At 70.1% G+C, this 56,316-nt stretch carries 53 protein-coding genes (2 of these 53 only partly in view); 23 read left to right on the top strand and 30 right to left on the bottom strand.

The genetic code is table 11. The annotated features are described in order from the left end of the window. Nucleotides 1-583 carry the 5' portion of an ATP-dependent 6-phosphofructokinase gene (locus tag KVT44_RS18995; RefSeq protein WP_054233176.1) on the bottom strand. 443 nt of this gene lie to the left of the window's left edge, so only the first 583 of its 1,026 coding nucleotides appear in the window; its start codon is at nucleotides 581-583; its stop codon lies beyond the left edge, outside the window. Nucleotides 584-801: 218 nt separating this feature from the next. On the opposite strand from KVT44_RS18995, the gene pta reads away from it, so the two are divergent. From pta to pyk, 3 genes are all read left to right on the top strand, one after another. Beyond that, nucleotides 802-2,880, top strand: a complete 2,079-nt coding sequence (pta, locus tag KVT44_RS18990; protein WP_217567864.1) for a phosphate acetyltransferase — start codon at nucleotides 802-804, stop codon at nucleotides 2,878-2,880. A gap of 35 nt (nucleotides 2,881-2,915) precedes the next feature. Then, complete coding sequence (locus KVT44_RS18985; protein ID WP_217567882.1) at nucleotides 2,916-4,133, top strand: acetate kinase; 1,218 nt, start codon at nucleotides 2,916-2,918, stop codon at nucleotides 4,131-4,133. Nucleotides 4,134-4,253: 120 nt separating this feature from the next. Further along, nucleotides 4,254-5,687, top strand: coding sequence for a pyruvate kinase (pyk, locus tag KVT44_RS18980; protein WP_190174280.1), 1,434 nt, complete (start codon nucleotides 4,254-4,256; stop codon nucleotides 5,685-5,687). A 76-nt stretch (nucleotides 5,688-5,763) separates the two neighbouring features. Here pyk and KVT44_RS18975 read toward each other — a convergent pair whose 3' ends face one another. From KVT44_RS18975 to KVT44_RS18955, 5 genes are all read right to left on the bottom strand, one after another. Beyond that, nucleotides 5,764-6,312: a hypothetical protein gene (locus KVT44_RS18975; protein ID WP_217567863.1), complete on the bottom strand. Its 549-nt coding sequence runs from the start codon at nucleotides 6,310-6,312 to the stop codon at nucleotides 5,764-5,766. Nucleotides 6,313-6,463: 151 nt separating this feature from the next. Then, nucleotides 6,464-7,780 (bottom strand): hypothetical protein, encoded by a 1,317-nt coding sequence (locus KVT44_RS18970; protein ID WP_217567862.1) that lies wholly within the window; start codon nucleotides 7,778-7,780, stop codon nucleotides 6,464-6,466. Then, entirely contained in the window at nucleotides 7,770-8,411 is a 642-nt protein-coding gene (locus KVT44_RS18965) for a DUF6114 domain-containing protein (RefSeq protein WP_217567861.1), read from the bottom strand. The genes KVT44_RS18970 and KVT44_RS18965 overlap by 11 nt, the downstream gene beginning before the upstream one ends. 120 nt (nucleotides 8,412-8,531) lie before the next feature. After that, nucleotides 8,532-9,164, bottom strand: a complete 633-nt coding sequence (locus KVT44_RS18960) for a DUF6230 family protein (RefSeq protein ID WP_067369161.1) — start codon at nucleotides 9,162-9,164, stop codon at nucleotides 8,532-8,534. 658 nt (nucleotides 9,165-9,822) lie between these two features. Continuing rightward, nucleotides 9,823-10,788, bottom strand: coding sequence for a tetratricopeptide repeat protein (locus tag KVT44_RS18955; RefSeq protein ID WP_217567860.1), 966 nt, complete (start codon nucleotides 10,786-10,788; stop codon nucleotides 9,823-9,825). A 279-nt stretch (nucleotides 10,789-11,067) separates the two neighbouring features. Here KVT44_RS18955 and KVT44_RS18950 point away from each other — a divergent pair, with 279 nt between their 5' ends. Further along, complete coding sequence (locus KVT44_RS18950) at nucleotides 11,068-11,694, top strand: TetR/AcrR family transcriptional regulator (RefSeq protein WP_075028955.1); 627 nt, start codon at nucleotides 11,068-11,070, stop codon at nucleotides 11,692-11,694. Between the two features lie 262 nt (nucleotides 11,695-11,956). Here KVT44_RS18950 and KVT44_RS18945 read toward each other — a convergent pair whose 3' ends face one another. The 4 genes from KVT44_RS18945 to KVT44_RS18930 form a co-directional block, all read right to left on the bottom strand. Then, entirely contained in the window at nucleotides 11,957-13,657 is a 1,701-nt protein-coding gene (locus KVT44_RS18945) for a methylmalonyl-CoA mutase (protein WP_217567859.1), read from the bottom strand. A 74-nt stretch (nucleotides 13,658-13,731) separates the two neighbouring features. Then, a complete protein-coding gene (locus KVT44_RS18940; protein WP_099920619.1) occupies nucleotides 13,732-14,070 on the bottom strand; it encodes a DUF3817 domain-containing protein in 339 nt (112 codons plus the stop codon). A 95-nt stretch (nucleotides 14,071-14,165) separates the two neighbouring features. After that, nucleotides 14,166-14,675 (bottom strand): MarR family winged helix-turn-helix transcriptional regulator, encoded by a 510-nt coding sequence (locus KVT44_RS18935; protein ID WP_095852549.1) that lies wholly within the window; start codon nucleotides 14,673-14,675, stop codon nucleotides 14,166-14,168. A gap of 11 nt (nucleotides 14,676-14,686) precedes the next feature. After that, nucleotides 14,687-16,000 (bottom strand): MFS transporter, encoded by a 1,314-nt coding sequence (locus KVT44_RS18930; protein WP_217567881.1) that lies wholly within the window; start codon nucleotides 15,998-16,000, stop codon nucleotides 14,687-14,689. 91 nt (nucleotides 16,001-16,091) lie between these two features. Between KVT44_RS18930 and KVT44_RS18925 the strand changes: the two genes are divergently transcribed. Then, the gene (locus KVT44_RS18925) at nucleotides 16,092-17,078 is read left to right on the top strand and encodes a DUF5937 family protein (RefSeq protein ID WP_217567858.1); all 987 of its coding nucleotides are present in this window, start codon (nucleotides 16,092-16,094) and stop codon (nucleotides 17,076-17,078) included. Between the two features lie 20 nt (nucleotides 17,079-17,098). Here KVT44_RS18925 and KVT44_RS18920 read toward each other — a convergent pair whose 3' ends face one another. The 5 genes from KVT44_RS18920 to KVT44_RS18900 all read right to left on the bottom strand — a co-directional run bounded on the left by KVT44_RS18920 (nucleotide 17,099) and on the right by KVT44_RS18900 (nucleotide 19,944). Then, complete coding sequence (locus tag KVT44_RS18920) at nucleotides 17,099-17,731, bottom strand: TetR/AcrR family transcriptional regulator (protein WP_217567857.1); 633 nt, start codon at nucleotides 17,729-17,731, stop codon at nucleotides 17,099-17,101. Further along, nucleotides 17,728-18,384 (bottom strand): DUF4166 domain-containing protein, encoded by a 657-nt coding sequence (locus KVT44_RS18915; protein ID WP_217567880.1) that lies wholly within the window; start codon nucleotides 18,382-18,384, stop codon nucleotides 17,728-17,730. The genes KVT44_RS18920 and KVT44_RS18915 overlap by 4 nt, the downstream gene beginning before the upstream one ends. Before the next feature lie 23 nt (nucleotides 18,385-18,407). Further along, nucleotides 18,408-19,157, bottom strand: coding sequence for a hypothetical protein (locus KVT44_RS18910; RefSeq protein ID WP_217567856.1), 750 nt, complete (start codon nucleotides 19,155-19,157; stop codon nucleotides 18,408-18,410). Nucleotides 19,158-19,306: 149 nt separating this feature from the next. Then, nucleotides 19,307-19,600 (bottom strand): MTH1187 family thiamine-binding protein, encoded by a 294-nt coding sequence (locus tag KVT44_RS18905; RefSeq protein ID WP_054233191.1) that lies wholly within the window; start codon nucleotides 19,598-19,600, stop codon nucleotides 19,307-19,309. Then, nucleotides 19,597-19,944: a DUF3817 domain-containing protein gene (locus tag KVT44_RS18900; protein WP_217567855.1), complete on the bottom strand. Its 348-nt coding sequence runs from the start codon at nucleotides 19,942-19,944 to the stop codon at nucleotides 19,597-19,599. Before KVT44_RS18900 ends, KVT44_RS18905 begins: the two co-directional genes overlap by 4 nt. 213 nt (nucleotides 19,945-20,157) lie before the next feature. On the opposite strand from KVT44_RS18900, the gene KVT44_RS18895 reads away from it, so the two are divergent. The 4 genes from KVT44_RS18895 to KVT44_RS18880 all read left to right on the top strand — a co-directional run bounded on the left by KVT44_RS18895 (nucleotide 20,158) and on the right by KVT44_RS18880 (nucleotide 22,817). Next, nucleotides 20,158-20,790: an AIM24 family protein gene (locus KVT44_RS18895; protein ID WP_099920624.1), complete on the top strand. Its 633-nt coding sequence runs from the start codon at nucleotides 20,158-20,160 to the stop codon at nucleotides 20,788-20,790. Nucleotide 20,791: 1 nt separating this feature from the next. Beyond that, on the top strand, nucleotides 20,792-21,442 hold the full coding sequence (locus tag KVT44_RS18890; protein ID WP_075028947.1) for an AIM24 family protein: 651 nt from the start codon (nucleotides 20,792-20,794) through the stop codon (nucleotides 21,440-21,442). Beyond that, the gene (locus KVT44_RS18885) at nucleotides 21,439-22,248 is read left to right on the top strand and encodes an AIM24 family protein (RefSeq protein WP_060900268.1); all 810 of its coding nucleotides are present in this window, start codon (nucleotides 21,439-21,441) and stop codon (nucleotides 22,246-22,248) included. The genes KVT44_RS18890 and KVT44_RS18885 overlap by 4 nt, the downstream gene beginning before the upstream one ends. A gap of 92 nt (nucleotides 22,249-22,340) precedes the next feature. Continuing rightward, nucleotides 22,341-22,817, top strand: a complete 477-nt coding sequence (locus tag KVT44_RS18880) for a MarR family winged helix-turn-helix transcriptional regulator (protein WP_054233196.1) — start codon at nucleotides 22,341-22,343, stop codon at nucleotides 22,815-22,817. Nucleotides 22,818-22,852: 35 nt separating this feature from the next. Here the strand turns inward: KVT44_RS18880 and KVT44_RS18875 are convergent, their stop codons facing one another. The 3 genes from KVT44_RS18875 to KVT44_RS18865 all read right to left on the bottom strand — a co-directional run bounded on the left by KVT44_RS18875 (nucleotide 22,853) and on the right by KVT44_RS18865 (nucleotide 26,928). Next, a complete protein-coding gene (locus KVT44_RS18875; RefSeq protein WP_217567854.1) occupies nucleotides 22,853-24,145 on the bottom strand; it encodes an MFS transporter in 1,293 nt (430 codons plus the stop codon). Between the two features lie 535 nt (nucleotides 24,146-24,680). After that, nucleotides 24,681-25,637 (bottom strand): methylmalonyl Co-A mutase-associated GTPase MeaB, encoded by a 957-nt coding sequence (meaB, locus tag KVT44_RS18870; protein ID WP_054233198.1) that lies wholly within the window; start codon nucleotides 25,635-25,637, stop codon nucleotides 24,681-24,683. A gap of 88 nt (nucleotides 25,638-25,725) precedes the next feature. Beyond that, nucleotides 25,726-26,928, bottom strand: coding sequence for an acetyl-CoA C-acetyltransferase (locus KVT44_RS18865; RefSeq protein WP_217567853.1), 1,203 nt, complete (start codon nucleotides 26,926-26,928; stop codon nucleotides 25,726-25,728). Nucleotides 26,929-27,074: 146 nt separating this feature from the next. Here KVT44_RS18865 and mce point away from each other — a divergent pair, with 146 nt between their 5' ends. The 5 genes from mce to KVT44_RS18840 all read left to right on the top strand — a co-directional run bounded on the left by mce (nucleotide 27,075) and on the right by KVT44_RS18840 (nucleotide 34,692). After that, on the top strand, nucleotides 27,075-27,515 hold the full coding sequence (gene mce / locus KVT44_RS18860; RefSeq protein ID WP_054233200.1) for a methylmalonyl-CoA epimerase: 441 nt from the start codon (nucleotides 27,075-27,077) through the stop codon (nucleotides 27,513-27,515). A 265-nt stretch (nucleotides 27,516-27,780) separates the two neighbouring features. Continuing rightward, nucleotides 27,781-31,632: a polarized growth protein Scy gene (scy, locus tag KVT44_RS18855; RefSeq protein WP_217567852.1), complete on the top strand. Its 3,852-nt coding sequence runs from the start codon at nucleotides 27,781-27,783 to the stop codon at nucleotides 31,630-31,632. A gap of 183 nt (nucleotides 31,633-31,815) precedes the next feature. Beyond that, complete coding sequence (locus tag KVT44_RS18850) at nucleotides 31,816-32,751, top strand: cellulose-binding protein (protein ID WP_099920630.1); 936 nt, start codon at nucleotides 31,816-31,818, stop codon at nucleotides 32,749-32,751. 217 nt (nucleotides 32,752-32,968) lie between these two features. Further along, nucleotides 32,969-33,919, top strand: a complete 951-nt coding sequence (locus KVT44_RS18845) for an ABC transporter ATP-binding protein (RefSeq protein WP_099925387.1) — start codon at nucleotides 32,969-32,971, stop codon at nucleotides 33,917-33,919. Between the two features lie 2 nt (nucleotides 33,920-33,921). Continuing rightward, entirely contained in the window at nucleotides 33,922-34,692 is a 771-nt protein-coding gene (locus KVT44_RS18840) for an ABC transporter permease (protein WP_099920631.1), read from the top strand. Nucleotides 34,693-34,696: 4 nt separating this feature from the next. Here the strand turns inward: KVT44_RS18840 and KVT44_RS18835 are convergent, their stop codons facing one another. Next, nucleotides 34,697-35,659, bottom strand: coding sequence for a hypothetical protein (locus tag KVT44_RS18835; RefSeq protein WP_190174291.1), 963 nt, complete (start codon nucleotides 35,657-35,659; stop codon nucleotides 34,697-34,699). 362 nt (nucleotides 35,660-36,021) lie between these two features. On the opposite strand from KVT44_RS18835, the gene KVT44_RS18830 reads away from it, so the two are divergent. The 3 genes from KVT44_RS18830 (at nucleotide 36,022) to KVT44_RS18820 (ending at nucleotide 39,219) form a co-directional block, all read left to right on the top strand. Further along, nucleotides 36,022-36,912 (top strand): hypothetical protein, encoded by an 891-nt coding sequence (locus KVT44_RS18830; RefSeq protein WP_229889575.1) that lies wholly within the window; start codon nucleotides 36,022-36,024, stop codon nucleotides 36,910-36,912. A gap of 247 nt (nucleotides 36,913-37,159) precedes the next feature. Beyond that, nucleotides 37,160-38,377, top strand: coding sequence for an ABC transporter ATP-binding protein (locus KVT44_RS18825; RefSeq protein ID WP_217567851.1), 1,218 nt, complete (start codon nucleotides 37,160-37,162; stop codon nucleotides 38,375-38,377). Next, nucleotides 38,374-39,219, top strand: a complete 846-nt coding sequence (locus KVT44_RS18820) for an ABC transporter permease subunit (protein ID WP_217567850.1) — start codon at nucleotides 38,374-38,376, stop codon at nucleotides 39,217-39,219. Before KVT44_RS18825 ends, KVT44_RS18820 begins: the two co-directional genes overlap by 4 nt. A 22-nt stretch (nucleotides 39,220-39,241) precedes the next feature. On the opposite strand, the gene KVT44_RS18815 is transcribed toward KVT44_RS18820, so the two are convergent. After that, on the bottom strand, nucleotides 39,242-39,574 hold the full coding sequence (locus KVT44_RS18815; RefSeq protein WP_099920635.1) for an ATP/GTP-binding protein: 333 nt from the start codon (nucleotides 39,572-39,574) through the stop codon (nucleotides 39,242-39,244). A gap of 220 nt (nucleotides 39,575-39,794) precedes the next feature. Between KVT44_RS18815 and KVT44_RS18810 the strand changes: the two genes are divergently transcribed. Further along, the gene (locus KVT44_RS18810; RefSeq protein WP_099920636.1) at nucleotides 39,795-40,823 is read left to right on the top strand and encodes an LLM class flavin-dependent oxidoreductase; all 1,029 of its coding nucleotides are present in this window, start codon (nucleotides 39,795-39,797) and stop codon (nucleotides 40,821-40,823) included. 256 nt (nucleotides 40,824-41,079) lie between these two features. Here the strand turns inward: KVT44_RS18810 and KVT44_RS18805 are convergent, their stop codons facing one another. After that, complete coding sequence (locus KVT44_RS18805; protein WP_067369067.1) at nucleotides 41,080-41,472, bottom strand: SCO5389 family protein; 393 nt, start codon at nucleotides 41,470-41,472, stop codon at nucleotides 41,080-41,082. A gap of 244 nt (nucleotides 41,473-41,716) precedes the next feature. Between KVT44_RS18805 and nucS the strand changes: the two genes are divergently transcribed. Next, entirely contained in the window at nucleotides 41,717-42,388 is a 672-nt protein-coding gene (gene nucS / locus KVT44_RS18800; protein ID WP_060901300.1) for an endonuclease NucS, read from the top strand. 96 nt (nucleotides 42,389-42,484) lie between these two features. Here nucS and KVT44_RS18795 read toward each other — a convergent pair whose 3' ends face one another. The 4 genes from KVT44_RS18795 to KVT44_RS18780 all read right to left on the bottom strand — a co-directional run bounded on the left by KVT44_RS18795 (nucleotide 42,485) and on the right by KVT44_RS18780 (nucleotide 48,100). Further along, entirely contained in the window at nucleotides 42,485-45,058 is a 2,574-nt protein-coding gene (locus KVT44_RS18795) for an ATP-binding protein (RefSeq protein WP_217567849.1), read from the bottom strand. A gap of 270 nt (nucleotides 45,059-45,328) precedes the next feature. Next, a complete protein-coding gene (locus KVT44_RS18790; RefSeq protein WP_030596935.1) occupies nucleotides 45,329-45,652 on the bottom strand; it encodes an STAS domain-containing protein in 324 nt (107 codons plus the stop codon). Nucleotides 45,653-45,859: 207 nt separating this feature from the next. Further along, complete coding sequence (locus KVT44_RS18785; RefSeq protein WP_054233213.1) at nucleotides 45,860-46,708, bottom strand: 3-hydroxyacyl-CoA dehydrogenase family protein; 849 nt, start codon at nucleotides 46,706-46,708, stop codon at nucleotides 45,860-45,862. A 117-nt stretch (nucleotides 46,709-46,825) separates the two neighbouring features. Next, nucleotides 46,826-48,100 (bottom strand): transposase, encoded by a 1,275-nt coding sequence (locus tag KVT44_RS18780; RefSeq protein ID WP_254649553.1) that lies wholly within the window; start codon nucleotides 48,098-48,100, stop codon nucleotides 46,826-46,828. Nucleotides 48,101-48,290: 190 nt separating this feature from the next. Between KVT44_RS18780 and KVT44_RS18775 the strand changes: the two genes are divergently transcribed. Further along, nucleotides 48,291-48,863 carry a cob(I)yrinic acid a,c-diamide adenosyltransferase gene (locus tag KVT44_RS18775; protein ID WP_190174295.1) on the top strand — a complete coding sequence of 191 codons (573 nt, stop codon included), beginning with the start codon at nucleotides 48,291-48,293 and terminating at the stop codon, nucleotides 48,861-48,863. Between the two features lie 22 nt (nucleotides 48,864-48,885). Here the strand turns inward: KVT44_RS18775 and KVT44_RS18770 are convergent, their stop codons facing one another. Further along, nucleotides 48,886-49,440 (bottom strand): hypothetical protein, encoded by a 555-nt coding sequence (locus KVT44_RS18770; protein WP_190174296.1) that lies wholly within the window; start codon nucleotides 49,438-49,440, stop codon nucleotides 48,886-48,888. Between the two features lie 164 nt (nucleotides 49,441-49,604). Between KVT44_RS18770 and KVT44_RS18765 the strand changes: the two genes are divergently transcribed. The 3 genes from KVT44_RS18765 (at nucleotide 49,605) to KVT44_RS18755 (ending at nucleotide 53,419) form a co-directional block, all read left to right on the top strand. Then, nucleotides 49,605-50,834, top strand: coding sequence for a sensor histidine kinase (locus KVT44_RS18765; protein WP_190174297.1), 1,230 nt, complete (start codon nucleotides 49,605-49,607; stop codon nucleotides 50,832-50,834). Then, nucleotides 50,831-51,472: a response regulator transcription factor gene (locus KVT44_RS18760; protein WP_217567848.1), complete on the top strand. Its 642-nt coding sequence runs from the start codon at nucleotides 50,831-50,833 to the stop codon at nucleotides 51,470-51,472. Before KVT44_RS18765 ends, KVT44_RS18760 begins: the two co-directional genes overlap by 4 nt. A 108-nt stretch (nucleotides 51,473-51,580) precedes the next feature. Then, nucleotides 51,581-53,419: a glycoside hydrolase family 18 chitinase gene (locus KVT44_RS18755; protein ID WP_217567847.1), complete on the top strand. Its 1,839-nt coding sequence runs from the start codon at nucleotides 51,581-51,583 to the stop codon at nucleotides 53,417-53,419. A 72-nt stretch (nucleotides 53,420-53,491) separates the two neighbouring features. Here the strand turns inward: KVT44_RS18755 and KVT44_RS18750 are convergent, their stop codons facing one another. The 4 genes from KVT44_RS18750 to KVT44_RS18735 all read right to left on the bottom strand — a co-directional run. After that, nucleotides 53,492-53,938 carry a DUF2550 domain-containing protein gene (locus KVT44_RS18750; RefSeq protein ID WP_054233219.1) on the bottom strand — a complete coding sequence of 149 codons (447 nt, stop codon included), beginning with the start codon at nucleotides 53,936-53,938 and terminating at the stop codon, nucleotides 53,492-53,494. A gap of 129 nt (nucleotides 53,939-54,067) precedes the next feature. Then, on the bottom strand, nucleotides 54,068-54,442 hold the full coding sequence (locus KVT44_RS18745) for a F0F1 ATP synthase subunit epsilon (protein ID WP_054233220.1): 375 nt from the start codon (nucleotides 54,440-54,442) through the stop codon (nucleotides 54,068-54,070). Nucleotides 54,443-54,605: 163 nt separating this feature from the next. Continuing rightward, on the bottom strand, nucleotides 54,606-56,042 hold the full coding sequence (gene atpD, locus KVT44_RS18740; protein ID WP_054233221.1) for a F0F1 ATP synthase subunit beta: 1,437 nt from the start codon (nucleotides 56,040-56,042) through the stop codon (nucleotides 54,606-54,608). Then, on the bottom strand, nucleotides 56,042-56,316 hold the 3' portion of the coding sequence (locus KVT44_RS18735) for a F0F1 ATP synthase subunit gamma (protein ID WP_099920644.1). It continues 640 nt past the right edge of the window; 275 of the gene's 915 nt are visible here — the last part of the coding sequence; its start codon lies off the right edge, out of view — the gene reads right to left on this strand; the stop codon is at nucleotides 56,042-56,044. The genes atpD and KVT44_RS18735 overlap by 1 nt, the downstream gene beginning before the upstream one ends.

Genomic DNA, 56,316 nt, shown 5'->3' with positions numbered 1-56,316 from the left:
GGCGCTCGGGCAGGCAGATGCCGTGGGCTCCGGCCGCCATGCCGGACTCCAGGGCGATCCAGCCCGCGTGCCGGCCCATGACCTCGACGACCATCACGCGCTGGTGGGACTCGGCCGTGGTCTTCAGACGGTCCATGGCCTCCGTGGCCACCCCCACCGCCGTGTCGAAGCCGAAGGTCCGGTCGGTCGACGAGATGTCGTTGTCGATCGTCTTGGGGACACCGACCACCGGCAGCCCCGCGTCCGACAGCATCCGGGCGGCCGTCAGCGTGCCCTCGCCGCCAATCGGGATCAGCACGTCGATGCCGAACTCGCGGGCCATGTCCTGCGCGTTCTCGCAGGCCTCGCGGAGCCGGTCGCGCTGCAGTCGCGAGGAGCCGAGAATCGTGCCGCCACGGGCGAGGATGCCGCTGACCGCGTTGAGGTCGAGGGTGCGGTAGCGGCCGTCGAGCAAGCCCGCGTAGCCGTCCTCGAAGCCGATGACCTCGTCCCCGAAATTGGTGACCGCTCGGTGCACGACCGACCGGATCACGGCGTTCAGGCCCGGGCAGTCGCCGCCTGCGGTGAGAACTCCGATACGCATCGTGCTGTGTCTCCTGCTCGCTGCTGGTACGTGTGAGCCGGTCCGATTGTTTCACGAGACGAAGGGCACCGACGATTCCCTCCTTCCCACCAGGACGTTTGTCCTGGCGGGCGCCCTAGCTACCCTCAGAGGTATTGTCAAGAGGGTTCCGCTCACCCCAGTGGGCCATTTTTCCGAGCCCCGAAACCACCCAGCGCCGCAACGGATGGAGAGCACGCGTGACCCGCAGCGTCTACGTGACCGGGATCGACCGCGGCGACGGCCGCCAGGTCGTCGAGCTGGGGGTCATGGAGCTCCTGACTCGCCAGGTCGACCGGGTGGGCGTCTTCCGTCCACTCGTCCACGACGGCCCGGACCGGCTCTTCGAGCTGCTGCGCGCACGCTACCGGCTGGCCCAGGACCCGGCGAGCGTGTACGGCATGGACTACCACGAGGCGTCCACGCTCCAGGCCGAGCAGGGCGCGGACGAGCTGGTCTCCTCCCTCGTCGACCGGTTCCACCTCGTCGCCCGTGACTACGACGTCGTCCTCGTCCTGGGCACCGACTTCGCCGACACCCAGTTCCCGGACGAGCTGGCGCTGAACGCGCGGCTCGCGAACGAGTTCGGCGCCTCCGTGATCCCCGTGGTCGGCGGACGCGGGCAGACCGCCGAGTCCGTGCGCGCCGAGACGCGCAACGCCTACCGCGCGTACGACGGTCTGGGCTGCGACGTCCTCGCCATGGTCGTGAACCGGGTGGCCCCGGCCGACCGCGCCGACATCAGCGAGCGGATCGACCACCGTCTGCCCATCCCCTGTTACGTGCTGCCCGACGAGCCCGCCCTCTCCGCGCCCACCGTCGCGCAGATCACCCACGCCCTCGGCGGCAAAGTGCTCCTCGGCGACGACGCGGGCCTCGCCCGGGACGCGCTCGACTTCGTCTTCGGCGGCGCCATGCTGCCGAACTTCCTGAACGCCCTGACCCCGGGATGCCTCGTGGTCACCCCGGGCGATCGCGCCGACCTGGTCGTCGGCTCGCTCGCCGCGCACAGCGCCGGCACCCCGCCCATAGCCGGCGTGCTCCTGACCCTGAACGAGCGGCCCAGCGACGAGGTCCTCACCCTCGCCGCCCGCCTCGCCCCCGGCACCCCGGTGATCTCGGTGGCCGGCAACTCCTTCCCCACCGCGGCCGAACTCTTCTCCCTGGAGGGGAAGTTGAACGCCGCCACCCCCCGCAAGGCGGAGACCGCACTCGGCCTCTTCGAGCGGTACGTCGACACCAGCGATCTCCTCAGGCGCGTCTCCGCGCCGAGCAGCGACCGCCTCACCCCGATGATGTTCGAGCACAAGCTCCTCGAACAGGCCCGCTCCGACAAGCGCCGCGTCGTGCTCCCCGAGGGCACCGAGGCCCGCGTCCTGCACGCCGCGGAGGTGCTGCTGCGCCGGGGCGTGTGCGACCTGACGCTGCTCGGTCCGGTCGACCAGATCCGCAAGAAGGCCGCCGACCTCGGCATCGACCTGGGCGACAGCCAGCTGATCGACCCGGTCACCTCCGAGCTGCGCGAGCGCTTCGCCGAGAAGTACGCCGCCCTGCGCGCCCACAAGGGCGTCACCGTCGAGCTGGCCTACGACGTCGTCGCCGACGTGAACTACTTCGGGACGCTGATGGTGCAGGAGGGGCTCGCCGACGGCATGGTCTCCGGCTCCGTGCACTCCACCGCCGCGACCATCCGGCCCGCCTTCGAGATCATCAAGACCAAGCCGGACACCAAGATCGTCTCGTCCGTCTTCTTCATGTGTCTCGCCGACAAGGTCCTGGTCTACGGCGACTGCGCGGTGAACCCCGACCCGAACGCCGAGCAGCTCTGCGACATCGCCATCCAGTCGGCCGTCACGGCCGAACAGTTCGGCGTCGAGCCCCGGATCGCGATGCTGTCGTACTCGACGGGGACGTCCGGGTCGGGCGCCGACGTCGACAAGGTGCGCGAGGCCACCGACCTGGTGCGGCTGCGCCGCGACGACCTGAAGATCGAGGGGCCGATCCAGTACGACGCCGCGGTCGAGCCGACCGTCGCGGCGACCAAGCTGCCGGACTCGGAGGTCGCCGGGCAGGCGTCCGTGCTGATCTTCCCCGACCTGAACACCGGCAACAACACCTACAAGGCCGTACAGCGCTCGGCCGGCGCGATCGCCGTCGGCCCCGTCCTGCAGGGCCTGCGCAAGCCCGTCAACGACCTGTCCCGCGGGGCGCTGGTACAGGACATTGTCAACACGGTCGTGATCACGGCGATCCAGGCCCAGACTTCGAGCAGGGCATGACCACCACCATCCTCGACCCAGAAGGCACCCCCGCAGTGACCGCCACCCGCGTCCTCGTCCTCAACTCCGGCTCCTCGTCGGTGAAGTACCAGCTGCTCGACATGCGCGACCGCAGCCGTCTCGCCATGGGCCTCGTCGAGCGCATCGGCGAGGGCACCTCCCGGCTGAAGCACACGGCGCTCACCACGGGCGAGACCCGCGAGACGATCGGCCCCACCGCCGACCACGCCGCCGCGCTCAAGGCCGTCGCCGAGGAGCTGACCAAGGACGGCCTCGGCCTGGACTCCCCCGAGCTGGCAGCGATCGGCCACCGGGTGGTGCACGGCGGGAAGGAGTTCACCGCGCCCACGGTCATAGACGAGGCCGTGCTCGCCGAGATCGAGCGGCTGATCCCGGTCGCCCCGCTGCACAACCCGGCGAACCTGATCGGTATCCGTACGGCCCAGGCGCTGCGCCCGGACCTGCCCCAGGTCGCCGTCTTCGACACCGCCTTCCACACGACGATGCCGGAGTCGGCGGCGCGCTACGCGATCGACGCGAAGACCGCCGACGAGTACCGCATCCGGCGCTACGGCTTCCACGGCACCTCGCACGCGTATGTGTCCCGGGCGACGGCCGAGCTCCTGGGCAAGGCCCCCGAGGACGTGAACGTCATCGTGCTGCACCTCGGCAACGGCGCGTCCGCCTCCGCCGTACGAGGCGGCCGCTGCGTGGACACCTCCATGGGGCTCACGCCGCTGGAGGGACTGGTCATGGGCACGCGGTCGGGCGACGTGGACCCCGCGGTCATCTTCCATTTGATGCGCGTTGGCGGGATGTCCACGGACGAGATCGACACTTTGCTGAACAAGAAGAGCGGCCTGATCGGTCTGTGCGGCGACAACGACATGCGGGAGATCCGTCGCCGTGTCGACGAGGGTGACGAGCAGGCGCGGCTCGCCTTCGACATCTACATCCACCGCCTGAAGAAGTACATCGGCGCCTACTACGCGGTACTGGGCCGGGTGGACGCGATCGCCTTCACCGCCGGAGTGGGCGAGAACGCCGCTCCGGTGCGCGAGGCCGCGGTGGCCGGCCTGGAGGAACTCGGCCTGGCGGTCGACGCCGACCTGAACGCGGCTCGAGGGGACGGGCCCAGACTCGTCTCCCCCGAGGGCGCACGGGTCGCGGTCGCCGTGGTGCCGACCGACGAGGAACTGGAGATCGCCACGCAGACCTACGCACTCGTGGGCGCGTCCCACGACCTCATCTGAGCGGCACCACGCCACCTCGAACGGGGGGCAGGTGCCACCTCAGCTGAGCGGCAGCGCGCCCCTTTGTATCTTCCGCCAGACGGAATATTCCGTAGCGAAACAAACCGATAGGATCGCCCTATGCGCCGTTCGAAAATCGTCTGTACTCTCGGCCCCGCGGTCGACTCCCACGAGCAGCTCGTCGCGCTGATCGAAGCCGGCATGAGCGTGGCCCGCTTCAACTTCAGCCACGGCACGCAGGCCGAGCACCAGAGCCGCTACGACCGGGTCCGGGCCGCCGCGGCCGAGACCGGCAAGGCCATCGGTGTCCTCGCCGACCTGCAGGGCCCGAAGATCCGTCTGGAGACCTTCGCCGAGGGACCCGTCGAGCTGGTGCGCGGTGACGAGTTCACCATCACCATCGAGGACGTGCCCGGCGACAAGCACATCTGCGGCACGACCTACAAGGGCCTGCCCGGTGACGTCTCCAAGGGCGACCCGATCCTCATCAACGACGGCAACGTCGAGCTGAAGGTCGTCGAGGTCGACGGTTCCCGCGTCAAGACGGTCGTCATCGAGGGCGGTGTGATCTCGGACCACAAGGGCATCAACCTGCCCGGCACGGCCGTGAACGTGCCGGCGCTGTCCGAGAAGGACGTCGAGGACCTGCGCTTCGCGCTGCGCATGGGCTGCGACATGGTCGCCCTGTCCTTCGTGCGTGACGCGGGCGACGTGAACGACGTGCACAAGGTGATGGACGAGGAGGGCCGCCGGGTCCCCGTCATCGCCAAGGTCGAGAAGCCGCAGGCGGTCGAGAACATGGAGGCCGTCGTCGCGGCGTTCGACGCCGTCATGGTGGCCCGTGGCGACCTGGCCGTCGAGTACCCGCTCGAGAAGGTCCCGATGGTGCAGAAGCGCCTCGTGGAGCTGTGCCGCCGCAACGCCAAGCCGGTGATCGTCGCGACCCAGATGATGGAGTCGATGATCACCAACTCCCGCCCGACCCGCGCCGAGGCCTCCGACGTCGCCAACGCGATCCTCGACGGCGCCGACGCGGTCATGCTCTCGGCCGAGTCGAGCGTGGGCGCGTACCCGATCGAGACGGTCAAGACGATGTCGAAGATCGTCGTGGCGGCGGAGGAAGAGCTCCTCTCCAAGGGGCTGCAGCCCCTGGTCCCCGGCAAGAAGCCGCGCACGCAGGGTGGTTCGGTCGCCCGTGCCGCCTGCGAGATCGCCGACTTCCTCGGCGGCAAGGGCCTGGTCGCCTTCACCAAGTCCGGTGACACCGCCCGTCGGCTCTCCCGCTATCGCGCGGCCCAGCCGATCCTGGCCTTCACCACCGACGAGGGCACCCGCAACCAGCTCGCGCTGAGCTGGGGCGTCGAGTCGCACGTCGTGCCGTTCGTGAAGAGCACCGACGAGATGGTCGACCTCGTCGACCACGAGCTCCAGAAGCTCAAGCGGTTCAACGACGGCGACATCGTCGTGATGACCGCCGGCTCGCCCCCCGGCGTCCCCGGCACCACCAACATGGTCCGGGTGCACCACCTGGGCGAGAGCGGCCGCACCGCCTGACCCGCGGCCCCCGTACGCCACTGAGGGCGCCTCCTGTGACAGGGGGCGCCCTCAGTGTTCGATGATCACAGGCGCTTCACGGCAACTCGCCGGCCAACCGCTGATACGCCTCGAACTCGCTCCACCGCGGGTGATCCGCAAGGAGCGGGGCCAGGGCGCGCGGGGGCACGAGCAGCCGCCGGATCATCCGGAGCGAGCGCATCTGCGCACGCTCCAGCTGACGCCACCGCGGGGCGAGCTCGGCGGCCTCCCCCGGGCTCATCGGCATGGCGTCCAGCGCTCGTTCGAGCACGGGCCCGGCGTCGAACAGGGGGACGTCCTCACGCGGCCCCAGCTTCTCCAGCAGCCAGGACCTGAGCCACAGGTCGCGCGACAGCCACTCGTTGCGCTGCGTGCCGGTCGCGCGCTCGGCGGCCGCCAGCAGGGCCGGCCAGGCCTCGGCGATCGCCCTCCACTGCTCGTCGCTCACCCCGGCCGGGTCCGCCTGGATGCGGGCCGCGAACTGCTGTGCCGCGGCCATCCATTGGCTCACGTCCCCATGGGCGTCGTCCGTGCCCGTCGCCGACCAACGACGCGCGTGCGCGTCCAGGTCGAGCCGGTCCAGCCCGTCGAAGAGGCCACTCATCAGAACATCCCCCCGCCGCCGCGAACGCTTCCCTGCTGAGCTCTTCCGCCCCGCTCCGTTCAGAACTGTGGCCCGGCCCTCCGCGTGAGCGGAGGAACCGGGCCACAGTCCTGTGTGCGGCTCCCGAACGGGTCTTGGTCGCGACCGGCCGTCAGCCGGTCACGTACTGGTGCAGCCCGGGGATGGTCAGCGTGCCGCCGAACTGGCCGGCCTGGACGACCTTCACCTTGGTGAAGTAGATCAGCGGTATGTTCAGCGGCGGCGGGTTGTCCGGGCTGAACGTGATCGGGATCAGGCCGAGCAGGTTGCCGGAGATGCTTTCGGTGTACATCACCGTCTTGCCGTCACGGATGGTGGACGTCGTACCGCTGCCGGCCTGCACGTGGTACGTCTTGCCGGACTGCTTGTCGTTCACCGTCTGGTGCAGGTCGCCGATGTCGGTGCCGTCGGAGATGACGTACTTCAGGACCTTCTTGACGGTGCCGTTGGCGGTCTTCACCTTCACGATGCCCTGGTAGTCCGCGCCCTTGAGGAGCAGCGAGCTGGCGTTCAGGTACCAGGGGTCGTCGGGCAGGGTCACCGGGTTGTCGACGCCGCCCTCGGCGTCGGTGGCGACCGGGCAGTCCGCCGCGTTGGTGGTGGAGCTCGCGGACGGGCTGGGCGAGGTGACCGCGTCGGTCGCGTCCTTGACCGCCTTGGTGGTGTCCTCGGCCGCCTTGGTCGCCGTGTCGGTCGTGTCCTTCACGGTGTTCTTGACCGTGTCGGCGACCTTGCCGGTGGTGTCCTTGAGCGTGTCGGACGTGGTCTTGTCGCCGGTGTCCTTGGTCGCGCTCGCCGAGGCGGACGCGGAGGCCGACGGCGTGGGGCTCGCGGTGGCGCTCGCCGTGGAGCCGCTGCCGCCGGTGAAGATGCCCGTGATCGCGTCGCCGATGGTGCCCAGCAGGTCGCCCCCGCTGCTCGCGGACGCCGACGGGGTCGCCGTCGAAGCGCTGCCACCGCCACTGCTCTGCGCCGACTTGCTCGCGGACGGCGTCGGCGTGGACCCGGCCTTGTCGTCGGAACCTGAATCCGACGAAGAGGTCTTGTCCGGCGACGAGGACGTGCTCGCCGAGGGGGTCGGATCCGGCTTGTCGGCGGACGCGGAGGCGCTCGCCGAGGAAGAGGAGGAGGTCGAAGCGGAGGGAGTCGGGCTGGCCGACGCGTCCTTGCCGTCCACGGCCTCGACGCACTTCTGGTACTCGTCGGCGGTCAGGCTCTTGGCGGGCGAGTGGTCGTCGGCCCGGGCGAGTGTCGGCGTGAACCCCATCCCCATGAGAACCGCGGTCGGCATCGCCGCGATGGCGACGGCCTTGCCCGCGGGCACGTGGAACCTGGTGAACAGCGGCTTCCTCGGGGCCGCGTGGCGCGGCCCGGTTCTCACCCGGGACTCGTCCACCTCGGTCCCGCGGGTCACCTCGTCAGCCGGCACTGTGCCTCCCGTTCGCCCCGTGAGCGGAGCTCATTCCTGACAGGTCCCTCGGCTCGCCCGACTCGTCGGCGACCGCGGGGCCCGCGCTGTCGGCACCGTGCTGGATGCCCGTGGACTCCGGGCTCTGCGGCAGGTGCGGGGTGTTCGGGGTGTTCGGGGTGTTCGGGGTGGTGTCGGGGGCGCCCGGGGCGCCGCCCTCGCTCTTGTGCGCCGGCGCGCGCTGCCCCTCGCCGGGCTCTCCAGGAACCCAGGAGACCGCCATCGCGCCGCCGGTCATGGCGAAGAGGAAGCCGATGAGGAAGCCACCGAGGTTGGACACCGGGATGGAGACCAGCGCGAGCAGGATCGCCGCGACCCCGGCGAAGGTCCGTACGTGCTTCTGGAACCAGAGACTGATGCCCAGGACCCAGAGCAGCACGCCGATGATCAGGGAGCCGGCGCCGGCGGTGGTGGACATCGCCAGCGTCAGATGGCCGATCTGAAGGTTCGCGTACGGGAAGTAGGCGATGGGGAAGCCGCCGAGCAGGATGAACAAGCCGGCCCAGAACGGGCGATCGCCCCTCCAGGTACGGAAGTTCCGCCGGAAGACTTGGAGATAGTGCTCGCTCTGCCCGGGTGACTCGGCGCTCATGGAAACGGCTCCCTGGAACGGCTTTACTGTGTGGCGTACGCGCTTGAGTAGTTCACGTACTGCGGGAAAAGGTGGGGCGGGCGGGGCAGCTGCCGGCTCCCCCGCCCGCCCCTGGAGTGCCTAGTAGCACTCCTTGACGCCCTTGGACAGCGACATCTTCAGGCCGCTGAGCTTGAACGTACCGGCGGTGGTCGCCCACGCCGTCTGCTTCACATCGGTCAGGTCGGCCGAGTCGGCCTGCTGGGCGAATCCGTACGGGTTCGCCTGGTCACCCTTGGCAATGCCCGGACCCTTGCTGGCGTCCTTGGCCGCAACACCGATGTCGATGTTGTGGAACACCGCGTCGGCCTGCAGGTCCTCGACGTCGATGTACAGGTTCTCGGCCTGGACCGGCGTGCCACCGCCGCCCGCCTTCAGGACCAGACTGACCGATCCGAGCAGCGGGATGTTCGGGGTGACCACGGACTGGCACATGTTGGTGATCGACGCGGACTTGAACGCCGAGACCGCGACGGGGTGAGCCGTCTTCTGACCGTCGAGGGTGTACCCCGAGTCGATGGCTCCGTACTGCGAGAAGCCTTCTCCGTGGAGCGAGTCCGCCGTCACCTTGAACGACTGACCCGAAACACTGAACGACGCGGCGAGAGCGCCCTGCGCGAGGGCGACACCTATCGCTGCCGTGGCGGCCACGCTGGGCACCATCACGACCGCGAACCGCTTCCATCTGGTCCCGCCACGCACCTGGGACTCCATATTTCCTCCTTCTCGGACGTACATCTCCTGGCCCTGACTGACCCATGTCGGCGGCTCAGCCGGGCAGGGATGGGAGAAGTGCTACGTCCTCGGGAAGGAGAGCGCCCGTACTCGTCGAGCGCCAACTGCGCCCGACATCACCGGCGATCACCCCCGAGCGACAACCACTGGTCGCGCCTGACACGCATCACGCACAACCTGCTGGACAGGCTCCGCCGAACGGCAGAGACCCCCCTGTCCAAGGGCCGGCGCCACTGCCGCCGCCCCTACTCGGTGGGGACCCAGAAAACCCCTTGACCCGATTGGCTGTCGGGGTAGGGGGAATGGACCGAGCGTCGCCGATCGTGGTGCATTCTGGCCGCCCGCACAAGGGGGTTCGTTACTGGCTAGTAACGGCCGGATAACCGAACAACGACCCGGCGGTATCGGTCGGCAACTCTGGGTGGCACCAAGGGTGACGCCAAAACAGTTGATCCACGGACAGAATCCGACAGATCAACGCCCCTGACTTACTCCCAGTAACAGCGGCCGCGTTTACCAAGTTTTGGTAAAGCGCGGCCACCTGCCGCTCTCTCGGCAAATCTTTCACCTGGGCATCACACGCCCCGGCGTTTAGGAACAGGTCAGCACACCGGGCGGAGCCCGGTCGGAGAGTCGATCAGAACAGCGCCCGCGCCAGCGCCCGGCGCGCCGCGATCACCCGCGGATCGTCGCCGCCCACGACCTCGAAAAGCTCCAACAGCCTCAGCCGTACGGCATCCCGGTCGTCGCCCGCCGTGCGCTGCACCGTGTCGATGAGCCGCCCGAACGCGTCTTCGACGTGCCCGCCCACCAGGTCGAGGTCCGCGGCCGCGATCTGCGCCGGTACGTCCTTGGGCTTCTCGGCGGCGTCCTTGCGCACCTGGAGCGGGTCGGCACCCTGCACGCGCTGCAGCAACTCGGCCTGCGCGAGGCCGAGCTTGGCCTCCGTGTTGCCGGGGTCGTCGCTCAGCACGTTCTTGTACGCCTGTACGGCACCGCCGAAGTCACCCGCGTCCAGGGCCTGCACAGCGGCCTCCAGGAGCGCGTCGTAGGGCCCTGCCGGCACCTCGTGCACCGCCGGGGCGCTGTCGGGGTCGACCGTCAGGCCGGTCAGGCCGAAGCGCTGCTCGGCGACCTCGACGAGCTGGTCGAGGGTCCCGCGGATCTGCGCCTCTCCGGCCGCACCCTGGAAGAGCGGCAGTGCCTGCCCCGCCACGACGGCGAACACGGCCGGGATCCCCTGGATCCCGAACTGCTGCATCAACATCTGGTTGGCGTCGACGTCGATCTTGGCAAGGACGAATCGTCCGTTGTACTCGACGGCCAGCCGTTCGAGTACCGGGCTCAACTGCTTGCAGGGCTCGCACCACTCGGCCCAGAAGTCGATGACGACCGGGACCTCGGTGGACCGCTGAAGGACATCGCGCTCGAATCCCGCCTCGTCGACATCGATGACGAGGCCGGCGGGAGACACGGCCCCGCCTCCGCCGCCCTGCCTGGCCGCTTCGGCGCGCGCCTGCTCCGCCTTCGCCTTGGCCTCCTGGGCCGCCTTCACCGCGGCGAGGTCGACGACTCCGCTCATGGACATGTTCCGTGGCTGCATGAGTACATCCTCCCCCTTCCTCGCGCACGTGTGAAAAGCGCTGTGAAAGCCGGGCCGCTTTACGACGCGACCCGACTCGATCCGTGCTGTCGGGCGCCGGGTCCCCACCTGGCGTCCATGGTTGTCGCCCGTTCACGAGTCACTGTGTACGAGCTTTCGCTACGACTCGTAGCGTAACTGTCCCGCGGCCCCCCTGTCCGCCATACCCCGGTGATCTCCCTCACGACTTCACACAACCGCCTGATTTGGGCCGGCCGGGGCGGCGGATAAGGTCCTGACATGCAGAGTCGCGCCACCACCCCCCGCACGGGACGCCCGCGCAGCGCTGCCGCGGACGCCGCGATCCTGCAGGCGACGCGGGCGGCGCTGGTCGAACTGGGCTGGTCCAAGCTGACGTTGGGGGACGTGGCGACGCGGGCCGGGGTCGCCAAGACGACCCTCTATCGTCGCTGGGCGGGCAAGAACGAGCTCGTGGTCGACGCGGTGGCCGTCCTCTTCGACGAACTGGAACTCCCCGACCGCGGGAGCCTCGCCGCCGACATCGAGGGCGTGGTGCTTCAGTTCGCGGCGCTCCTGAACCGGCCCGAGACCGCGACGGCCCTGATGGCGGTGGTGGCCGAGTCGACCCGTGACGAGCCGCTGCGCGAACGCATCCGCACGTCCATCGTCGACCGCCAGAAGCGGCTTGTCGTGGAGGGGCGGGCCCGGGCCACCGCGCGCGGCGAACTCCCTCCGGAGTCCGACCCCGAGGTCGCCGCGCGTACGGCGGACCTCATCTTCGACGTGGTCGCGGGGGCGGTGGTGCATCGCACACTGGTCAGCGCGGAGCCCGCGGACGAGGAGTGGGTCCGCGCGTTCACCCAGGTCCTCCTGTTGGGCCTGACAGGCACGCCTCCCGCCCCCTGAACAGCCTCGCCCTCAAACGGTGGGCGAGTCGGGGTAGGTGGGGCGCGGTGAGTGGCCTCGCCATCGAACACCGGCCGACCCGAGGCGTTCAGGGGCGCGGGGAACTGCGCGCCCAACCCCCACGCACCCGCGGTCGAAGAAGGACGCTCGAGGGATCGGGGGCGCAGCCCCGGCTCGAGGGGCGCGGGGAACTGCGCGACCAGCCCCCACGCACCCGCAGAGAACGATGGACGCTCGGGGTCCGGGGCGGAGCCCCGGCGGGTCAGAAGCCCGCCGGTTCCGTGTACACGCCCCACTCGTCCCGGAGCACGTCACAGATCTCGCCGAGCGTAGCCTCGGCCCGCACCGCCTCCAGCATGGGCACGATCATGTTCGACCCGTCCCGCGCGGCGGCGAGCAGCGCGTCCAGCGAGGCCCGTACGCGCGCGTCGTCGCGCCCACCCCGCCGCACCCCCAACTCCCGTACCTGCTCCCGCTCCACCTCGTGACTGACCCGCAGGATCTCCAGATCCCCGGTCACGGACCCGTGATGGACGTTCACGCCCACCACCCGCTTGTCACCCTTCTCCAACGCCCGCTGGTACTGGAACGCCGACTCGGCGATCTCCCCGGTGAACCAGCCGTCCTCGATGCCCCGAAGGATGCCGGAGGTGATGGGACCGATCGGGTGCTGCCCGTCGGGATGCGCCCGCAGCCCCCGCTCCTTGATCTGCTCGAAGATCTTCTCCGCGTCGGCCTCGATCCGGTCGGTCAGCTGCTCGACGTACCAGGAACCGCCCAGCGGGTCGGCGACGTTGGCGACGCCTGTCTCCTCCATCAGCACCTGCTGCGTCCGCAGGGCGATCTCGGCGGCCTGCTCGGACGGCAGCGCGAGCGTCTCGTCCAGCGCGTTGGTGTGGAGGGAGTTCGTGCCGCCCAGAACGGCCGCGAGCGCCTCCACCGCCGTACGGACGACGTTGTTGTACGGCTGCTGCGCCGTCAGCGAGACACCCGCGGTCTGTGTGTGGAAGCGCAGCCACTGCGCCTTGTCCGACTTCGCCCCGTACACGTCCCGCATCCATCGCGCCCAGATCCGCCGCGCCGCCCGGAACTTGGCGATCTCCTCGAAGAAGTCGAGGTGCGCGTCGAAGAAGAAGGAGAGGCCGGGGGCGAAGACGTCCACGTCGAGGCCGCGCGAGAGCCCCAGCTCGACGTAGCCGAACCCGTCCGCCAGCGTGTACGCCAGCTCCTGCGCGGCCGTGGAGCCGGCCTCCCGGATGTGGTACCCGGAGACGGACAGCGGCTTGTACGCGGGGATCTTCGCGGCGCAGTGCTCCATCAGGTCGCCGATGAGGCGCAGGTGCGGCTCGGGCTGGAAGAGCCACTCCTTCTGGGCGATGTACTCCTTGAAGATGTCGGTCTGGAGGGTGCCGTTCAGGACCGACGGGTCGATCCCTTGCCGTTCCGCCGCGACCAGGTACATGCAGAAAACGGGTACGGCCGGACCGCTGATCGTCATCGACGTCGTGACGTCACCCAGCGGGATGTCCTTGAACAGGACCTCCATGTCGGCCGCCGAGTCGATCGCGACCCCACAGTGCCCGACCTCGCCGAGGGAGCGCGGATCGTCGGAGTCTCGCCCCATGAGCGTCGGCATGTCGAAGGCGACCGACAGTCCACCGCCGCCCGCGGCGAGGATCATCTTGTAGCGCTCGTTCGTCTGCTCCGCGTTCCCGAACCCGGCGAACTGGCGGATCGTCCACGTACGCCCTCGGTAGCCGGTCGGGTACAGGCCGCGGGTGAAGGGGTACTCGCCGGGCCAGCCGATCCGCTCGAAGCCGTCGTACCTGTCCCCCGGCCGTGGCCCGTACACCGGCTCCACCGGATCACCGGAGAGCGTGGTGAAGTCGGCCTCACGCTTGCGCGAGGTGTCGTACCGGGCCTGCCAGCGGCGGCGGCCCTCTTCGATGGCGTCAGCGTCCATGCTTCGAATTTACTAGGACGTCCTAGTAAATGTCGATGGGGAACCGCCACGGACCACTCCCGTGGCGGTAAGGGTTACGCCTTGGCGACCACGGGAGAGTCCTCCGCGATCTTCGACTCCAGCTCCTGGGTGATCTTCCGCTCCACGAAGAACGCGGCCGTCGGAATGGTGCCCGCGAGCAGCACCCACAACTGCTTGCCGACCGGCCACTTCGCCTTGGAGCCCAGGTCGAAGGCGAAGACCAGGTAGACGACGTAGAGCCAGCCGTGCGCGATGGCGACGACGCGGGTGAAGTCCACGGCACCGTTCATGTCGAGCACGTACTTGGCGATCACACCGAGGGTCAGCAGGACCAGCAGCACACCGGTGACGTAGGCCATCACGCGGTAGCGGGTCAGCACGCTCTTCTTCATGGGGATGAGCGTAACGACCCCTTTTGCGCGATCTACGAGCACCCCCGCCCCGGCGCGCCTCTGTACCCCTGCTCGTCTCTTTCTCTGTTCCTCGTCTATTCCTCGTCGAAGTCGCTCGCGGCGATGCGCAGGGGCCGCAGCATCGCGAAGATCTCCGCGCACTCCTCGGAGTCGTAGGCCCCGAGCCCGAAGTCCATCGCCATCAGGTCGCGGGTCGCCGCGTCGCAGACCTCGCGGCCCTTCTCGGTGATGGAGGCGAGCGTGCCGCGCCCGTCGTTGGGGTTGGGCCGCTTGTCGACCAGCCCGGACTTCACCAGCCGGTCCACGGTGTTCGTGACGGAGGTCGGGTGCACCATGAGGCGCTCGCCGATCTTGGACATCGGGAGCTCGCCGGCCTTGGAGAAGGTGAGCAGGACCAGTGCCTCGTAGCGCGCGAAGGTGAGTCCGTACGGCTTGACGACCGCGTCGACCTCGGCGAGCAGGATCTGGTGCGCGCGCATGATCGAGGTGATCGCGGCCATGGACGGCACGGATCCCCAGCGCTGCTTCCAGAGTTCGTCGGCGCGGGCGATGGGATCGAAGGCAAGACTGAGCGGCTTCGGCACGGCATAAGACCTTACCCGCCGGTCATATGCTGGTCAGCCCCGTCTCGCCTTTCGGTCCCGGGCCCCTCCACGACGGGGGTCGCGGCCCCTTCCGTACGCCGCGCCTCCACCGCCAGCAGTACGCAGCAGACGGTGCCGAGCACCCCCGCCCCCGCGACGGTCGCCCGCACTCCGGCGAACTCCGCCGCCACCCCCGACAGCGCCATTCCCACCCCCTGGACGGTCATCAGACCGGCGGTGTTCAAAGTCATCGCCCGCCCGCGCAGCTCCTCGGGCACGGCCCGCACGAACCACTGGTCCAGGCCGAGCGAGTACGCGGACCCGGTGCCCGCGAGCAGCAGCAGGGCCAGCGACCAGCCGAGGTCCGGCCGCAGGACGTAGCCGACGTACGGCAGCAGGGTGACGCAGACGAGCGGGAGGGCGAGCCGGGTGCGGGCCGCGGGCCACAGCCTCGAACCCGCGTACAGCTCCCCCGCGATCGTGCCGACCGGCAGGGCGCACATCAGCAGGCCGAGCCCGGCCGATCCGGCGCCGAGCCCGTCGGCGTAGGGCGCGGCCAGCGCCTCCGGCGCGACGGCGAACATCGGCGGCACCCAGAACAGCAGGAGCAGGGCCCGTACACGCCGGTCGGCGAGGATCCGGCGGGTTCCGTGGAGCGAGTCCCGCACCAGCGCGCCTTCGTGACGGGCCCGCGCGGGCCGTCGCCGGGTGCCGAAGCGCAGCAGCGCGGCGGAGGTCAGGAAGGTGCACACCGTGATGAGCAGCGCGCCGCGCGGGGACACGACGGTGAGCAGCACGCCGCCGAGCCCGAACCCGGCGAGCAGCGCGCCCTGCGAGACGATCCGCAGCAGCGAGCGGCCCAGTACGAACAGGTCGCCGTCGCCGAGGACGTCGGTCAGCGTCGCCGTCCGCGCCCCCTGGAAGAGCGGTGAGACGACGGCGAGCGCGCAGCGCATGGCCAGCAGTATGGCGATGGGCGCGCCCGGCACCACCATGACGGCCACGCAGCCCGCGCACACCAGGTCGCACACCACGAGGACCCGGCGGGCCGGGAAGCGGTCCGCGGCGCCGGCGAGGAGGGTGCCGCCGACGAGGTACGGGAGGAAGCCGAGCGCGAACGTCAGGGCGCTCATCAGGGGCGAGCCCGTCAGGTCGTAGACCAGGACGGACAGGGCGAGCTCGCTGACCACGAGCCCGAGCAGCGAGAACGCGTGGGCCGCGAAGACGGCGCGGAACTCCCGTACGGCGAAGACTCGGCCGTAGCCCGTGACTTCGGGCGCGTTCGGTGGGGTGGGCGGCGTCGTTGTGGCCTTCGTCTCCGCCATCTCTGCTTCCGGCATGGGCAACAGCGTGCTCACCCGTCGGGCCGGCCCATAGAGTTTCGGCTCCAGCCGAATCTTCAGGGGGTGCCTTTCCTTGCCTTCCCTTCTGCACTTCGGGGAGGACGACCTCCTCAACTGCCGTTTCGCGGTGTCGCCCCTGTGGGAGACGCAGGAGGCGGTCCGCACGCTCAACCGTCCCGCGCGGCACGGCTACCACGCGCACTGGCTGCGCCGTATCCGCGCGGCCGCCGCCGGACTCGACCTCGCACCGCTGTGGCTGCTGATGCCGCAGCGCGGCTACTGCCCCGACTGGCTCTGCCCGCCTCCGATCGGTCCTGCGGCCACCTTCGAGGAGGAGATCGCGGCGGTCCGCGCGGCCGACCCCGAGGCGGCCCGCGAGGAGACCGCGAGGTCACTCGCGGACACTCCCGGCGCCCTCGAGTCGTCCCGAGGCAGGTCGCTGTTGAAGGACCCGATGCGCATGGTCCAGGAGCTGGCCGACCTCATGGAGACGGCCTGGCACGCACTCGTCGAGCCGGACTGGCCGCGGCTGCGCGCCCTGCTGGAGGCGGACATCGCGTTCCACTCGCGGCGGCTCGCGGAGGTCGGTCTGGGCGGGCTGCTGCCGGAGATCGACCGTCGGTTCGGCTGGCGCTCCCACACGCTGACCATCGAGTGGAAGGGCCGGCACGAGCGGGACCTCGCGGGCCAGGGCCTGATTCTGGTGCCGAGCGTCTTCATCTGGCCGGAGGTGGTCAGTTCCTTCGATCCGCCCTGGCAGCCCACGCTCGCCTACCCCGCCCGCGGCATCGGCGGTCTGTGGGCCGAACCGACGGACCACACCCCCGACGCCCTCGTGCGACTCCTGGGACGGGGCAGGGCCACCGTCCTCACGGCCCTGGACGAACCCACCACCACCACGGCCCTCGCCCACCGCCTCCGCCTCGCCCCGTCGTCCGTCTCCGCCCACCTCACGGTCCTGCGCGCCGGAGGCCTGCTCACCTCACGCCGCTACGGCCACCAGGTCCTGTACGAACGCACCCCCCTGGGGATGGCACTGGCGTCGGGTCCGGAGCAATAGCCCGCCCCGCGTCGCCCCGGTCAGCCGCGCGTGGTGCGGCGCAGGTGGTGGCGGATGGCTCGTTGGGCGACCGGGCCGAGGGTGTCGAGGGCGGCGACCAGGGCGGCCAGTTGTTCCAGGGCGTCGAGGGCGGCCCGGGAACCCTCGGGGTCGACCCCCTCGTACAGCTCGATGCCGACGAAGGACGCGGCGACGGCACGCGCCAGCCCGGCCGGATCGGTGAACTCGCCGAGCGGGGTCGGCGCGAGGACCCGGACCAGGACCCGCTCGATCTCGGTGATCCACAGATCAAGTCCCGCCGAGGTCGCGGGCGCCAGACGCGCGTCCGTCTGCGCCCCGGCGAGGAGCTGCCCCAGGACGGCGACATGCCCCTCGGCCCGCTCCACCTCGTGCATCTCCCGCCCGAACGCGAGGAGTTCCGCCAGCGACCCGACCTCGGCGAGCCGTTCCCGGTAGTTCGCGACCCGCTGCTCCGCCCCGTGGCGGACCGCGGCCGACAGCAACTCGTCCACGGATCCGAAGTGGTAGAAGACGAGGGCCTGGTTGACCCCGGCGGTCGCCGCGATCGTACGGGCCGAGGCCTTCGCGATCCCCTGCTCGGTGAGCGTCCGCAGGGCGCCCTCCAGCAGTTTCGCCCGGGTCGCCTCGCTCACGCGCGCGCCTCCTCGCGGACGGGCCGCAGCCCGGGCCGCACCCCGCGGGTACGGACGTCGGTGTACGTCGCCCGGAAGCTGCCCTCGTAACCGAAGAGCGGGCCGAAGTGGCGGTTCACGACCCGGACCCGGATGTGGAAGCGGCCCGTGGAGTCGTCGAAGGACTCGCGCACCTCGGCGTCGGCGCCGATGAGTTCGGGGACGCGGACGTCCACCGGGCCCTCCCGGAAGCGGTGTTCGCCGGAGCGGATCAGCAGGGAACCGTCGGGCTCGGCGCGCAGGTGCAGGTCGCTGGCGAGGTGCTGATGCGTACCGAGGTAGTCGAGGACGCGGTCGCCCTTGGGGCTCAGCACCATCTGGGCGTCGAAGCGGCGGGAGCGGCCGGGCAGGTCGAAGGTGCGCACGAAGCTCACCGTCTCACGGCCGAAGGTGTCGGCGTAGGGCACATTCTCGATCATGAAGGGGACGTTTTGGCCCGCACACGGGACGAGGATGTTGCGGGTGCCGCCGAGGACCAGGAACGGCTTCACGAAGCCCCTCCCGTGCCAGACGCGGTCCATGACGCCGTGGCCGGTGCACGCCTCGCCGCCGGCCAGGCCCACGGAGAAGCGTCGCCTCAGCTCGGGGTGGAGGCGGTCGAAGTCGGCACCCATCGCGGTGCGGAAGATGGAGGGGGTCACCGCTGCTCCAGGGTGGCGAGGACGCGGGGGGCGCGGACCCGCGCGATCGGGGTGCGCAGGCAGCGGCGCGCGGCCGGGGTGCCGGGCAGCGGGGGCACGAGGAGCGCCAGGAGGACGGCGACGACGGCCAGTACGGGGGTCGAGTAGAAGGCGAGCGGCGCCAGCGGGCCCGCCGCGTCCACGAGCGCGCCGTACACCGTGCCCGAGCAGGCGGCCAGAAGGACGAAGCCGCGCACGGCGCACTCGGCGAGCCAGTGGCGCAGCGCCCGCTCCGGGGTGATGCCCCGCTCCAGCCAGATCCGCAGCCGGTCGAAGGACCAGGCCGTGGCCCAGCCGATGAGGGGGCGGAAGAGGAGCCGGTCGGCCACGGCTCCGAAGCGGCCCCAGCGCGGGCGGTAGTCGTACCCGGTGAGGAAGCGGACGCCGTCGGCGTCGGGGACGTAGCGCCAGTAGCCGCTGCCCTCGGCGAGGAGGGAGAGCGGGTGCGGGGAGGCGAAGCGCAGGGCGGAGGTGCGGGTGCCGTCGGGGCGCTCCTTCTCCCCGGCGCAGGCGCCCGTCCCGGCGACGGTCAGGAAGGGCAGCACCCGGGTGGCGTACCGGAAGCGCTGCGGCTCGCCCTCGATGGGCGGGAGGTAGTCGATGGAGGTGAACCTCAGGTCCCAGCGCTGGTGCTGCGCGGGGTCCTGCGTCCGTGCCCACAGGTCGTCGAGATCGCCTCGTACATGTGCCTCTACGTAGAGCCCCATTTACCGAACCCCCAGATCAGTGACCACTTTTGAGCGATCGCTCAATCGATCGTGCCTGAGATTACCGGGGTTTGAGCGATCGCTCAAACAGTCGGGCGCGAAATACCCCGGCCCACTGGACCGGGGTTTCGGGTCTTCCCGCCGGAGGCCTACGCGGACAGGTGCCGCTCCACCGTCTCCACCTTGGAGGTCAGACCGTCCGTCACACCGGGGCGGATGTCCGCCTTCAGGACGACGGAGACGCGCGGCGCCCGTGCCTCGACGGCGGCGACGGCGCGCTTGACCACGTCCATCACCTCGTCCCACTCCCCCTCGACGGAGGTGAACATGGCGTCGGTGCGGTTCGGCAGCCCCGATTCACGCACGACCCGGACGGCGTCGGCGACGTACTCCCCCACGTCCTCGCCGACACCCAGGGGCGTCACGGAGAAAGCGACGATCATGAGGACTCCACGACTCCCTCGCGGCGGGCACGGGAGGCGATGACCGCGTCCTCACTCTCGCGCCGCAGCTTGCGCTCGGCGAAGAAGCCGCCGGTGGGCAGCACGGAGAGGACGAAGTAGAGGGCCGCCGTCTTCTTGCCCCACTTGGTGCGGTTCCAGGCGTCCGCCCAGAAGATCACGTACAGGATGAAGAGGATCCCGTGGATGGAGCCCATGACGGGCACCCCGTTGAAGTCCGTGGTCCGCTTCAGCACCGAGCAGAGGAGCAGCAGCAGGAAGGAGACGGCCTCAGGGGCCGAGACCAGGCGGAGGCGGCGGAGGGCGGTGGCGGTCTTTATGTCCACGGGTCACCTTCGGTGGGAGATTCGCTTTCGGCGGGGAGCCGCTTTGTGAACGTAAGCACAAGCGTCCCCATTGTGGCACCCGAGCCGGGGCACCCCCGCCCCGGGGTGCGGGGCGGGGATGTCCGCTTGGCCCCTAAGGGTCCGCTCAGGGGTGAGATCCACCCGTGGGCCCTGTCCGCGTTCGCGCCCTGCCGCTACCTTCACCACGTGGCGATGTTCCGACTTCAAGGCAGCAAGGTGCTGGCCGTCGACATGACCGGGGACGCCGTGAAGGCGAAGAACGGCTCGATGGTCGCGTACGACGGTCAGATGGCGTTCAAGAAGCTGAGCGGTGGTGGGGAGGGGATCCGCGGGATGGTGACCCGGCGCATCACCGGTGAGCAGATGACGGTGATGGAGGTGAAGGGGCAAGGGACCTGCTGGTTCGCGGACCGGGCCTCCGAGATCAACCTGGTGAACCTCCAGGGGGACAAGCTGTACGTCGAGTCGAGCAACCTGCTCGCGACCGACGCGGGCCTGCGGACGGGCACGTCCTTCACGGGCCTCAGAGGCGCCTCCCAGGGCAACGGGCTGTTCACGACCACCGTCGAGGGCCACGGCCAGGCGGCGATCACGTCCGACGGCCCGGCGGTGGTGCTGCGTGTCAGCTCCCAGTACCCGCTGACGGTCGACCCGGGGGCGTACATCGCGCACCAGGGCAATGTCCGGCAGTCCTTCCAGGCCGGCGTGACCTTCCGCACGTTCATGGGCGAGGGCGGCGGCGAGGCCTTCCAGATCCGCTTCGAGGGCGACGGACTGGTCTACGTTCAGCCCAGTGAGCGCAACACGATCGCGGGGGACCTGTGACATGCCGTTCCGCGAAGTGAACTCCAAGATGATCGAGGCGACGGTCCTGCCCGGCCAGCGCCTGTTCAGTCAGCGCGGCGCGATGCTCGCCTACAAGGGCGAGGTCTCCTTCACACCCAACGTCCAGGGCGGCCAGGGCGGGATCATGTCGATGATCGGCCGCCGGGTCGCCAATGAGGCCACCCCGCTGATGACCGTCGAGGGCAGCGGCACGGTCTTCTTCGGGCACGGCGGCCATCACATCCAGGTGATCAACCTCTCGGGCGACACCCTGTACGTCGAGGCGGACCGGCTGCTGGCCTTCGACGGCACCCTCCAGCAGGGCACGATGTTCCTCGGCTCGCAGGGCGGGGTCATGGGCATGGTCCGCGGCCAGGTGACGGGCCAGGGGCTCTTCACGACCACTCTCAAGGGGCACGGTGCGGTGGCCGTGATGGCCCACGGGGGCGTGATCGAAGTTCCCATCTCCCCCCAGCGCCCCGTCCATGTCGACCCCCAGGCGTACGTGGCGCACCACGGTGACGTACGCAACAAGCTGTCCACGGCGCTCGGCTGGCGCGACATGGTGGGCCGCGGCTCGGGCGAGGCGTTCCAGCTGGAGCTGAGCGGCAGTGGTGCGGTGTACGTCCAGGCCTCGGAGGAGAAGCTGTGAGCGCGTACGGGACCCCGGGTGGCCCGGTGATCTACGACCCGATGACCCTGCCGGTCGACGACAACGTCAACAAGTACACCTTCTGCGTGGAGCTCAAGGGGAGCCAGTGGTTCCTGCAGAAGGGCAAGATGATCGCCTACTACGGGTCGATGGATTTCAACGGCATCGGGCACGGCCGACTGGACCGTCTCGTGCGCACATCTTTCCATTCGCCTCTGCACGCGAGCGACTGGGTGGTGGCGGAGGGCTCGGGCAAGATGCTCCTCGCCGACCGGGCCTTCGACGTGAATTCGTATGACTTGGACGAGGGCAACCTGACCATTCGCTCTGGCAACCTGCTCGCTTTTCAGCCAAGTCTCGCGCTCAAGCAATCGATCGTGCCGGGCTTTTTGACGCTGATCGGAACCGGCAAGTTCGTGGCGGCCTCTAACGGTCCGGTGGTGTTCATGGAGCCTCCCATCCGGGTGGATCCGCAAGCGCTTGTCGGCTGGGCCGACTGCCCGTCCCCGTGCCATCACTACGACCACGGGTACATGACAGGCCTCATGGGCGGTCTACGTGCACTGACAGGCCTCGGCGGGGCCTCTGGAGAGGAGCACCAGTTCGAGTTCGTAGGGGCCGGCACGGTCCTGCTGCAGTCCACGGAGGTCCTCATGGCCGAGCAGGCCACGGGGGCCGTTCCGCATGAGCCGGGCGTGCCCGGCGGTGGCGGGGTACCCGGTCACCAGGGGCAGCACGGTCAGCAAGCCGGCACACCGCGTCTTCCCGGACAGCTCGGGGACCTCCAGCGTCGCTTCGGTCTGTGAGCGGTAGTCTGCGGAGTGTGACGTCGAACGCGTGCGCGTAGTCACACCACCCTCACTAGTTCGCCTTTCAACATTTTAGGTAGACTTCATTCATGGAGACCGAGACGGCCACGCGCTGGCTGACCGATGCGGAGCAGTGCGCCTGGCGCACCCACCTGGAGGTCAACAGGCTGTTGACGTACCAGCTCGAAAGGGATCTGCAGCCGTTCGGGCTGACGATGAACGACTACGAGATCCTGGTGAACCTCTCCGAGTCGGAGGGTTTCCGGCTGCGGATGAGCGACCTCGCGGCCGCCACCCTTCAGTCCAAGAGCCGGCTCTCGCACCAGATCACCCGCATGGAGAACGCGGACCTGGTCCGGCGCGAGAACTGCGAGTCCGACCGCCGGGGACTGTTCGCCGTCCTCACCGAGCACGGCATGGAGACGATGAAGAAGGTCGCCCCGCACCACGTGGCGTCCGTGCGCAGGCACTTCATGGATCTGCTGTCCCCGGAGGCCCTGGAGGAGCTGCACAAGTCGTTGCGGCCGATCGCGGAGCATTTGCGGGGGCAGCGGGGTAAGCCGTAACGCTCCGCTCAGTGCGTGAGAGGCGGTGAGCCGTCCTACCCGTGATGGCTGCTGCGCTGCGCCTGCGGGCCGCTGTGCGACTGCGGGCCGTCCGGGGCTGGTCGCGCAGTTCCCCGCGCCCCTCTGGGGCGCGGGGACGCCTGGCGCACGGAGAGGAGTCCCGCCGCCACCGCCACCGTCCCCGACAGGGCAAAGCAGAGGCCCAGGGGTAGGTGGCCCACCAGAAGGCCTGCTCCCGCGGTGCCGCTCGCGCTTCCGGCGTTCACCGCGGTGTTGACCCAGGCTCCGGCCTGGGTACGGCGGCCCGGCGGGGCCGCCTCGTCGGCGATCAGGTACGACGTCGTGAGGGCCGGGGCGACGAAGAATCCGGCGCAGGCCACGGCGACGGTCAGGCTACCGAGGCCGGGAGCGAGGCCCGCGGCCGACAGGGCGAGGCCCAGGCCGCCCGCCAGCAGCGGCAGCCGCGCCCGTGCGGGCGTACGCCAGTCGACGGCGCCGTTCAGAAGGCCGCCCAGGGCACTGCCCAGCGACAGGGCGGCGAGTACCCAGGCCACCACGTCGTTCCCGTGATGGTGCCGTGTGGCGTAGGCCATCACCAGAAGTTCGACGGCTCCCACGGACAGGCCGACGCCCGCCGCGACGAGGACGGGCTGCAGGAGCGCGCGTCCGTCGCGGAAACGGCGCCCTGAGCGGGCGACGGGCTTCGTGACGGCCGGACGTACGCCCGCCACGGCGGGCGACAGGACGAAGGCGAGGGTTCCGGTCCACACCAGCAGGGCGCAGAGCGCCAGCGCGGCGGCCGGGGGTGCGAACTGGACGACCGCGCCCACCAGCAGCGGACCCGAGACGAAGAGGATCTCCTCGGCGATCCCGTCCAGGCTGTACGCCCGCTGCAGGACCCGGTTGTCCTCGATGACCTCGCCCCACAGGGCGCGCACCGTGGGGCCGAGGGGCGGCGTGCAGGCGCCCGCGGTGGCGGCGAGGGCGCCGAGGGCGGGTGCGGGTGTTCCGGGCCGCCAGGCCGCTGTCGCGAGGGTCGCGAGCAGGGTGGCGTAGAGCGAGGCCATCGGGATGAGGGCGCGGCGGGGGCCGTGGCGGTCGATCAGGGCCGCCCTGACGGGTGACAGGAGCACGCTTGTCGCGCCGAACAGTGCCATGACCGTGCCGGCGGCGGCGTACGAGCCGGTGGCCTCGGTCACGCTGAGCATCACGGCCAGCGAGACCATGCCGTAGGAGAGTCTGCCGATGAGGGCGGCGGTGAAGGTGTGGCGGGTGTGGGGAATGCGGAAGAACGCGGCGTACGAGGGCCGCGGCGTGGGCGCAGACATGTTGGGGTTCCTCGACCGGGAGGCGGAAAGGGGTCGCCTGAGTGCCGCGACGGCGCACCCACCGGTGTCCGTCGCGGGCCTGGGCGGGCCCTATGCCAAGAGGAGGAACATGCGCCTTAACGTAACAGCGGGCGCCGAGAGTTGACAGGTACCCGTGTCTCCGCCCCCGGACCCCCGCATCGGCCTGGACGGCCTCGTCCTCAAACGCCGGACAGGCTGAAAGACGCGCGCCGGCGCCCTTAAGGGGCGCGGGGAACTGCGCGACCAGCCCCCACCGTCCCGCAGTCAAACGAAAACGGGCAGGCGGGGACTCGGGGCGCAGCCCCGACCAAGGGGCGCGAGGAACTGCGCGAGCAACCCCCAGCCGCCCGCAGCCAAAGAACTTCCAGCAGACGGGGGATCCGGGGCGCAGCCCCGACCAACGGGCGCGAGGAACTGCGCGACCAGCCCCCAGCCGCCCGCGGGCGAAGAACCCGCCCGGGGGTCTGGGGGCGGAGCACCCGGGGGCGGGATGGGGCGGGTGGGAAACCCTGCCTCAGCTCTCTGTCAGGCCCTCCACCAACGAGTCCGCCGCCCGGTAGGGATCCAGCTCCCCCGCCACGATCCGCTCCGCGAGCGCACTGAGGCGACGGTCGCCATGAAGGTCACCGATGCGTTGGCGCAGCGCAGTGACGGCGATCGTCTCGACCTCCTGGGACGCCCGGGCGAGGCGGCGCTCGGCGAGGACACCGTGCTCCTCCATCCAGGCGTGGTGCTTCTCCAGGGCCTCGACGACCTCGTCGATGCCCTCGCCCCGCGCCGCGACCGTCTTGACGATCGGCGGCCGCCAGTCCCCGGGGCCTCGGGACTCGCCGAGCCCGAGCATGTGGTTCAGCTCACGCGCAGTCGCGTCGGCACCGTCCCGGTCGGCCTTGTTCACCACGTACACGTCGCCGATCTCCAGGATTCCGGCCTTCGCCGCCTGGATGCCGTCGCCCATGCCGGGGGCGAGCAGGACCACCGAGGTGTCCGCCTGGGAGGCGATCTCCACCTCCGACTGGCCCACACCGACCGTCTCCACCAGGATCACGTCACAGCCCGCCGCGTCCAGGACGCGGATGGCCTGGGGGGCCGCCCAGGCCAGACCGCCCAGATGGCCTCGCGTGGCCATCGAGCGGATGTAGACGCCGGGGTCGGAGGCGTGCTCGGACATGCGGACACGGTCGCCGAGCAGGGCGCCTCCGGAGAACGGCGAGGACGGGTCGACGGCCAGGACCCCGACCCGCTTGCCCTGCCGCCGGTACGCCGTCACCAGCGCCGAGGTCGAGGTCGACTTGCCCACGCCCGGAGAGCCGGTGAGCCCGACGACGTACGCGTTGCCGGTCAGCGGGGCCAGCGCCGCCATGACCTCGCGCAACTGCGGGGACGCCCCCTCCACCAGGGAGATCAGCCGGGCCACGGCCCGCGGCCTGCCTTCCCTGGCCTGGGCCACCAGCGAGGAGACGTCCTGCATCACAGCTCCGTTCAGATCCGTTCAGTTGTACGCACCGAGGTCGTTCAGAGTCGTACGCACCAGGGTCGTACGGACAGAGACAACGGCTTCAGGCCTTGGGTACCCGCACGATCAGCGCGTCACCCTGCCCACCGCCACCGCACAGCGCCGCCGCACCGACCCCGCCGCCGCGCCGCTTGAGCTCCAGGGCGAGGTGCAGCACGAGGCGGGCGCCGGACATCCCGATCGGGTGACCGAGAGCGATGGCACCACCGTTGACGTTCACCTTTTCCGTGGATACGCCGAGGTCCTTCATTGACTGCACGGCGACCGCGGCGAACGCCTCGTTGATCTCGATCAGGTCGAGGTCGGAGACGTCGAGGCCCTCCTTCTTCAGGGCGTGCAGGATCGCGTTCGACGGCTGGGACTGGAGGGAGTTGTCCGGACCTGCGACGTTCCCGTGCGCGCCGATCTCGGCGATCCACTGGAGGCCCAGCTCCTGCGCCTTGGTCTTGCTCATCACGACCACGGCCGCGGCGCCGTCGGAGATCTGCGAGGAGGTGCCCGCCGTGATCGTGCCGTCCCGGGTGAAGGCGGGGCGCAGCTTGGCCAGCGACTCCACCGTCGTCTCGGCGCGGATGCCCTCGTCCTTGCTGAAGACGACGGGCTCACCCTTGCGCTGCGGAATCTCCACGGGCGTGATCTCCGCCTCGAAGATGCCGTTCTTCTGGGCGGCGGCCGCACGCTGGTGGGAGAGGGCCGCGATCTCGTCCTGCTCCGGGCGGGCGATGCCCAGGCGTGTGTTGTGCTTCTCCGTCGACTCGCCCATGGCGATGTTCTCGAAGGCGTCGGTGAGACCGTCGTACGCCATCGCGTCGAGCATCTCGATCGCGCCGTACTTGAAGCCCTCGCGGGACTTGGGGAGCAGGTGGGGCGCGTTCGTCATGGACTCCTGGCCGCCCGCGACCACGATGTCGAATTCACCCGCGCGGATCAGCTGGTCCGCGAGCGCGATGGCGTCGAGACCGGACAGACACACCTTGTTGATCGTGAGCGCCGGGACGCTCATCGGGATGCCCGCCTTGACCGCGGCCTGGCGCGCCGGGATCTGGCCCGCCCCGGCCTGCAGCACCTGACCCATGATCACGTACTGCACCTGGTCGCCACCGATCCCCGCACGGTCGAGGGCGGCCTTGATCGCGAAGCCTCCGAGGTCGGCCCCGGAGAAGGACTTCAGCGAGCCCAGCAACCGTCCCATGGGCGTTCGGGCGCCCGCGACGATCACCGAGGTACTGCTGTTCGTTCCAGACATGAGGTGCGATCCCCTTACCGGCTGCACAGCCGAGGAGTGAACGAGGGTTTACTTGAATGTACTGAGCGGTAGGCCACCCGTCATCCGGCAGTCAGTGTGATCGCGCGCACGTTGCGTAACCGCCGTATGAGCGCTGCACTGACTCCATGCTGACGCGAATCGACCACATCGGTATCGCCTGCTTCGACCTCGACGCGACTGTCGAGTTCTACCGGGCGACGTACGGCTTCGAGGTCTTCCACTCCGAGGTCAACGAGGAGCAGGGCGTCCGCGAGGCCATGCTCAAGATCAATGAGACGTCCGACGGCGGCGCCTCCTACCTCCAGCTCCTGGAGCCGACCCGCGAGGACTCGGCCGTCGGGAAGTGGCTGGCGAAGAACGGCGAAGGTGTCCATCACATCGCGTTCGGTACGGCGGACGTCGACGCCGATGCCGCCGATATCAGGGAGAAAGGCGTACGAGTCCTCTACGACGAGCCCCGACGCGGCTCCATGGGGTCACGAATCACGTTCCTTCACCCAAAGGATTGCCACGGTGTCCTGACAGAACTGGTCACTTCGGCGGCTGTTGAGTCACCTGAGCACTGACCTCCGTATATCTGGGCCGGTAGGGTTGGGGGTGGCCGCTGCCGTTTCGGGGCGGCCCAGGGCCTGTCCGGCGACGGGCCCTGAGGTCATGCCGTCCTGAGGACGGCGTGGTCAAGGGCCGGGGTCCAGGTTTCGGGGGACGAGCGTCGGGGCGACAGCCCGTGCTCCGCTGTTGATCTGACACCATTCCCCGGGGGCCCCGTTCGGCGGATGGACGGGGTTCGTTTGGAGAGACTTGCGACCAGGGGACGGATGGGACCGCGCAGTGCGGGGCTACGAACGCCAGGAGCGAGAGCCGGCGGCTGACGTCGACCACCTCTCTCGGTTCGAGGCCGAGATGGAACGGCTGAAGACCGAGCGGGAGAAGGCCGTCCAGCACGCCGAGGACCTCGGCTATCAGGTCGAGGTGCTGCGCGCCAAGCTGCACGAGGCGCGCCGCAGTCTGGCGACCCGGCCTGCCTACGACAGCGGTGGCGACCTCGGCTATCAGGCCGAGCAGTTGCTCCGTAATGCCCAGATCCAGGCCGATCAGCTGCGCGCCGACGCCGAGCGCGAGATGAGCCAGGCCCGGGCCCAGACGCAGCGCATCCTCCAGGAGCACGCCGAGCAGGCCGCCCGGTTGCAGGCGGAGCTGCACCAGGAGGCGGTCGCGCGCCGCCAGCAGCTCGATCAGGAGCTGGCCGAGCGCCGTCAGACCGTCGAGTCGCACGTCAACGAGAACGTGGCATGGGCCGAGCAGCTGCGCGCCCGCAGCGAGCAGCAGGCCCGCCGGCTCCTGGAGGAGTCGCGCACGGAGGCGGACCAGGCGCTGAGCGCCGCCCGCACGGAGGCCGAGCGGATCGCCGCCGAGGCCCGCCAGCGGCTGACGAACGACGCCGAGTCGGCCCGTGCGGAGGCCGAGGCGCTGCTGCGCCGGGCCCGCACGGACGCCGAGCGGCTGCTGAACGCCGCGTCGACGCAGGCCCAGGAGGCCACCGACCACGCCGAGCAGCTGCGCAGCTCCACGGCGAACGAGTCGGACAGCGCCCGCCGCCAGGCCACCGAGCTGAGCCGGGCCGCCGAGCAGCGCATGACGGAGGCCGAGTCGGCGCTGCGCGAGGCGCGGACCGAGGCGGACAAGGTCGTCGCCGAGGCGAAGGAGACCGCGGCCAAGGCCCTGGCGAGCGCCGAGTCGGCGAACGAGCAGCGCACGCGGACGGCGAAGGAACAGGTCGCCCGGCTGGTCAGCGAGGCCACCAAGGAGGCCGAGACCACCAAGTCCGACGCCGAGCAGGCCGTCGCGGACGCCAAGGCCAAGGCCGAGAAGATCGTCGCGGAGGCCGAGGAGACCGCGCGCAGCCTCACCGCCGAGGAGACCGCCTCCCAGCTCTCCAAGGCGGCCCGTACCGCCGAGGACGTCCTGAACAAGGCGTCCGAGGACGCCAAGGCGACCAGGAAGGCGGCGGCCGAGGAGGCCGAGCGCATCCGCACCGAGGCGGAGTCCGAGGCGGACCGGCTGCGTGCCGAGGCGCACGACATCGCCGAGCAGCTCAAGGGCACGGCGAAGGACGACACCAAGGAGTACCGCGCCAAGACGGTCGAGCTGCAGGAGGAGGCGCGCCGGCTGCGCGGCGAGGCCGAGCAGCTGCGCTCCGACGCCAATGCCGAGGGCGAGCGGATCCGCTCCGAGGCCCGGCGCGAGGCCGTCCAGCAGATCGAGGAGGCGGCCAAGACCGCCGAAGAGCTGCTCGCGAAGGCCAAGGCGGACGCGGACGAGCTGCGGAACACGGCCACCGGCGACAGCGAGCGGGTGCGCACCGAGGCCATCGAGCGCGCCACGACACTGCGCCGCCAGGCCGAGGAGACCCTGGACCGCACGCGCAAGGAGGCCGAGCGCAACCGCGAGGAGGCCGTCGAGCTCTCCGACACGATCAAGGCGGAGGCCGAGCGGGCCGCCGAGGCGCTGCGCGAGGAGACCGAGCGCGCCATAGCGGCCCGTCGGACGGAGGCCGCCGAGGAGCTGACCCGGCTGCACACCGAGGCCGAGCAGCGGCTCGCCTCGGCCGAGCAGGCGCTGAGCGACGCACGGGCGGACGCCGAGCGGATCCGCCGTGAGGCCGCCGAGGAGAGCGACCGGCTGCGTTCGGAGGCCGCCGAGCGGATCCGTACGCTCCAGGCGCAGGCCGAGGCGGAGGCGGAGCGGCTGCGCAACGAGGCCGCCGCGGACGCCTCCACGTCGCGCGCCGAGGGCGAGAACATCGCCGTACGACTGCGGTCCGAGGCCGCGGCGGAGGCCGAGCGGCTGAAGTCGGAGGCCCAGGACAGCGCCGACCGGGTACGGACGGAGGCCCAGGCCGCGGCCGAGCGGCTGGCCACCGAGGGCGCGGAGACGCTGGCCGCCGCCCAGGAGGAGGCCGCCCGGCGCCGCCGCGAGGCCGAGGAACTCCTCGGTTCCGCGCGCCAGGAGGCGGACCAGGAGCGCGAGCGGGCCCGCGAGCAGAGCGAGGAGCTCCTCGCCTCCGCGCGCAACCGTGTCGACGAGGCCCAGGCCGAGGCCGTACGGCTGGTCGAAGAGGCCGACCGGCGCGCGACCGAGATGGTCTCCAGCGCCGAGCAGACCGCGCAGCAGGTGCGCGACGCCGTGGCGGGGCTGCACGAGCAGGCCCAGGAGGAGATCACCGGCCTGCGCAGCGCCGCCGAACACGCGGCGGACCGGACCAGGACCGAGGCGCAGCAGGAGGCGGACCGGGTCCGCGCCGACGCGTACGCGGAGCGGGAGCGGGCCTCCGAGGACGCGAGCCGTATCCGGCGCGAGGCGGCCGAGGAGACGGACGCCGCCAAGTCGCTCGCGGAGCGTACGGTTTCGGAGGCGATCGCCGAGTCCGAGCGGCTGCGTTCGGAGGCCGCCGAGCACGCCCAGCGGGTGCGCACCGAGGCCTCCGACACCATCGCGAACGCCGAGCAGGACGCTTCGCGCAGCCGTGCCGAGGCCCGGGAGGACGCGAACCGGATCCGTTCGGACGCGGCCACGCAGGTCGACACGCTCATCACTGAGGCGCGCTCCGAGGCGGAGCGGCTGACGAACGAGACGAACGCCGAGGCCGAGCGCGTGCGCGCGGAGTCCGTGGCCAAGGCCGAGCGGCTGGTCTCGGACGCGACCGGGGACGCGGAGCGGCTGCGCGCCGAGGCCGCCGAGACGGTCGGTTCCGCGCAGCAGCACGCCGAGCGGATCCGCAGCGAGTCCGAGCGCGTCAAGGCCGAGGCGGCGGCGGAGGCCGAGCGGCTCACGTCCGATGCCCGCGAGGAGGCCGACCGGACGCTGGACGCGGCACGCCGGGAGGCCAACAAGCGGCGCTCCGAGGCGGCCGAGCAGGTCGACACCCTCATCTCGGAGACGGCGTCCGAGGCGGACAAGCTGCTCGCCGAGGCGCAGCAGAGCGCGCAGAAGACCACGGCGGACGCCGAGTCGCAGGCCGACACGATGGTGGGCGCGGCACGCAACGAGGCCGAGCGGCTGGTCTCCGAGGCGACCGTCGAGGGCAACACCCTGGTGGAGCGGTCCCGTGCGGACGCGGACGAGCTGCTGATCGGCGCGCGCCGGGACGCGACCGCCATAAGGGAGCGGGCGGAGGAGCTGCGCGACCGCGTCACCACCGAGATCGAGGAACTGCACGAGCGGGCCAGGCGTGAGTCGGCCGAGGCGATGAAGACGGCCGGCGAGCGCTGCGACGCGCTGGTGCGGGCCGCCGAGGACCAGCTCGCCGAGGCCGAGGCGAAGGCGAAGGACCTGGTCTCGGAGGCCAACTCCGAGGCGAGCAAGGTCCGTATCGCCGCGGTCAAGAAGGCCGAGGGGCTCCTCAAGGAGGCCGAGCAGAAGAAGAGCTCGCTCATCGCGGAGGCGACGGAGATCAAGGCCGAGGCGATCCGCGAGGCGCGGGCCGCGGTCGAGGAGGGCAAGCGCGAGCTGGAGGTGCTGATCCGCCGGCGCGAGGACATCAACGCCGAGATCTCCCGTGTCCAGGATGTCCTGGAGGCGTTGGAGTCCTTTGAGGCCCCGTCCGCAGGCAAGGACGGTGGGGTCAAAGCGGGCGCTGCCGCCGGCGCAACTCGTTCGAGTGGCAAGTCGTCAGAAGGCTAGCCATAACCACCCATTCCGTGCTTTGCGCGGACCTTTGCCACAGGTTCTGGCAAGCCGTCTGACAGTTAGCCACCCAAAAGGAGTCTCATTCTCCAGATCAAACACGCATCCGCTCGATGACACACCGCTTTGGCCCCTAGGATTCCCCCTATCACCTCACCGGTCTCATTCGACAGGAACCCCATGAGCGACACTTCCCCCTACGGCTTCGAGCTTGTGCGGCGTGGGTACGACCGCGCTCAGGTGGACGAACGCATTTCGAAGCTCGTCTCCGACCGTGACAGCGCTCTGGCCCGTATCACTGCTCTCGAAAAGCGCATCGAGGAGCTCCACCTCGAGACGCAGAACGCCCAGGCCCAGGTCAGCGACGCGGAGCCGTCGTACGCGGGTCTCGGCGCGCGTGTCGAGAAGATCCTCCGCCTCGCCGAGGAGGAGGCGAAGGATCTGCGCGAGGAGGCCCGTCGCGCGTCCGAGCAGCACCGTGAGCTCGCCGAGTCGGCCGCCCAGCAGGTCCGCAACGACGCAGAATCGTTCGCTGCAGACCGCAAGTCCAAGGCCGAGGACGAGGGCGTCCGGATCGTCGAGAAGGCCAAGAGCGACGCCTCCCAGCTGCGCCAGGAGGCGCAGAAGGACGCGCAGTCCAAGCGCGAGGAGGCGGACGCCCTCTTCGAGGAGACCCGTGCCAAGGCCGCGCAGGCCGCCGCCGACTTCGAGACGAACCTCGCCAAGCGCCGCGAGCAGTCCGAGCGTGACCTGGCGTCGCGTCAGGCCAAGGCCGAGAAGCGCCTCGCGGAGATCGAGCACCGCGCGGAGCAGCTCCGCCTGGAGGCCGAGAAGCTGCGCACGGACGCCGAGCGCCGCGCCCGCCAGACGGTGGAGACGGCCCAGCGCCAGGCCGAGGACATCGTGGCCGACGCGAACGCCAAGGCCGACCGCATCCGCTCGGAATCCGAGCGCGAGCTGGCGGCGCTGACGAACCGTCGCGACTCGATCAACGCTCAGCTCACGAACGTCCGCGAGATGCTCGCGACGCTCACGGGCGCCGCGGTGGCCGCCGCGAGCACGCCGGCCGAGGACGAGCCGATCTCCCGCGGGGTTCCGGCCCAGCAGACCCGGTAGGTTCGGGCGGTTTCCGGCAGCACTCCGGCCCGCGCTCTCTTCTCGGGAGCGCGGGCCGTTGGTGTGCCCCGCGAGGGGCGCGGGGCTGTGACATTTCGCGACTCCGCCGCGTGGGCGCGACAAGCCACGATGGCGCGGCAGTCGGAGACGGTGAACATGCGGCAAACACACCGCCGCCCAAGTGGCACGGCCCCGGACCGAGACCTACCGTGTCCGCATGATCGAGCTAGAGGGGCTGACCAAGCGGTACGGCGAGAAGGTGGCGGTCAACCATCTGACCTTCACCGTCAGACCCGGTATCGTCACGGGGTTCCTCGGTCCGAACGGCGCGGGCAAGTCCACGACGATGCGGATGATGCTCGGCCTCGACCGCCCCACCGCGGGCGACGTACGCATCGACGGGAAGCACTACGACCACCTCAAGGACCCGCTGAAGTACATCGGCGCCCTGCTGGACGCCAAGGCCATGCACGGCGGCCGCAGCGCCTTCAACCACCTCCTCTGTCTCGCCCAGAGCAACGGCATCCCCAAGGCGCGGGTGGACGAGGTCCTCGACACCGTGGGCCTCACCTCGGTGGCCAGGAAGAAGGCCAAGGGCTTCTCGCTCGGCATGGGCCAACGACTCGGCATCGCGGGCGCGCTGCTCGGCGACCCGCGGATCCTGATGTTCGACGAGCCGGTCAACGGCCTCGACCCCGAGGGCATCCACTGGATCCGCAACCTGATGAAGTCGCTGGCCGGCCAGGGCCGTACGGTCTTCGTGTCGAGTCACCTCATGAGCGAGATGGCGCTGACCGCGGATCACCTCGTCGTCATCGGCCAGGGCCGCCTCCTCGCGGACACCTCCATGGCCGACTTCATCGCGCAGAACTCGCGGTCGTACGTCCGTATCCGCTCCCCCCAGCGCGAGCGGCTGCTCGACGTCCTGCACGGGGCGGGGATCACCGTCGTCGAGAGCGGCAGCGGGACGCTGGAGGTGGACGGCGCGAAGTCGGAGCAGATCGGTGAGCTGGCCGCGCAGCACCAGATCGTGCTGCACGAGCTGAGTCCCCAGCAGGCCTCCCTGGAGGAGGCGTTCATGCAGCTGACCGCGGAGTCGGTGGAGTACCACGCGCACACCGATGCCCCGCCCCAGCAGTGGGGCGGCGGCTGGAACAAGGAGACCTGAGCATGGCGGCGACCCAGGTCCTCAAGTCCGAGTGGACCAAGATCCGGTCCGTCGCGTCCACCGTCTGGACACTCAGTCTCGCCGCGGTGGTCACGATCGCGCTGGGCATCCTGATCTCGCTGCTGTCGAACAACGAGTTCGACAAGATGGGCGAGAAGGACCGGCTCTCCTTCGACCCGACGTTCATCAGCTTCGCGGGGATGACCCTCGGTCAGCTCGCGATGATCGTGTTCGGGGTGCTCGTGGTCGGCAACGAGTACAGCACCGGCATGATCCGCACCTCGCTGGCCGCGGTCCCGCAGCGCGGCACGTTCCTCTTCAGCAAGATCGCGGTGGCGGCAGGGCTCGCCCTCGTCGTCGGCATGATCACCAGCTTCATCGCCTTCTTCCTGGGACAGGCGGCGCTCGGCACGCACAGCGCGTCGATCAGCGACTCCGGGGTGCTGCGCGCGGTGGTCGGCGGCGGCCTCTACATGACGCTGATCGCGGTCTTCTCGATGGGCGTCGCGACGATGCTGCGCAGCCCGATGCTCTCGCTCGGCATCCTCATGCCGTTCTTCTTCCTGATCTCCAACATCCTCGGCGCGGTGTCCGCGACCAAGAAGATCGGCCGCTATCTGCCCGACCAGGCCGGCAGCAAGATCATGCGGGTGGTGACCCCGATCGGCGACGACACCCCGTACGGACCCTGGGGCGGCCTGGCGATCATGGTCCTGTGGGTGGTCGCGGCGCTCCTCGGGGGCTACCTGCTGCTGAAGAGGCGGGACGCGTAGACACTCAGGGCCTGGGGTCCTCGCCGTTCGGGTGGGGTTCCAGGGCGTCGAAGTCCGTCCAGCCCTCCCAGCGCCACACGTCCTTGTCCAGGTCCGGCTGGAGCGGCACGAAGCGGCCGAGTTCGAAGTCGCCCGCCTCCAGGTCGAACCAGCGCTCGTCGGCGACCTCGGTGCCCAGGCCCACGGTCCGCGCCGTCAGCCGGACGAGGAGCTTGACGCCGTACGAGCCGGACAGCTCCTTGCCCTGGATACGCCGGAACGGCAGTTCGGCCACCGGTGCCTCGACCGGTATCCACACGGTGAACGGCGCCCCGCGCTCGACCGCGAGCCAGTACCGCTCGTCGGCCGGTTCGCCCTGCGCGTCCAGGACCTTCAGCCACTGTTTGTAGATGACCAGGCTGCCGTCGTGCGGGGAGCGCTCCAGGTAGCGCAGATGGGCACGGGCGCGCAGATCCACGACGGACAGGTTGTCGAAGCGGTTGTAGAAGCGGACGGCGATGATCGCGTCCTCGCTGTCGGCGTGGCGCCTCGAGTAGCCGGGGAAGTCCGCGGTCCAGGCGTGCGAGATGCTGGCCCGCTGCCGCCAGACGAACGGCCGCAGCGCGAACATCTTGATCAGCACGATGCCCAGCAGCACCGCGGGCACCAGGGAGCCCGTGACGGAGGCGACCGTGGCGAGCAGTTGGTGCGCGGTGCTGTCCGGCTCGGGGTTGAGATTGTCCGTACCGACACTCGCCCGCAGCACCGCGAGGCTCAGGTCGAAGAGCCGCTCCCCGTTCGAGAACCGCTGCGCCATCGACCGCGACGAGTGCTCGGTGAGCGTCCACGCGGTCGCGATGACGACGGAGAGCCCGGCCAGCGCGCCCAGCGTCATCAGAAGGAGAGCGTGGACGGTACGTCCGGCGATCCACCAGCGAACGGACGTACGGAAGCGCGGATGGGCCCGGCCCCGCCCCGAGGACCCCACCCGACTCCACCCGCGTCTCATCAACCTCAACTCACTTCCCCCGTAACCCACTTCGCCCCCACTCGTACAATGGGACGGCATGATTCCCGGTGTCCGTTCCGGCCAACCCCGTCCGGACGGGGAGACCAGGCCCCGCCCCGGGTACACCTCGCGTGGAAGGCTTTAGGGGGTGTCTTGTGGGCCAGTCCGGGCTCGCGGTGTCTGGCACGCACATCTGCGGCGTTGTCGTCGGTCAACGACGCTCCGCGTCGCCTCCCTCCTCCGCCTTGCAGCTGCACGCACCAGACACCGCTCCCTGATCCGGACTGGCCCACAAGACACCCCCTGCCCCTATCGCGCGACCACCCCCGAAGGGCGTCACCGTGACGACGAAGGACCGAAGCCTGCAGGCGCTGGGCCTGGACGACGTGCCCGCGAAGCAGCCGCTCACCTATCCCGGCCGTCCCACCACCGAACCCTCGCTGCTCACCGGCGGCGAACTGCTCCAGCTCGACGTGCGGCCGCTGCGGCTCGGCGAGTGGTACGTGGAGGAGCGCCAGGAGCAGCAGCGGCTCGACGAGGCGCTCGCCGACCTCGGCCAGGTCGGCACCGGGCACCGCCACCCGGTGATCGCCGTCGGCTCCAACGCCTCCCCCGGCCAGGTCGCCCACAAGCTGACCCGGCTCGGCATCCCGGCGACGGTGCCGATGGTCCCGGTGCGGGTGCACGGCATCGGGGTGGGCTGCTCGGGGCACATCAGTCCGGCGGGGTACGTGGCGGGGACGCCGTACGTCGACCCGCGCGCCGAGACCACGCTCGTCGTCACCTGGCTGGACTCGACGCAGCTGAAGGCGGTCGACGACACCGAGTTCCCGGACTACCGGCGGGCGATACTCCCGGGCGACGCGTTCGCGATGACGATGCCCTCCGGGGAGCGGCTCGGCGGTGCGTACATCTACTTCAGCGCGCACGGGGTGCTCGCCGATCCGGCCACCGGGCAGCCGCGTCCGGGCGGCGGCGACCAGGCGCAGCTGCTCGCCGCGCTGCTGGCCGGCTCCGCCCGGCTGCGCGAACTGCTCGGTCCCGACCCGGCCACCTGGGTGCGGCGCGCGGGAGCCGACCGCGCGCTGCGTGAGCGGGGCACGCTGGTCTTCGGTGAGGAGGGCTGGGTACTGCCGCAGACGGACTTCCTGCCGTACGTCGACGACGCGTCCGAGCTGCGGCTGTACGACGACCTGCCGCCGCTGGACGACTCGCTTCCCCGTCGGGCGTGAGGCGTGCTCCGTATCGGCTGCGGTATCGGGTGCGGAGGTTCCGTTTCCAGCCTGACCAGGCACGACGGGTACCTGACAAAGGTAGGGTGCGGGTAAGGCCCCAGGTAAGACCGTTCTCTCGCCCGTCCCTCGCGTGACCTGCACATTTTTACTTTCTCTTGAGTGGAACCGTCAGCGCCCCGATATCCTCCTAACCCTTACGGGGGCGTGCGCCCCGACGTCCTGAACCTTTCGATGGGTGCGGAGCATGATCGAGGCAGTCGGCCTGACGAAGCGCTACGGCGCCAAGACGGCCGTGTACAACCTTTCCTTCCAGGTGCGGCCGGGTGCCGTCACCGGCTTCCTCGGGCCGAACGGCTCGGGCAAGTCGACGACGATGCGGATGATCCTCGGCCTCGACAACCCCACCTCGGGGCAGGTCACCATCGGCGGCTTCCCCTACCGCAAGCTGCCCAACGCGCCCCGCCAGGTCGGCGCGCTCCTCGACGCCAAGGCCGTGCACGGCGGCCGGCACGCCCGCAACCACCTGCTCTGCCTCGCCCAGCTGTCGGGCATCCCGGCCCGCCGGGTCGACGAGGTGCTCGGCGTGGTCGGACTGCAGGACGTGGCCAAGAAGCGCTCCAAGGGCTTCTCGCTCGGCATGGGACAGCGGCTCGGCATCGCCGCCGCGCTCCTCGGCGACCCTCAGGTGCTGCTCTTCGACGAGCCGGTCAACGGCCTCGACCCCGAGGGCATCCTCTGGGTCCGCAACCTGATGAAGGCGCTCGCGGCGGAGGGCCGCACGGTCTTCGTCTCCTCGCACCTGATGAGCGAGATGGCGCTGACCGCCGACCACCTGATCGTGATCGGCCGCGGTCAGCTGCTCGCCGACCAGAACATCAAGGACTTCATCTCGCACAACTCGGCCGACTTCGCCCGGGTCCGCACCCCGGAGACCGAGCCGCAGCAGCGCGAGAAGCTGACCGCCGCGCTCACCGAGGCGGGTGGCCAGGTGCTGCCCGAGCAGGACGGCGCGCTGCGTGTGATGGGCCTGCCGCTGCCCCGCATCAGCGACCTCGCGCACTCCGCCGACGTACGCCTGTGGGAGCTCTCTCCGCACCAGGCCTCCCTGGAGGAGGCGTACATGCGGATGACACAGGGCGCCGTCGACTACCGCTCGACCATCGACCAGAAGGCCGGGCTCCAGCAGGAGCTGCCGCCAGGTGCCGTGCCGCCGCCGCAGCTGCCGGTCGCGGGCCAGGGCCAGCCGGGCTGGTACGCACCGCCGCCGCCCCAGCAGGGCGGGCAGCCGTTCGCGATGCCGCAGGGCGCCCCGCAGGCGGGTCCCTACGGCGCTCCGGGCACCCCGGGTGCGCCGAGTGCCGCGGACGTCAATCCGTACGCCCAGCCCGCTCCCCAGGCCCCCGCGCAGCCGCCCGCCGCTCCCGCCACCGCCGACCTGACCAAGCCCGAGGACGCCCGATGAGCACGCCCCCGCCCCCGATGCCGCAGCAGGCCGCCGCTGCCCCCACCTGGCAGGCGGCGCCCGGCACTTCGTACAGCTCGCCGATCCCGGTCACCCCCACCCACCTCGGCCACGCGCTCACCTCCGAGTGGACGAAGATCAAGTCGGTGCGCTCGACGCTCTGGACGCTCGGCATCTTCCTGCTCCTGGTGGTCGGCATCGGCTTCCTGGTCGCCGCGCAGACCCAGGACTCCGACTTCAGCGACGTGCCGTACACGATCCCGGCCTTCTTCGGGCTGATCCTGGGCCAGATCTGCCTGATCACACTGGGCGTCCTGGTCGTCTCCTCCGAGTACGGCACGGGCATGATCCGCACGACTTTCACGGCCTCGCCGCAGCGCCACCGGGTGCTCACCGCCAAGTTGATCATCTTCTTCGCGGTGGCGTTCGCCGTCTCGGTGTTCTCCATCGGCCTGGTCGGCCTCATGACCTCGGCCCTGCACAGCGGTTCCTCGCACGTCTCGTGGGGCGGCACTGTCGTCAAGGGCGCGCTGTACGTCTCGCTGCTCGGCGTCCTGTCCCTCGCGGTGGGCTCGATGCTGCGGCACTCGGCGGGCGCGATCACCACGATGCTCGGTGTCGTGCTGGTGCCCGCGATCCTGCCCGCGTTCCTGATGATGTCGCAGAGCATGCGCACGATCGGCGAGAAGATGCAGGAGTACGCCGCTCCCAACGCCCTCGCCAGGGTCTTCGCGCTGGACAACGAGAACGGCGGCGGCGGCGCGCAGCTCGGTCTGCTCGCCGGGGTGACGGCGGCGGCGATCGCCGGCGCGTACGTGCTGCTGGAGCGCCGGGACGTGTGAGTCCGCTCCGGCCTGAAGTGGCCTAGAACCTGGGCGCGTTACGGGACCGCTGCACCCTTGAGGTGCGGCGGTCCTTCGCGTTCCAGCAGGCCTTGTGCCAGTGGCGGCGCTCGTCGACGCCCGAGTGCTCCGGCCAGGCCACCACGTGCGGGACGCCGGAGGGGATCATCTGGTCGCAGCCCGGGCAGCGGTAGGTCTTGCCCTCGGCGCTGGCGCCCGCCACATGACGCACGCTCCACTCCTCGCCCTGCCAGCTCTCCGTGGACTGCCAGCCGCCGTACCGCCCGGAGCGGTCGTCCTCCGCGCTCCGGTCGGAGGGGTCAAAACCCTTGGGACGGTTGCGACGCGGGGACACAGGACACCTCACGGAGCTATACAGGGAGCAGGGTCTGCTCCAGCCTACGCGGAGCAGACAGGGGTAGCCGTACCCCACCAACCCCCTCAGATCGCCCTCCCGTCGGCTCATTCTGCAGACAATCCGCAAATCTCTCCGACAGGCCGTGTCCTCGGCACGTGTCGGGCGGTTATGCCGGTGGGGGAGCTCCGCGTCGGAGCCGAGGAAGCAGGAAAGCACCATGCACGTTGGAAGTTTTGTACTGGCGGCCCAGTTCCCGGGCCAGGGCCAGGGGGAGGCCCTGCACCGCGCGGTGCGCACGGCCGAGGTCGCCGAAGAGGCCGGGCTCGACGCGGTGTGGCTGGCCGAGCACCACTTCGTGCCGTACGGGACGTGCCCGTCGGCGGTCACCCTGGCCGCCCTGCTGCTGGGCCGCACCAGCCGCATCCACGTGGGTACGGCGGTCAGCGTACTGCCCACCGTCCACCCCGTCGCCCTCGGCGAGCAGGCCGCGCTGCTGCACGTGACGTCCGGCGGCCGTTTCACACTGGGCGTGGGGCGGGGCGGGCCCTGGGTGGACCTGGAGGTCTTCGGCGCGGGCCTGGAGGCATACGAGAAGGGGTTCCCGGAATCACTCGATCTGCTGGTGCGCTGGCTGCGCGAGCCGTCCGTGGAAGGGCGGGGCGAGCGGTTCAGGTTCCGCGAAGTGCCCGTCGTGCCCCGGCCGTCGGAGTCACTGAGCGGCTCCCCCGGCCCCGAGGTCGTCGTCGCCTGCACCTCGCCGGCGAGCGTGCGGCTCGCCGCCGAGCGGGGGCTGCCGATGCTCCTCGGTATGCATGTCGGTGACGAGGAGAAGGCCGAAATGGTGTCCCTGTGGCGACAGTTGGCGCGCGTGGCGGGCCGTTCGACGGACGAGATCCTCGGCGCGGCCCATGTGTCGGCCGGCGTCTGCCAGATCGCGGACCGTCGCACCGACGCCGTCGAGACACTCCTCAAGGCGATGCCGGGCTGGCTGAGGCAGGGGCTGGACGCGCATGTGACGGTCGACGGCCGCGCCCGCGCGATGCGGGACCCGCTGGCGTACACGGAACTCCTGTGCGGGCTGCACCCGGTGGGCACGCCGCGCCTGTGCGCCGACCGTCTCGCGGCCACCTCGGAGCGCACCGGCATCTCCCGCTTCGCCCTCCTCGTCGAGGGCTCCGGCGACTTGGCGGCGACAGAGGAGAACGTCCAACGACTCGGCTCCGAGGTACTCCCCCACCTCGGCTGAGACAGGTCACCGCGGACGGCGTGGGCCCGGGAGAGGGTGCGGGCGCCCTGGGCCCACCAAGGGTCTCCAGGGCCCCACAACCGACTTGTCCCGCCCCGCGGCCCGGACAACTCGGTCTCCCTGACCCGACGCACACGCCCACCCACCCACGATCCGCGTCCCGCCGTCGGCCCGGGGACCCTGGGGAGCCTGCCGCCCCGTACAGATGCACCTCCCGCGTACGGAGCGGCAAGCAATGCGGCATCAAGGCGTCACGTCAGCAGTCTCGGAACTCCGGCGACTGATTCAGCAGCTGACTGCGCACCGAGGTGAAGCGTGCCAGTGTGTCGTCCACTGAGGTGTCCAGTGGGAACACCGCCACCCGATGGCAGTTCTGGAAGGCCAGCCGCACACCGAAGTGCCGCTGCAGCGCGCCGCGTATCGCGTCACTCGCGAGCGCACGCAGCAGCTGGCCACGCGCCTGCTCGTCCGGCGGAGGCGTCTGGTTGTCGGCGAAGTTGCCGCCGTCCACCTTCAGCTGAGCCACCAGGGAGCTGATCATCTCCCATGCGTAGGGCAGGGAGGTCCGGACGCAGTCGACGAATTCTGCTTCGTCGACCTCGCCTCGCTCGGCCTTCTCGAGTAGGGCCGGTGAGACGTCGAGCGACATGGGTTCTCCTCTCGCACCCCCAGACCTCGGGGGTTGCCGGACAGGTAAGGGACATTCGCGATATCGAACACTCTGAGTACACGCATCGCGACCTCCCGTTTATACGGTAAGCAACGTACGGTGACGGCACCAGGAGAATGCGCACATAGCGAACTCCCAGTAGGCCCACAATCAGCCACGACCGAACAGGCGTCTTCCAGGGCGAATCGCGTGGACCTCTGCCCGTCGAGTAGCGTTGCGGACCATGCGTCTCGTCATTGCCCGCTGCTCCGTTGACTACGCGGGCCGGCTCACCGCCCATCTCCCGTCGGCCCCCCGTCTCATCCTGGTGAAGGCGGACGGCAGCGTCTCGATCCACGCTGACGACCGGGCCTACAAGCCCCTCAACTGGATGTCGCCGCCCTGCACCCTGAAGGAGGGCTCCGGCGACGAGGAGGGCGTCTGGACCGTCATCAACAAGGCGGGCGAGAAGCTCATCATCACGATGGAGGAGGTCCTCCACGACTCCTCGCACGAACTCGGCGTGGACCCCGGCCTGATCAAGGACGGCGTGGAAGCGCACCTCCAGGAGCTCCTCGCCGACCGCATCGAAACGCTCGGCGAGGGCTACACGCTCATCCGCCGCGAGTACATGACGGCCATCGGCCCCGTCGACATCCTGTGCCGCGACGGCGAGGGCCAGACCGTCGCCATCGAGATCAAGCGCCGCGGCGAGATCGACGGCGTGGAGCAGCTCACCCGCTACCTGGAGCTGCTCAACCGCGACCCGCACCTCGCGCCGGTCCGTGGCGTCTTCGCCGCCCAGGAGATCAAGCCGCAGGCCCGCGTCCTCGCCACGGACCGCGGCATCGGCTGCACGGTCCTGGACTACGACGCGCTGCGGGGCATCGAGGACGACAAGCTGCGGTTGTTCTGATTCGAACGACTTTGACTCAATCGGCCATGTAGTTCGCCGGTCAGAAGCGAGGGCCGGGTCCGATGTCGGACCCGGCCCTCACTTTTGTCGTGGTGCTCAGATCACCGAACCGTTCGGCGACCCGGCGGCGCCGCTGCTCGCGGGCACGCTCACCGCACTGCTCTGCGGAGCGCTGGCGGTGGTGCTCGCGGGGACGCTGGAGGCGGGGCCGCTGGCGGAGTTCGAGGTGGAGGGCGCCGTCGTCGTCGGGGTGGGCGACCCGGAAGACGACGGCGATGGCGAGGGATCCGCCGAAGCCGACGGCGAAGAGCTCGTCGACGGCTTCGGCGAGGTCGACGACGGCTTGCTCGTCGGCGGCTTGGAAGTCGACTTGGACGGCGACGTCGACGTACCCCCGCCCCCCTTCGTCCCACTCGGGCTGTCCGAAGGCCGCCCGCTCGTGCTCGGCGGCGTCGGGTCGTCCGAGGTCCCGTACGTGCCGTCGGGGCCCGGGTCCGTCGGCGTGGTCACCACGCCCGCGTCGCTGCCGCCCCCGCCGCCCTTCTTCGCCTTGTCGGCGCCGAGGCTGTCGTCCTGGCCGCCCTGGCTGGCCGAGGGATTGACGCCGACCTTCTCGGACGGGTTGTCGGTGTTGTTGTTCGAGGTCGCGCCGAGCGTCACCACGGTGCCGAGCACCGCGACGAGCAGCGCGCCCGCGCCCGCGGCCACCAGGTTGCGCCGCGTGCCGGCCACCAGACGACTGCCCACGCCCACGCGCTTCGACGCCGGACCCGGTTCGGCCCGGTTGGTGACCAGTGTCGAGGGCTCCCCGGCCGGGGCGGAGAGCACGAACGCGGCCGGTACGCCGCCGGGCGGCGATGCCGACTCCTCGTGCCGTGCGTCGGGCACCTCCTCGCCCGCCGCCGTGCGCCCGCCGGACAGTACGGCCACGCCGGGCAGTGCGGCCCCGGAGCGGTCGGCGACCAGCGCGAGGGCCCGGCGGCCCGCGACGGTGCCGCGCTTGTCGGCGAGGGCACCGCGCAGCCCGATGGAGGACTCCAGCTCGGCGCGGGCGCGGTCCAGCTGACCGCCGCAGAGCGCGAGGATTCCCAACTCGTGGTGGAAGTAGGCCTGTTCGCCGACCTCGCCGGCGAGCCGGGAGGCCTCCGCGCCGGAGCGCAGCGCGCGCTCCCAGGCGTTCCAGTTCAGTCCCGCGGCGAAGGCGGGCGCGGCCGTGCGGGCCAGCTGCACGGCGACGCTCTCGTCCTGCTCGTCGGCCGGGGCCGTGGTGAGCGGGACCAGGACGGTGAGGGCGGCGAGCACGGCGTCGGCCTCGGCGCAGACCCGTTCCGGGGTGACCGAGGGGTGTCCGGCCCACCAGGTGTAGTGCTGGGCCGCGGTGCGGGCCTGGTCCTCCAGCCCGTCGGCGTATCCGGCGGCCTCCAGCTGGGCCTGCACACCGGTGGCGAGCCGGTAGCGGGAGCCGACCGGGGAGACCAGCGCGCAGCCCGCCAGTTCGGCGAGCGCGGCGTCGGCGTGGGTGTCGTCCACGAGGGCGGGCAGATGCGTCTGGTGCGGCACCTCGCCGCCGAGCGCGATGGCGAAGCGCAGGGTGGCGCGGGCCGACCCGCTCAGGCGGGAGGCGAGCAGCGCGGCGGGCGCGGCCCCCTCGGCGAGCGAGGGCAGCGGTACGTCGTGGCCGTCGGCGGCCTCGAAGGGCGCGTCGACCGGCAGGTCGACCGGGGCGTCCTGGAAGACGCCGAAGTCGTCGAAGGCGTTCTCCTTGGCCTGCAACTGGTCGCGCTGTCGCAGCAGGGCGCCGGCCTGCATGAAGCGCAGCGGCAGACCCTCGGACTCGAACCAGAGGTCGCCCGCCCAGTTCGCCTCCTCCTCGGTCAGCACGCGTCCGACGGTCCGCTCCAGGAGCTCGAGGCCGCCGCTGCGGTCGAGTCCGCCGAGGAAGACCTCTTCGAGGAGGGAGTCGGCGGAGGGCGCGGGGACGTCAGGGGTCGCGGCGATGGCGAAGGCGCACTCGGGGGTGGCGTCGAGGAGCTCGTCGAGCGCGGTGCCGCCGATCTCCACGTCGTCGAGGACGACGACCGCGCCGATCCCGTGGACGAGTTCGAGCAGTTCGTCCCGTTCGGGACGGTACAGGGGCGCGCTGTAGACGGCGGCGAACAGGTCGTACAGCAGGTCGGTCGCCGTGCGCCGGTACCCGGAGAGGCGGACGACGCCGTCGGGGGCGAGGTCCGCGCAGTCGTCGGCGACGGCGTCGAGCAGGCTGGTGCGGCCGGAGCCGGCGGGGCCGGTGAGGCGTACGGAGCGCCCGCGCGCCAGCAGGCGGACGAGCCGCTCGCGCTCCTCCTGGCGCTCCAGGAGCGGCAGTCGGGGCTGGGCGGGGCCCGGCGGTACGGGCGGCAGGGCGGCGCGGGCCAGATCGGCTCGCTCGGCGGCGCTGAACTTCGTGGGCCGCTGCGGTCGCTCTCCCGGCGGGCAGACCTCTATCTCGCTGCCGTCGACGGGGTTGACCGTGAGCAGGAAGTCGCCCGAGACGAGTTGGACGGTACGGGCGAGTGCGGGTGTGTGCTGACCCAGGTCGGCGGTGAGCGCATCACGCGGTGGGCGCGAGCGAGGCGCCTGGCCGTCGTCGTCATGGCCGTACTCTTCGGGTCCCCGGTTGTTCGGGTCCATGTTCCAAGCCCCCCAAAAGCGTCGTGTGCGGATCTTGTCGCCGGGAGTCCGGTAACAAGGACCCAGGCCCCTCCCGGCCTTGCTGCACACCGCGCTGTCGCTTCTGGTCCGGTGCCCGCTCGTAGGGTTTCGGGTGGCGGGCAGCCGAACCCTAAACCTTCGCACAGTATCTCCGACAGGCCGGGGTACCGCGCCGCCCGAGACGTCACAGTCTCGTGAGGATTGTGCGCGAGGTGCGTTTCGCACGCCGCTCAGGAGGCGTACGCCGGGTCACACCCGGGGCAGTGACTCGACTCCGATGCCGCCCTCGATCGCGAGGATCCGGTGCAGCCGGGTGGCCACCAGCAGGCGCTGCATCTGTGGTGGTACACGGCGCAGCACGAGCCGTCGGCCGCACCGCCCGGCCCTTCGGTGGGCCCCCATGATGACACCGAGCCCGGTGGCGTCCCAGGAGTCCAGCTCGGACAGGTCCAGCACCAGGTCGCCGACTCCGTCGTCGACGGCCGAGTGCAGGACCGTACGGGCGTCCGCCGCGCTGCGTACGTCGAGGCGGCCCCCGACGACCAGCTCGGCGTGGTCGCCCCTGATGTACATATGCGCTCCCCGAGAGTGCGTCTCGTCCTCTGCGTCAGTCTCTCTGCGTCGGTGTCGGTCCGCGTTTTGCGTGTGCACCGTCTGACTGGCTTGAGGCCGCAGAGGTTGCCGTCTGTAAGCGAACCGATACCGAATTCACCTCATGGGGTGACACCCCAGAGGCACGTGCGGTTTCCGTGACGGGTGATGCTGGATGACTCGGTTGATTCAGTGCTTGTAGAAGCCCTGCCCGCTCTTGCGCCCGATGTCACCGGCGTCAACCATCCGGCGCATCAGCTCCGGCGGAGCGAACTTCTCGTCCTGGGTCTCGGTGTAGATGTTGCCGGTGGCGTGCAGGAGGATGTCGACGCCCGTGAGGTCGGCCGTGGCGAGCGGGCCCATGGCATGGCCGAAGCCCAGTTTGCAAGCGAGGTCGATGTCCTCGGCGGTGGCCACGCCGGACTCGTACAGCTTGGTGGCCTCGACGACGAGCGCCGAGATGAGACGGGTCGTCACGAAGCCGGCCACGTCACGGTTGACGACGATGCAGGTCTTGCCGACGGACTCGGCGAACTCCCGTGCGGTGGCGAGGGTTTCGTCGCTCGTCTTGTAGCCGCGCACCAGTTCGCACAGCTGCATCATCGGTACGGGTGAGAAGAAATGGACGCCGACGACCCGCTCCGGGCGCTCGGTGGCCGCGGCGATCTTGGTGATCGGGATGGCGGAGGTGTTCGAGGCGAGCACGGTGTCGTCCCGCACGATCTTGTCGAGCGCGCGGAAGATGTCGTGCTTGACCTCGAGCTTCTCGAAGACGGCCTCGACGACGATGTCCGCGTCCGCGGCGGCGTCGAGATCGGTGGTCGCGGTGATCCGGCCGAGCGCGGCATCGGCGTCGTGCGCCTCCAGCCTGCCCTTGCTCACGAACTTGTCGTAGGAGGCCTTGATGCCGTCGATGCCGCGCGTGAGCGCCTCGTCGGTGACATCCCGCAGAACGACGTCCCAGCCCGCCTGCGCGGACACCTGGGCGATACCGGACCCCATGAGCCCGGCTCCGATGACGGCGAGCTTCCCTGCCACTGTGCGACTCCCCTGACGCGGTGTTTATGTCTGCCTCTCGGGCGGACACTAGCGCTCGTGAGGGCCTGTGTGACGAGTAAGTAATGCGTGTCACGGTCTCACGCCGTGAGACGGTCGTCACGTCTCAACTGACGGACTTGGCGATCCTCCCCCGACCGAAGTCAAGGGGATTCCGACCTGTGCGGTCGGTGCGTTAATTCCTTGCGGTTTCACGCTGGTTGGCGCTTCACGGACCGGCTGACGCCGAGGTCTCCACGCCCTGTGACCCGCATGCCCGCGGGCCAGTGTGCTCTTCGCGCCGACTGTGTCAGCGTGCTCCTTGTGACCGCAGGCGGTGCACACGAACCTCGCTTGGCTCTTGCGATTGTCCGGATGCACATGCCCACAAACAGGGCACGTCGTTGACGTATGAGCGGGATTCACCGTGCGCACCGTGGCGCCGGTACGTCGGGCACGGTTGCGAACCGCCAACTCGAAGGAATGCCAGCCTTTGTCCAGGATGGCACGGTTGAGTCCGGACTTCTGCCGAACTCTGACACCGGGCTCCGCCACGGATCCCCTGGCAGCGGCGGTCATGGCCGCGGTGTTGAGGTCTTCGAGGACCACGAGGGCATTGCCGTCCACAATCTGACGGGCGCTCTGCGCATGGAAGTCCTGGCGCCGGTCACGGACCCTGCGCATGATGACCCGCATCTTCGCCCGGCATGCCCTTCGCCTCTCGGATCCCTTCCGAGTGCGGGCAAGCTGTTGCTGGAGCCGCCGGTACCGTGCGGCCTCACCAGGAGAGACGAAGCTACGGTCAAGGAATTGGCCGTCACTGGTGGCGGCCAGGGTGACAACTCCCCGGTCTACACCCCTCCGGCCGCGCTCCAGCGACACGGCGGGTGCCTTGACGCCGTCCTCCACCAGAAAGCTGACGTACCAGTGCTTGCCGTCGCGGGTCACGGTGGCTGATTTCACCGCGCCGCCGAGCGAGCGGGACCACCGAAAGGTCACCCACCCGAACTTCGGCAGGCGCACCCGGGCCCGCTTTCGCCCCAGCCGTTCGATCGAAAGGTGTCTGGGGTCGGGGAACCGGAACGAGGGCTGCCATCGCTGCTTGGACTTCCATCGCACACGGAATGTGCCATGCCTGCGACACGCTTTGTCCAAGTCCCGGAGCGTCTGCTGAAGAATGTGGGACGGCGCGGCCTTCAGCCAGGAGTGCTCGACCTTCGCCTCGGCTACCTCACGCGCCTGCTGCACATAGCCGACCCACGCACCTCGGCGTCGGTACTCGCGGCGCTGCTCGAGCCCGGTATTCCATACCGCCCGGCAGATATTGCCGAACTCCTCCGCCATCTCGACCTGCCCCGGCGTGAACGCGAGGCGGTACTTCCTGCCCACCAGCATGGTTCACCACCTTCCGTTCCGGGCACAGCCAGGACTCCACTCCGGTTAACGCCGTTCCCGATTCAAGGACACGGGTACGAAGGGAGAACATGCGCACGGAATCGAACGCCTGAGAGGAACGATGCAGAGGCGCCGAAGCAGTGCTCAGTCACACGTCGGCTCCCCTCGCGAGACCGTCTAAATTGGCCCCATGGTCAATCTGACGCGCATCTACACCAGGACCGGCGACCAGGGCACCACCGCTCTCGGGGACATGAGCCGGGTCGCCAAGACCGATCCCCGGATCTCGGCCTACGCGGACGCCAACGAGGCGAACGCGGTGATCGGGACGGCGATCGCGCTGGGCGGCCTCGACGAGGAGATCGTCACGGTCCTCACCCGGGTGCAGAACGACCTCTTCGACGTCGGCGCGGACCTGTCGACCCCGGTGGTCGAGGACCCGAAGTTCCCGCCCCTGCGTGTCGAGCAGTTCTACATCGACAAGCTGGAGGCGGACTGCGACCGCTTCAACGACGAGCTGGAGAAGCTGCGCTCCTTCATCCTGCCCGGCGGCACCCCGGGCGCGGCACTGCTGCACCAGGCGTGCACGGTCGTACGCCGCGCCGAGCGGTCGACATGGGCGGCGCTGGAGGTCCACGGCGACATCATGAACCCGCTGACCGCCACCTACCTGAACCGGCTCTCCGACCTGCTGTTCATCCTGGCCCGCACCGCGAACAAGGAGACCGGGGACGTGCTGTGGGTCCCGGGCGGCGAACGCTAGGGCCTGTCGCTCGGATCAGGCCCTAGCCGTCGGACCGGCCCTGGGTGACCGGGGCCCGTTTGGGCCGGAGCAGATATGTCAGGGCGATCAGGCCGTGGAGCCCCACCGCCCGCAGCGCCACCCACTGGAAGGCGCGCAGCGACGAGGTGTCGCCGGCGCCCACGAACCAGATCGCGCTCTGGAGGAGGGCGCACGCGACGGTCGCCGCGAGGAGGGTGCGAAGCCAGAGGCGGCCCTCGTGGGCGGCCCGGAGCAGGCCGAAGCGCGGGGGCTTCGGCGGGGGCGGGCCGCCGGCCAGGCGGTGGGCTGCGTGGCCGTCCAACCAGCGGATCGTGTAGTGGCCGTACGCGACGGTGAAGCCGATGTAGAGCGCGGCCAGGCCGTGTTCCCAGCTCGGCTCGGCGCCGTTCCTGAGGTCGATCGCCGTCACCACGAAGAGCACCACCTCCAGCAGCGGCTCACACAGCAGCAGGGCCACGCTCGTGCGGCGCAGCCCCAGCAGATAGCGGACGGCGAGGCCCGCGGCCAGCAGCACCCAGAAACCGGCCTCGCACGCGACGATCAACCCGACGATCACGGTTCGCTCCTCTCGGTCACCCCTCCAGGCTCGCGTCCGGGGCGGCCCGGATCGTCATCGGCGGTGACGAAGTCCCGGTACATCGAAAGATGCAGTTCCAGACCCTTCCCGGGCATCAGGCGGTGAGCCGGTGCGCCATGTTGGATGGAGTCATGGATGGAGTCATGGCCAGGCGACCGCCCCGCCCCCACCGCGACGACGTGGGCATCGCGGCCGGCGGACTGCTCGGCGGGCTCTTCCTGTGGAGCGTCGGTCTCTACAGCCGTACGCCGGACGATCCGATGTCCCGTGCGGACCAGGGCTGGGCCGTCCTGGTGCCGCTGGCCGTGATGGCCTGCTGCGAACTGCTGCGCCGGACACGACCGCGCACCGCCCTGCTCATGGGCACACTCGCGCTCGTCGCCGACCTGCTGACCCGCGGCAGCCTGGCCACGGTCGTGATGTTCACGGACCTGGTCTACGCGGCCGTCCTGTACGGCTCCCCCGGCGCGGCCCGCCGCATCCCCTGGATCACCGGGCTGATCACGGTGATCGCGACCGTGTGGCCGGTCGCGGCCTGGCACAAGCCGGAGGGGCTGCTGATCGGCGCGTTCACCGGCCTGGTGACGTTCACCCCCGCCGCCACCGGTTGGATCGTCCGCAACCACCGCGACACCGCCGTCGCCGAACGGCTGCGCGCCGAACAGACGACCCTGCTCGCCGAGATGGACCGCGCCCACGCCGTCACCGCCGAACGAGCCCGGATGGCACGGGAGTTGCACGACATGGTGGCCAACCATCTCTCCGCGATCGCGATCCACTCCACGGCCGCGCTCTCCATCGACGACCCGAACACGTCCAAGGACGCGCTCACCGTCATCCGTGAGAACAGTGTCGAGGGGCTCGCCGAGATGCGCCGACTGATCGGGATCCTGCGCGACGGCAGCGGTGACCGCGAGCCGTCCGCGGCACCCACCCTCGATGGACTCAGCGCCCTGGTGGCCGGCGCCCGCACCAACGGACTCGACGTCACGCTCACCACCGAGCATGGCAAGGTGCCCGCCCCGGTCGAACTCGCCGCGTACCGCATCGTCCAGGAGTCGCTGACCAACGCCCTCAAGCACGCGCCCGAGGGCCGTGTCACGGTGACGCTGACCCAGCGGAACGGCTCGCTCGCCATCGCGGTGACCAGTCCGTACGGCGGTCCCAGCGGCCCCCGTGCCCCCGGTTCCGGCGCCGGTCTGGTGGGGATGCGGGAGCGGGCCGACCTGCTGGGCGGCAGCTTCGAGGCGGGACCCGAGCCCTCTCCCGACAGCGGGAACGTCAAGAACGGCAAGGGTGGAAAGGACGGCAAGGACGGCTCGATCTGGGCCGTGCGCGCCACCCTGCCCCTCGTCCAAGGAGAACCCGAATGATCCGCGTGCTCGTCGCCGAGGACCAGTCCGCCGTACGGGCCGGGCTCGTCCTCATCCTGCGCAGCGCGCCCGACATCGAGGTGGTCGGCGAGGCCGCGGACGGCGAGCAGGCGGTCGCGCTCGCCCGCGAACTCCGCCCGGACCTGGTCCTGATGGATGTGCAGATGCCCCGGCTCGACGGGGTGTCCGCCACCCGTCAGGTCGTCGCCGAGCAGCTCGCCGACGTGCTCGTACTCACCACCTTCGACCTCGACGAGTACGTCTTCGGGGCGCTGCGCGCGGGCGCCGCCGGATTTCTGCTGAAGAACACGGAGGCGAGGGACCTGCTGGTGGCGGTGCGGACGGTGGCGAGCGGCGAGGGGCTGATCGCCCCGGCCGTGACGCGTCGGCTGATCGCCGAGTTCGCCGCGAAGCCGGTACGGGAGCCGAGCGCCGACCCGGCCGTGCTCGACGCGCTGACGCGCCGGGAGCGGGAAGTGCTGTCCTGCCTGGGTGAGGGGCTCTCCAACGCGGAGATCGCGGGCCGGCTGGAGATGGCGGAGGCGACGGTGAAGACCCACGTCAGCCGTCTGCTGGGGAAGCTGGAGCTGCGGAGTCGGGTCCAAGCGGCCGTGCTGGCACAGGAGTTGGGGGTCTGACTCACCGCGCGTGGCACTGGTCCAGACCTATTGACCTATGGTCCAGACCTTTCTATTCTCGCCGCACTGCGCTTAGCCATGCCCACGACACTCCCGAGGAGAGGCATCATGCGCTTCAGAACCAGAGTCCGACAGCGAACCGTGGCAGGACTCACCACCCTGCTGCTTCCGCTCGCCGCCCTCGTCGGGCTCGCGAGCCCCGCCTCGGCAGCCACCTCCGCCACCGCCACGTACACCAAGACCCAGGACTGGGGTACGGGCTTCGAAGGCAAGTGGACGGTCACCAACACCGGTACCACCAGCATCAGTTCCTGGACGATCGACTGGGACTTCCCCTCCGGTACGTCCGTCACCTCGGCCTGGGACGCGGACGTCACCTCCTCCGGCACCCACTGGACCGCCAAGAACAAGTCCTACAACGGCACCCTCGCCGCGGGCGCCTCCGTCTCCTTCGGCTTCAACGGCGCCGGCACGGGATCTCCGTCCAACTGCACGCTCAACGGAGGCAGTTGCGACGGTGGCACCACCGTCCCCGGTGACAACCCGCCCGGCGCGCCCGGCACCCCCACCGCCTCCGCGCTCACCGACACCTCGGTGAAGCTCTCCTGGAGCGCGGCCACCGACGACAAGGGCGTCAAGAACTACGACGTCCTGCGCGGCGGCACCAAGGTCGCCACCGTGACCACGACCTCGTACACGGACACCGGTCTGACCGCCGGCACCGACTACTCGTACACCGTCCAGGCCCGTGACACCGCCGACCAGACCGGTCCGGTCAGCGGCGCGGTCGCCGTGCACACCACCGGTGGCGGCACCACCCCGCCGCCCACCGGCAACGCCGTCAAGCTCGGCTACTTCACCGAGTGGGGCATCTACGGCCGCAACTACAACGTCAAGAACCTGGTGACGTCCGGCTCGGCCGCCAAGATCACGCACATCAACTACGCCTTCGGCAACGTCACCAACGGCCAGTGCGCGATCGGCGACTCCTACGCCGACTACGACAAGGCCTTCACCGCCGACCAGTCGGTCAGCGGCGTCGCCGACACCTGGGACCAGCCGCTGCGCGGCAACTTCAACCAGCTGCGCGAGCTGAAGGCCAAGTACCCGAACATCAAGATCCTCTGGTCCTTCGGCGGCTGGACCTGGTCCGGCGGCTTCGCCCAGGCCGCGGCCAACCCGACCGCGTTCGCCCAGTCCTGCTACAACCTGGTCGAGGACCCGCGCTGGGCCGACGTCTTCGACGGCATCGACATCGACTGGGAGTATCCGAACGCCTGCGGACTGTCCTGCGACACCAGCGGCGCCGCGGCCTACAAGAACCTGATGCAGGCCCTGCGCGCCAAGTTCGGCACGGGCAACCTGGTCACCGCGGCCACCACGGCCGACGGCACCTCCGGCGGCAAGATCGACGCCGCCGACTACGCGGGCGCCTCGCAGTACGTCGACTGGTACAACGTGATGTCGTACGACTTCTTCGGAGCGTTCAACGCGCAGGGCCCGACCGCCCCGCACTCCCCGCTCACCTCGTACAGCGGCATCCCGACGCCCGGCTTCACCACGGCCGACGCGATCGCCAAGTTCAAGGCGAAGGGTGTGCCCGCGAGCAAGCTGCTGATCGGCATCGGCTTCTACGGCCGCGGCTGGACGGGCGTCACCCAGGACGCGCCGGGCGGCACGGCCACGGGGCCTGCGCCGGGAACGTATGAGCAGGGCATCGAGGACTACAAGGTGCTCAAGACGTCCTGCCCGGCCACCGGCACGATCGCCGGGACGGCGTACGCGCACTGCGGCAGCAACTGGTGGTCCTACGACACCCCGGCGACCATCGGCACGAAGATGGCCTGGGCCAAGAGCCAGGGCCTGGGCGGTGCGTTCTTCTGGGAGTTCAGCGGAGACACCAGCAACGGCGAACTGGTGAGCGCCCTCACCGGCGGGCTCGGATAGCCGCTAGGCAACATTGACGCTCCCCCAGACTTCGTCCGGGGGGACCCCCACCCAGCGAGTGAATGTGGCCTTTCAGGCCACATTCACTCGCTGTCCGGGCGGGGCTGCCTCCAGCCACGCGAGGAAACCGGTCAGCGCGTCCTCGCTCATCGCCAGTTCCAGGCGGGTGCCCCGGTGCACACAGGCCAGGATGATCGCGTCGGAGAGCAGGGCGAGCTCCTCCTCGCCGTCCGGGGTGCGGCGGCCGGCCACCTCGATCGCCGAGCGTTCCAGGACGCGGCGCGGGCGGGGGGAGTACGAGAAGACGCGGTACCACTCGATGCGGTCGCCGTTGTAGCGGGCGACGCCGTAGCCCCAGCCTTTTCCGTTGGGGTCACTCTTCTCCGGGACGTCCCAGCGCAGGCTGCAGTCGAAGGTGCCTCCGGAGCGCTGGATCAGCCGGCGGCGGAGGCCGAAGACGAACAGCCCCACCACCACGAGCGCCACTACCAATCCGCACACAGTCAGAGCGAGGACCATCGACACCGACCTCCTCGTCTCCTAGGTAACGGAAAAGAAAAAACCTCCGCATCTGCCTCAGCCGCGGCGGGGTCCGGAGTGATCCGGTCCCCGCCGCGGCTGAGGCAAAGCATCACACAGCGCGGCGACTCAGCGCGCCGACACCGCCCGCAGACGGACGTCCGCGCGGCGCTCGGCGGAGGCATCGCCCTCTGCCTTCGCGCGCTCGAGCTCCCGCTCCACGCGCTGGACGTCGATCTCGTCCGACAGCTCGGCGATCTCGGCCAGCAGTGACAGCTTGTTGTCGGCGAACGAGATGAAACCGCCGTGCACCGCGGCGACGACCGTTCCACCATCACTCGTACGGATGGTCACCGGGCCCGACTCCAGCACACCGAGCAGCGGCTGGTGACCGGGCATGACGCCGATGTCGCCGGACGCGGTACGCGCGACGACCAGGGTGGCCTCGCCGGACCAGACACTGCGGTCCGCGGCGACGAGCTCGACGTGCAGCTCAGCAGCCAAGGTGGGCTCCTCGGGTCACCACCCGGCATGGCCGCCGGGTGTTGGGTCAAAGTCTAATGGGCGTACGGAGGGGGACGGGACGCGCCCCGCGAGGTGCGGTCCCGTCCCCCTCCCTTACGAACACGAGTTCCTCAGGAACCGGAGTCCCTCAGGTACGCGAGGTTCAGGAGACGCCGAGCTCCTTGGCGTTGGCCTTGAGGTCCTCAATGCCACCGCACAGGAAGAACGCCTGCTCCGGGAAGTGGTCGTACTCACCGTCGATGATCGCGTTGAAGGCCGCGATCGACTCGTCCAGCGGGACGTCCGACCCGTCGACGCCGGTGAACTGCTTGGCGACGTGGGTGTTCTGGGACAGGAAGCGCTCCACGCGACGGGCGCGGTGGACAGTGAGCTTGTCCTCCTCGCCGAGCTCGTCGATACCGAGGATCGCGATGATGTCCTGGAGGTCCTTGTACTTCTGCAGGACCGACTTGACCCGCATCGCGGCGGCGTAGTGATCCGCCGCGATGTAGCGCGGGTCCAGGATGCGGGACGTGGAGTCCAGCGGGTCCACGGCCGGGTAGATGCCCTTCTCGGAGATCGGACGGGAGAGCACCGTCGTCGCGTCGAGGTGGGCGAACGTGGTGGCCGGGGCCGGGTCGGTCAGGTCGTCCGCGGGGACGTAGATCGCCTGCATCGAGGTGATCGAGTGACCACGGGTCGAGGTGATGCGCTCCTGGAGGAGACCCATCTCGTCGGCCAGGTTCGGCTGGTAGCCCACCGCGGAGGGCATACGGCCGAGCAGGGTCGAGACCTCGGAACCGGCCTGCGTGAAGCGGAAGATGTTGTCGATGAAGAACAGCACGTCCTGGTTCTGGACGTCACGGAAGTACTCCGCCATCGTCAGACCCGCGAGGGCCACGCGCAGACGGGTGCCCGGGGGCTCGTCCATCTGACCGAAGACAAGCGCGGTCTTGTCGATGACGCCCGAGTCCGACATCTCCTCGATGAGGTCGTTGCCCTCACGGGTGCGCTCACCGACACCGGCGAACACGGAGACACCGTCGTGGTTGTTGGCGACGCGGTAGATCATCTCCTGGATGAGCACCGTCTTGCCGACACCGGCACCACCGAACAGACCGATCTTTCCACCCTTGACGTACGGGGTGAGAAGGTCGATGACCTTGACGCCGGTCTCGAACATCTCGGTCTTCGACTCGAGCTCGTCGAAGCGCGGGGCCTTGCGGTGGATGGACCAGCGCTCGCCCTCGTACTTCTCGTCGGAGTTCAGCACCTCACCGAGGGTGTTGAACACCTTGCCCTTGGTGAAGTCACCGACCGGGACGGTGATGCCCGTGCCGGTGTCGGTGACCGCGGCCTGGCGGACCAGACCGTCGGTGGGCTGCATGGAGATCGTGCGGACCAGGCCGTCACCCAGGTGCTGGGCGACTTCCAGGGTCAGCGTCTTCTTCTCGCCGGCGTTGGCCGGGTCGGCCACCTCGACGTGAAGGGCGTTGTAGATGTCCGGCATCGCGTCGACGGGGAACTCCACGTCGACGACCGGGCCGATGACCCGGGCGACGCGGCCCGTGGCAACGGCCGTCTCAGAAGTCGTCGTCATTACTTGTCACTCCCCGCGGTCGCGTCGGCAAGGGCTGCGGAGCCACCGACGATCTCGCTGATTTCCTGGGTGATTTCGGCCTGGCGGGCCGCATTGGCAAGACGGGAGAGCGTGGTGATCAGGTCTCCCGCGTTGTCGGTCGCCGACTTCATCGCGCGGCGGGTGGCGGCGTGCTTGGAGGCAGCCGACTGGAGCAGCGCGTTGTAGATACGGCTCTCGACGTACCGAGGCAGCAGGGCGTCGAGGACGTCCTCCGCCGACGGCTCGAACTCGT

The sequence above is a fragment of the Streptomyces sp. GbtcB7 genome (assembly GCF_019091445.1).
GTDB lineage: Bacteria > Actinomycetota > Actinomycetes > Streptomycetales > Streptomycetaceae > Streptomyces > Streptomyces mirabilis.
Note: the sequence above shows the minus strand (reverse complement) of the source record. Positions and strands in the feature narration are given on the sequence as shown.

Coding starts and splice junctions, on each gene's coding strand:
- pyk (WP_190174280.1), top strand. CDS start 4,254: ATGCGCCGTTCGAAAATCGTCTGTACTCTCGGCCCCGCGGTCGACTCC.
- KVT44_RS18975 (WP_217567863.1), bottom strand. CDS start 6,312: ATGAGTGGCCTCTTCGACGGGCTGGACCGGCTCGACCTGGACGCGCAC.
- KVT44_RS18965 (WP_217567861.1), bottom strand. CDS start 8,411: ATGAGCGCCGAGTCACCCGGGCAGAGCGAGCACTATCTCCAAGTCTTC.
- KVT44_RS18960 (WP_067369161.1), bottom strand. CDS start 9,164: ATGGAGTCCCAGGTGCGTGGCGGGACCAGATGGAAGCGGTTCGCGGTC.
- KVT44_RS18955 (WP_217567860.1), bottom strand. CDS start 10,788: ATGCAGCCACGGAACATGTCCATGAGCGGAGTCGTCGACCTCGCCGCG.
- KVT44_RS18950 (WP_075028955.1), top strand. CDS start 11,068: ATGCAGAGTCGCGCCACCACCCCCCGCACGGGACGCCCGCGCAGCGCT.
- KVT44_RS18945 (WP_217567859.1), bottom strand. CDS start 13,657: ATGGACGCTGACGCCATCGAAGAGGGCCGCCGCCGCTGGCAGGCCCGG.
- KVT44_RS18940 (WP_099920619.1), bottom strand. CDS start 14,070: ATGAAGAAGAGCGTGCTGACCCGCTACCGCGTGATGGCCTACGTCACC.
- KVT44_RS18930 (WP_217567881.1), bottom strand. CDS start 16,000: ATGGCGGAGACGAAGGCCACAACGACGCCGCCCACCCCACCGAACGCG.
- KVT44_RS18915 (WP_217567880.1), bottom strand. CDS start 18,384: ATGGGTGCCGACTTCGACCGCCTCCACCCCGAGCTGAGGCGACGCTTC.
- KVT44_RS18910 (WP_217567856.1), bottom strand. CDS start 19,157: ATGGGGCTCTACGTAGAGGCACATGTACGAGGCGATCTCGACGACCTG.
- KVT44_RS18905 (WP_054233191.1), bottom strand. CDS start 19,600: ATGATCGTCGCTTTCTCCGTGACGCCCCTGGGTGTCGGCGAGGACGTG.
- KVT44_RS18895 (WP_099920624.1), top strand. CDS start 20,158: ATGTTCCGACTTCAAGGCAGCAAGGTGCTGGCCGTCGACATGACCGGG.
- KVT44_RS18890 (WP_075028947.1), top strand. CDS start 20,792: ATGCCGTTCCGCGAAGTGAACTCCAAGATGATCGAGGCGACGGTCCTG.
- KVT44_RS18880 (WP_054233196.1), top strand. CDS start 22,341: ATGGAGACCGAGACGGCCACGCGCTGGCTGACCGATGCGGAGCAGTGC.
- KVT44_RS18875 (WP_217567854.1), bottom strand. CDS start 24,145: ATGTCTGCGCCCACGCCGCGGCCCTCGTACGCCGCGTTCTTCCGCATT.
- meaB (WP_054233198.1), bottom strand. CDS start 25,637: ATGCAGGACGTCTCCTCGCTGGTGGCCCAGGCCAGGGAAGGCAGGCCG.
- KVT44_RS18865 (WP_217567853.1), bottom strand. CDS start 26,928: ATGTCTGGAACGAACAGCAGTACCTCGGTGATCGTCGCGGGCGCCCGA.
- mce (WP_054233200.1), top strand. CDS start 27,075: ATGCTGACGCGAATCGACCACATCGGTATCGCCTGCTTCGACCTCGAC.
- KVT44_RS18850 (WP_099920630.1), top strand. CDS start 31,816: ATGAGCGACACTTCCCCCTACGGCTTCGAGCTTGTGCGGCGTGGGTAC.
- KVT44_RS18845 (WP_099925387.1), top strand. CDS start 32,969: ATGATCGAGCTAGAGGGGCTGACCAAGCGGTACGGCGAGAAGGTGGCG.
- KVT44_RS18840 (WP_099920631.1), top strand. CDS start 33,922: ATGGCGGCGACCCAGGTCCTCAAGTCCGAGTGGACCAAGATCCGGTCC.
- KVT44_RS18825 (WP_217567851.1), top strand. CDS start 37,160: ATGATCGAGGCAGTCGGCCTGACGAAGCGCTACGGCGCCAAGACGGCC.
- KVT44_RS18820 (WP_217567850.1), top strand. CDS start 38,374: ATGAGCACGCCCCCGCCCCCGATGCCGCAGCAGGCCGCCGCTGCCCCC.
- KVT44_RS18810 (WP_099920636.1), top strand. CDS start 39,795: ATGCACGTTGGAAGTTTTGTACTGGCGGCCCAGTTCCCGGGCCAGGGC.
- KVT44_RS18805 (WP_067369067.1), bottom strand. CDS start 41,472: ATGTCGCTCGACGTCTCACCGGCCCTACTCGAGAAGGCCGAGCGAGGC.
- nucS (WP_060901300.1), top strand. CDS start 41,717: ATGCGTCTCGTCATTGCCCGCTGCTCCGTTGACTACGCGGGCCGGCTC.
- KVT44_RS18795 (WP_217567849.1), bottom strand. CDS start 45,058: ATGGACCCGAACAACCGGGGACCCGAAGAGTACGGCCATGACGACGAC.
- KVT44_RS18790 (WP_030596935.1), bottom strand. CDS start 45,652: ATGTACATCAGGGGCGACCACGCCGAGCTGGTCGTCGGGGGCCGCCTC.
- KVT44_RS18780 (WP_254649553.1), bottom strand. CDS start 48,100: ATGCTGGTGGGCAGGAAGTACCGCCTCGCGTTCACGCCGGGGCAGGTC.
- KVT44_RS18775 (WP_190174295.1), top strand. CDS start 48,291: ATGGTCAATCTGACGCGCATCTACACCAGGACCGGCGACCAGGGCACC.
- KVT44_RS18765 (WP_190174297.1), top strand. CDS start 49,605: ATGGCCAGGCGACCGCCCCGCCCCCACCGCGACGACGTGGGCATCGCG.
- KVT44_RS18760 (WP_217567848.1), top strand. CDS start 50,831: ATGATCCGCGTGCTCGTCGCCGAGGACCAGTCCGCCGTACGGGCCGGG.
- KVT44_RS18755 (WP_217567847.1), top strand. CDS start 51,581: ATGCGCTTCAGAACCAGAGTCCGACAGCGAACCGTGGCAGGACTCACC.
- KVT44_RS18750 (WP_054233219.1), bottom strand. CDS start 53,938: ATGGTCCTCGCTCTGACTGTGTGCGGATTGGTAGTGGCGCTCGTGGTG.
- atpD (WP_054233221.1), bottom strand. CDS start 56,042: ATGACGACGACTTCTGAGACGGCCGTTGCCACGGGCCGCGTCGCCCGG.